Genomic DNA, 47,723 nt, shown 5'->3' with positions numbered 1-47,723 from the left:
ACAGTGACCTCCTATATGTTTAAATTTTGGTTATCTAAAAAATGTGGATAACTTAAAAGAATGAGCATAGTCGATTTTAGCATTTTTTTAAAACTTTTTCCACAAGCAATTGTTCAATGTGGAAAAAAAGTACACAAGGGTGAAAAAAGTTTTCCACAGGGTGTCGACACTTGCGGAAGAAAGTGGTTGTTGAATGAGTTATCCACAAAAAGTTGAGAATAATTAAGCTTGTCACAATAATGTTTCAAGAACTTATCAACAGCTGAAAAAACACCTGTGTAAAACTTTTTAACAGGCTGTTTTTTTGTGTAAAACTAGTGGAAAAATGGCTGTGAACAGAAAAAAATGTGGAAAACTATCCACAAGCTACTCACAGGAAAATTTAATTTGTGGATAATTGAAACGAATCTTTCTCAGGAAATATTTCTTAAATTTTATTGACAAAAGACCCCATTACTCGTTATACTATCAAAGTATGTCTATATATTGATGGATAGTTACAATTTCAGGAGGTGTAATTGCATGAAAAGAACGTATCAACCAAACAAACGTAAACGCCAAAAAGTTCACGGATTCCGTAAACGTATGAGCACTAAAAATGGCCGTCGCGTATTAGCAAGCCGTCGTCGTAAAGGTAGAAAAGTTATTTCTGCTTAATGATGGTCTGGTCTTTTAAACAGTCAATTTCTAAGAACCCTTAGTTATCTCCATAATTTTTTGGAAGATGTGAAGATAACTAAGGGTTCTTTTTCTGTTTTCAATAAAAGAAAGCAGGATTCTATAGAAAAGGCTACTAAAAAAGAGCGGAAATATGCTATTATTATTAAGAAGTAAAAAAATATAGAAACAAAGGGATGCCGATGAAAAAGTCCTACCGTGTCAAGAAAGAAAAAGAATTTCAACAGGTGTTTAATAAAAAACAATCTTGTGCAAATCGTCGTTTCGTGGTGTACGTTTTAGAGAAACCACAACAAGCCCATTTTCGAGTGGGGATTTCTGTTGGGAAGAAAATTGGAAACGCGGTCACAAGGAATGCTGTGAAGCGGAAAATCCGCGCGAGTTTATTTCAATTAAAAGACCGTATCTCTCCAGAAATTGATTTTATCGTGATTGCACGTCCAGGATTGGAAAAGTTATCGTCTGAAGAAGTGAAAGCTAATTTAACACATGTGTTAAATTTAGCTAAAATATTAGATGTAAGAGAGGGAATTGAGTAGTGAAGAAGTATAAGCGCTTATTATTAATGGCTGGGTTAGTGACCTTAGTCTTTGTTTTATCCGCCTGCGGAACCGCGCCCGTAAGTGAAAGTAGTACAGGAATTTGGGATCGATACATTGTTTATTATTTTGCCCAAGCGATTAAGTTCCTATCATTAGGCGGCAGTGTCGGAATTGGGATTATCCTATTTACGTTAGTCATCCGGATTATTTTATTGCCGTTGATGCATTTCCAAACGAAGAGTATGCGTAAAACACAAGAGTTGCAACCGCAATTAAAGGCCTTGCAACAAAAATATTCTTCAAAAGATCCTGAAACACAACGCTTATTCCGAGAAGAACAGCAACGTTTGTATGCAGAGAATAATGTGAATCCTTACATTGGCTGTTTACCACTGTTGGTTCAACTACCAATCATGATGGCTTTGTATCAAGCCATTTCACGCGTGCCTGAGTTAAAAGAAGGAACGTTCTTGTGGTTAAGCCTCGATAAGCCGGATCCGTATTTAATTTTACCGATTTTAGCGGCTGTCTTTACGTTTGCTAGTACGTATCTTTCAAGTATGAGCCAACTAGAAACAAATGCCTCACTGAAAATTATGAATTACGTTATGCCAGCGATGATCTTCTTTATGGGGATTTCATTAGCCAGCAGTTTATCTCTTTACTGGGTGGTCTCAAATGCCTTCCAAACAGGGCAAACATTGTTATTAAACAATCCATTCAAAATCCGTAAAGAGCGGGAGGAAGCAGCACGTCAAGCCAAAGCACGGGAGCGAGCGCTTGAACGAGCAAAAAGTCCTAAGAAAAAAGGGAAGAAAAAATAAAGGAGGTCGTTCAGATGCCGATTTATGAAGGAAATACAATCGAAGAAGCAACGCAGAAAGGCTTACAAGCACTTGGTTTAACCAAAGAGGATGTTACAATTGATGTGTTAGACGAAGGAAAAAAAGGATTTTTAGGTCTAGGAAAAAAACTTGCCCAAATTTCAATGGAACCAACGATTAGTGAGCAAGTCACAGAAGCGGTCGAAGAAACAGTGGAAGATATTGTTGTTGCCGATGAAGCAAAAGCAGTGGAAGAAGCAGTTGAGGAATTAACCGAAGCAATTCCTAGTCTCTCAGAGGAATCAACACATTCTTTAGAAAATCTGGAAGACGAAGCTGCTATTACTGAATTAGCGATGTATTTAACGAATATTTCAAATGAACTGAACGCCCCTGCCATGGTTCGCATAGCGCGCGAGAATGGCAATATTATCTTCCATTTAGAAACAGAAAAACAAGGTATCTTAATTGGAAAACACGGAAAAGTGTTAAATGCGTTACAGTATTTAGCGCAAGTCTTTATTCACCGCATTGCAAGCAATAAGCTATCGATTGTTGTGAATGTCGGAAATTATCGTGAAAAACGTCATGAAATTTTGGAACGTTTAGCGAAACGCACCGCGGAAAAAGCCAAACGCACTGGGCGGCCAGTCTTCTTGGAACCAATGCCGGCTTTTGAAAGAAAACAAATTCATCACACGCTAAGTAAAGATGAGCAAATCAAAACCCATTCTGAAGGGGATGAACCTTATCGGTATTTAGTGGTTGAACCAGTTAAGAAGTATTTTTAAACAAACAAAGAAACGTTGGCAACTCTCAGCAGGGACTGAATAGTTGCCAACGTTTCTTTGTTAAATGATTTTTTAGCCGTCTCCGTTTCTTTTTTTATGTTATGATAATCAGTAATTACTCCAGTAGTAAATTCAAATGAAAAAGTTTTGTAAAGAGACGTAGGGGGAGCAACAGGTATGCGTACGGAGAAAATACTGGTTGTAGATGATGATGCAGCAGTTCGTCGCTTGATTTGGAAAGCATTACAATCAACAGGTATTCTTATTTACCAAAGTGAATCAATTGAAAAAACAAAAGATATTGTGTCCAGAGTTACCTTTGATTTGTTCATTTTAGATGATAACTTGGAACATGACAGCGATGGTTACTACTTAGTCCAAATGATTAGAGAGAAATATCCACTAGTGCCAATTATCTTTTTTAGTAGCAAAAAAGAAGAAGAGGATATTATTGCAGCCTTGGAAATGGGCGTGGATAGTTATATAACGAAACCTTTTTCCTTGAATGTTTTTAAGGCTCAGGTGATTGCTTCGTTGAATCGAGCTCGAATGATTCGAAAACAATTGAATGTTTATAAAAAAGAAGAGCTACAGGTAGGTGATTTCCGTTTTGATTATGGTCGTTATCAACTATTTAAAAAGGATTTACCTATTTCATTATCTTCGAAAGAAGTTCAATTAATTCAATTTTTTCTGGAGAATCCCGAGCAAGTATTTTCTAAAGAACAAATTTACAGCAGTGTTTGGGGTACTGGGGATGTCGATGCGAATACGATTATGGTTTTTATTAATCGTTTACGAAGTAAATTAGAAGAAAACCCGAAAGAACCTTGTTACCTTCGGACCGTTTGGGGCATTGGTTATACCTTTACGCCAGATGGTTGCGTACAAAAAAAATGAAAAAAGGCCCGCAGTTGCACGAGCGACTGCGGGTCTTTTTTGCTTATTCAATTTGTCGACGTTCCATTTCTTTCAAAATAAATTGAAGCGAACGATTTAGATGTTCATGGGTTAAAAGTGTGATCTGGTCAATATTCTTTGTTTTCATTCCGCGGAAAATTAACCAATGTTCTTCTAGGGCAATACTACGACGTTCTGAGGCACGAATCGCAATATCTCTGAAATAGATTAAGTAAGCATGGAGATCAGTCACAATTTTTTTTAAACGTAGCATCTGACTCTTAGTATAAATAAAGGAATTAAAATCTGAAAAGTTCTGTAGTAAGTCATCTACTTGGTTATTTTTATTGTATTGTTCTCCTTCGAGAAGTAAGGCTTCCAATTCATCAAAATCTTCTGGTGTCATGAGTTCCATGGCTTTAATGGTTGCTAAAGTGTCCAAAGATTTACGAATATCATAAATTTCATAAGCATCTTTCATACTAATCCCTTTAACCACGATACCCACCATAGGTATATGTTCCACCAATTGTTCTTTGACCAATTCTTGTAAAGCAAAGCGAATGGGCGTCCGACTAATGTTTAATTGCTCGGAAAATTCTTTTTCGTTAATCCGTTCACCTGCAGGAATATCCCCTAAAATAATGGTTTTTTTAAAGGCTTCATAGGTACAAATTTTTAGAGGTTTACTGCTGGTTAAATCTAAGTTCCGTTTTACTGCTTCAACCGTTGGATTCATATGAGGCACCTCCCTATAGGTTATTTTTATAGATAATAAATATAATATTAAAAATGAAAATATAACGCAAGAAAAGACAAAATGAAAAGAAAACCGAGGAGAAAAGGCACTCCTACGGTTTCAGCGACGACGTTTAATTTTGTGGAATAAATAAAGGCATGTGACCTAAAGCAACAATTGTAACAACGAAAATAACGAAAATTCCTAAGGCATATTTTGCTGATTCTTTTTGCCATTGGCCCATATCTAAACCAGTTAAACGTAATAGCAAGTAAATAAATGCCACTAATGGACTTAATAAGTGGAACGCTTGCCCCATTAAGGAAGCTAAAGCCATAGACATATTGTCAAATCCATAAGAACGTCCAGCTTCTGCTAGGACTGGTAAGACACCGAAATAGAAACCATCGTTTGAAATAAAGAATGTTCCTGGTGCTGAAATGAACGCAATCACTAAGCCCCAAGCGCCGGCTAATTGTTTTGGAATAATATTAACAAAGCTATTTGCTAAGGCATTGGCCATACCAGAACCTTGGAATAAGCCCATGAAGACGCCAGCAGCAAAAACTAAGATAACTACTTGCACAGCATCACCAGCATTTGCACTAATACGGCTGCTTTGATCTTTTAATTTTGGATAGTTAATCATTAAAGCGATACAAGTACCAACTAGGAATAATAATAACGGTGGCATTTCAATCCACGAAGGCAAACCTAATTGACCAACGAATGAACTTAGGACTAACCAACCGATTAAGACAATCGTTAAAATACCATTGAACGCAAAATTCTTTGGACGACGAATTTCTAATAACTCAGGATCGTTAACAATAGTCATTTCTTCCAATTCTTTATCAGTAAGCGTTGTCACGCCTAAGCGAGCACGTTCTTTTTTCCCCATGCGATAAGCAACAAAGAAGATAACATACAATACAGATAAAATCATACCAGGTGCTAAATAAGAAAGAATGTCGGCATCAACTTCTAGTACGGCCATGGCACGAGCTGTTGGACCGCCCCAAGGTAATAAGTTCATAATGGTGTTTTGTAAGATAACAAGCACACCTAAATTCATCAATTTCATATTAAGTTTTTTGTAGATGGGAATAAACGCAGAACAGCAAATCAAGGTCGTAGTTGTTCCATCTCCGTTTAAGGAAACAGCAGCAGCAACTACCGCAGTAGCCATCAAGACTTTCATTGGATCGCCTTTAGCAAAGTAAATCATTTTTTTAGTGATTGGGTCAAACAAACCAGCATCCAACATAATAGAGAAGTAAAGAATGGCAAATAATAACATAATACCAGTTTTTGAAGTAGTTGAAATCCCATCTAAGACGAAATTCCCAATGTTGACTTCAGGGACAACACCGTCAGCACCAGGTGGCGGACTCGCTACTCCAGTTGCAATTGCAATCAAAGTAAAAATAAGAGGAATAATTACTAAAGATGTAAACGGTGACAATTTCTTTTTCATGATTACATACATAAAGATGATAATCATACCATAAGCTAAAATAGTGAGTAACATGTTTTTCTTCCTTTCTTTTTTTAGAACTTTTTTGTAAGCGTTAACAACCGGTGTTAATAAAAAAGAATAGCCATGAGAAATGTTTCACAGTATTCTGGTTTACAACAAAAAATATTTTTTGTGTTTGTCTATAGTGTGAGAATATACAAACTTTCGCAGAGAATAAATAGCCTAAAACAAAAAGAACATCAAAAAAACAATTCAACAATCAAATTCTTATTAATAACTTAATATAATATTAATAGAATCTTAACGGCTGATAAATGCTTATATACCAATGTTTACAGAGTTTTTTTCACAAAATAAACAATAAAAGAACAATCTGAGCTAGTGTTTTCACTAGGTTTTTTAACGGTTTTTTCTATAATGAACGTATACCAAGAATTAGTGAAAGGAGAGACAATATGGGCCTATTTAAGTCCTTATTCAAGAAAGAGCAACACACGCAGGATACCGAGATTAATGAAAGCGTTATCCAACGTGAAGCGGATAACTTGGAAAAGCGATGGATAGATATACCAGCATATATTCCTGCTGAGCCAAAAGAATATCAATTGGTAAGTATTGTGGCCACTGCCATCGCAGCAGGAGAGTTTCCAGAAAGTCGTTTTGTTATCAAAAAAATCGCAAAACGAAATCCAGAAGCAAAAGAAGTTGCCATTATTGCAGCCAGTATAGCTGCAGAGCTTTCAGAAGAGTCTCAGCTAGTTGTCAAAAGAATTTCAAAACAAAACCTTGAGGAGGATCATTATGTTACGCAAATTTAAAATTTCAATTGATGGGAAAGAATATTTAGTCGAGATGGAAGAAATCGGTGGCGTCCCACAACCAGCACCTGTTGCGCCACAACCAACAGCGCCAGTTGCTACGACAGAAACACCAGCCCCTGCTGTTGAAGAAGCCCCAGCGCCAGCAGCACAGCCAGCCGCCCCAGCAGGAGCAGATGCAATGCCTGCGCCAATGCCAGGAACTGTGTTAAAAGTATTAGTCAATGTTGGTGATACGGTGTCTGAGAACCAACCATTGTTAATTTTAGAAGCAATGAAGATGGAAAATGAAATCGTTGCAGGAAAAGCAGGTACGGTAACAGGAATTCATGTTACCCAAGGCCAAATTGTGAACCCAGGGGAACCATTAATAACAATTAACTAGAATTAATTTAAGAAGAGGAAGTGATTTGTGTGGAGACACTGATTCAAGGTGTTATAGGAATGGGCCAAGAACCAGGACGCATTGTGATGATGCTGATTGGTGGACTATTAATGTATTTAGGAATAAAAAAAGAGTATGAACCAACACTTTTAGTGCCGATGGGTTTAGGAACGATTTTAGTGAACTTTCCTAATTCCGGCGTATTGAGCGCTGGCGGCGAGCCAGGTCCGTTTAATGTTCTTTTTGATTTTGGAATAAAAACAGAATTATTCCCGTTATTATTATTTATTGGGATTGGGGCAATGATTGATTTCGGTCCATTGTTACAAAATCCGTTTATGTTGATGTTTGGTGCCGCTGCACAGTTTGGGATTTTCTTTACAGTTATTATGGCTGTTTTATTAGGTTTTGATTTAAACGATGCTGCTTCGATTGGGATTATTGGTGCCGCTGATGGCCCAACGTCTATTTTCGTAGCAAATACCTTACATTCAAAATACATGGGGGCCATAATGGTTGCCGCTTACTCCTACATGGCGTTAGTTCCGATTATTCAACCAGTAGCGATTAAAGCAGTGACGACGAAAGCCGAACGTCGTATCCGTATGACTTATCGGGCCGGTGAAGTTTCTCAAACAGCGAAAATTCTTTTCCCGGTTGTTATTACGATTGTCGCAGGGTTAATTGCGCCGGTGTCATTACCATTAGTTGGTTTCTTAATGTTTGGGAACTTATTAAGAGAATGTGGCGTTTTGGATCGTTTATCCATTACAGCTCAAAATGAATTGGTGAATATTATTAGTATCTTGCTAGGACTATCTATTTCCGTTAGCATGAACTATGCAGAGTTCTTAAAAGTCGATACGTTGATGGTTATTGGCTTAGGGTTAGTCGCCTTTATTATGGACTCAGTCGGCGGCGTACTTTTTGCTAAATTCTTGAATTTATTTAGAAAAGAAAAAATCAATCCAATGATTGGTGCTGCGGGTATTTCCGCTTTCCCAATGTCTAGTCGGGTCATTCAAAAAATGGCTACAGATGAAGACCCACAAAACTTTATTTTAATGCATGCTGCTGGTGCCAACGTTTCAGGACAAATCGCTTCTGTAATTGCTGGTGGCTTACTATTAGCCTTTTTAACATAGGACGGAAAGGAGAACGAATACATGTCTGTTAACATGGAAGATTTAAAAATTGCTTTTGAACTGTTAGGTTTTGGTTGGGGCGGCGTTTTCGTTGTTTTATTTATCATTTATCTAGCATCTAAATTACTAACAAAATTATTTCCAATTAAAAAATAAAGGAGGTTATTGCTGTGAGCAGCGTATATACAATGAAAAGAATCTGGTTGCAAAAAGATAAAAAAGCTTATCAAGCTTGGCGCGAATTAATGGAAAAAGCCGAATTGCAAACGACAGAAGCACTTGATTACACCGTTGGCATATATGATGACACAGCATTAATCGCCTCTGGCTCGCTTTCAGGCAAAACGATTAAGTGCGTGGCCGTTTGTAAAAAATATCAATCTGAAAATTTGTTAACCCAATTGGTGGTTCATCTACTTGAAAAACTGAGAGAAGAAAACCAATTACACAGTTTTTTGTATACAAAACCAAAAAATGAACAAATTTTTCAGTCGCTAGGCTTTCAAAAAGTGGTTGCGAATCAAGAGGTGCTATTTATGGAGCAAGGCAAACCAGATTTTGCCGATTATCTTGATTACCTGACACAGCATAAAAAAGCAGGGCCAGCCAGTAGCATTGTCATGAATGCAAATCCTTTTACGAAAGGCCATCAGTACTTAGTCGAAAAAGCAGCCAAAGAAAGTCCACACGTTTATGTGTTTGTTTTATCTGAAGATAAATCGCTATTTTCAAAAGAAGCACGTTTCGCAATGGTGCAAAAAGGGGTCGCCCATTTACCCAATGTGACAGTCCTATCTACAGAAGATTACTTAGTTTCGTCTGCGACTTTTCCTACCTATTTTTTGAAAAAAAAAGCGCCATTAGAGGTAGCTGCAATTCAAGCAACGCTTGATGCAACGTTATTTAAAGAAAGAATTGCGCCAATACTTGAAATTCAGCAACGTTATGTGGGAGAAGAGCCTTATTCAGAAGTGACCGATGTCTACAATCAAGCAATGCAACAAGTTTTCGGACAAACGATAACGCTAACCATTGTCCCGCGATTAGCGAGTGATGGAGAGCTGATTAGTGCGACGAAAGTTCGCAAAGCGATGGCTGAAGGCGACAAAGAGACACTCAAGAAGTTTTTACCAGCAACAAGTTATCAATACTTAGTAGAACACAAGAAACTAATGAGGTGAAGAAAGTGAAGATTATCAAAAATGCTACTGCAGGGACAGTAGAATCAAGTGATATTATGATTACCGTCCAACCCATTGAATCAACAGAAAATACCATTGAATTAGAAAGTAGTGTCGAAAAACAATTTGGCAATCAAATTCGTCAGGTGATTACGACAACTTTGGAACATTTAGATGTCCAAGGCGTTGCGGTCAAGGCGATTGATAAAGGGGCATTAGATTGTACAATCAAAGCTCGGATGATTACAGTTTTACATCGAGGCGCTGAAAAAGAAACGTATGATTGGAAGGAGTTGGACTCATGGAACGTTTAAGAAGAACAATGATGTTTGTCCCTGGAGCGAACGCGGCAATGCTAAGAGATGCACCTTTGTATGGGGCAGATTCAATCATGTTTGATTTAGAAGATGCAGTTTCATTAAAAGAAAAAGACTCTGCCCGTGTTTTAGTCCATTCTGCTTTGAAAACTTTCGATTATGGCAATATTGAAATTGTTGTTCGGATCAATGCTTTAGATGCTGGTGGTGCAGAAGATATTGAAGCAATGGTCTTAGCTGGTGTCGATGTGATTCGTTTACCAAAAACAGAAACAGCCCAAGATATCATTGATGTCGAGGCAGTCATTACAGAAGTAGAACAGCAAAATGACATTCCCGTAGGAACAACGAAAATGATGGCTGCCATCGAATCGGCCGAAGGTGTTCTAAATGCGCCCGCGATTGCCAAAAGTTCAACTCGCTTGATTGGCATCGCGTTAGGCGCCGAAGACTATGTTACCAATATGAAAACACGGCGCCATCCAGATGGCCAAGAACTATTCTTTGCTCGTAGCATGATTTTACATGCCGCTCGAGCAGCTGGGATTGCAGCTATTGATACGGTCTATTCAGATGTAGACAATACGGAAGGCTTTGAAGCCGAAGTTCGTTTGATTAAACAGCTAGGTTTCGATGGGAAATCGGTGATTAACCCTCGTCAAATCCCATTAGTTAATACTATTTATGCGCCAACAGAAAAAGAAATCCAGAATGCTAAGGAAGTAATCTGGGGCATTCGGGAAGCCGAAGCAAAAGGTTCCGGTGTTATCTCCGTAAATGGAAAAATGGTTGATAAACCAATTGTTGAACGAGCTGAACGGGTCATTGCGTTAGCATTGGCGGCTAAATTAATTACCGAGGAGGAAATATAGACATGGTAGTAAATAAAGTAGGCAAAGACATTCCTCAATCTTATGCAGAGCAATACAGCATTTATGAAGGAGAATTAGCACACATTGATGCTTATCAAGAAGCGAGCCGAGCAATTAAACCAGTGAAACCTCGGGAGACAAAACTTTTAGGAAGTATTCGTGAAGCAATTGAAAAAACAGGGTTGAAAGATGGCATGACCGTCTCTTTCCATCACCATTTCCGTGAAGGAGACTATGTGATGAATTTAGTTTTAGCCGAGATTGCCGCCATGGGGCTGAAAAACATTTCGATTGCACCTAGTTCAATTGCAAATGTTCATGAACCTTTGATCGAACACATTAAAAATGGAGTAGTCACCAACATTACTTCTTCAGGTTTGAGAGATAAAGTAGGCGCCGCTATTTCAGCAGGTATCATGGAAAATCCTGTGGTGATTCGTTCACATGGTGGCCGGGCACGGGCAGTAGCAGCAGGCGATATCCATATTGATGTAGCTTTCTTAGGTGCACCAAGTTCAGACGCTTATGGAAATGCGAATGGAACCAAAGGAAAAGCTACCTGTGGTTCTCTTGGATATGCGATGGTCGATGCAAAATATGCGGATCAAGTGGTCATCATTACTGACACATTAGTACCATATCCTAATACCCCTATCAGTATTCCACAAACAGATGTTGATTATGTGGTAGAAATTGATGCAATTGGTGATCCAGATGGAATTGCCAAAGGCGCAACACGTTTTACAAAGAATCCTAAAGAATTATTGATTGCTGAATATGCCGCAAAAATAATTACACATTCTCCTTACTACAAAGAAGGCTTCTCATTCCAAACAGGAACAGGTGGCTCTTCACTAGCAGTTACGCGGTTCATGAGAGAACAAATGCTTAAAGATGGCATTAAAGCAAGTTTCGCTTTAGGCGGAATTACGAATGCAATGGTGGAACTTTTGGAAGAAGGCTTAGTAGAAAAAATTATTGACGTCCAAGACTTTGATCATCCATCAGCTATTTCTTTAGGGGAAAATGCCAATCATTATGAAATTGATGCCAATATGTATGCTTCACCGCTTAGCAAAGGGGCGGTTATTAATCAATTAGACACAGCTATTTTATCTGCTTTAGAAGTGGACACAGATTTTAATGTAAATGTCATTACTGGTTCAGATGGTGTCATCCGTGGTGCTTCTGGCGGACATTCCGATACAAGTATGGCTTGTAAAATGAGTCTAGTGATTGCACCACTTGTTCGTGGACGGATTCCAACAATCGTTGAGCAAGTAAATACAGTCGTTACACCAGGTACGAGTGTCGATGTCGTAGTAACAGAAGTTGGCATTGCAATCAATCCAAAAAGAACAGACTTAATTGATTGTTTTAAAACCTTAGATGTTCCTCAGTTTACGTTAGAAGAGTTGAAAGACAAAGCCTACAACATTGTTGGCACCCCGGAACCAATTAAATATGGAGACAAAGTTGTTGCGTTAATTGAATACCGAGATGGTAGTCTAATTGATGTGGTACGCAATGTTTAATGGGGAAAAAGTAACACTTTTAGAGATGTTGGATGCTCGCGAACAAAGAGCTGCTACACAGAAGGAGTTGTTAGAAACAGCACCAGAAGCTAGTCTCTTATCTGCCACAATGAATATTCCTGGAGAAGTAAAAAATTCGCCCACCTTAACGGCTGTTTTTTTAGAAGTAATTGACGAAGTCGAGCAACAATTGCTGGATCAAGTACCGATTGTTAATTTTTACCGGAATGAAAAGACAGGGCCTGAATATTATTTGGCGGTTTCGTTAGCCCCACAAGAATTAAAACAAAGAATGGTCAAAATTGAAGAAACACATCCTTATGGTCGTTTAGTGGACCTAGATGTTTTATGGGGAAATGAGGAGCTAAAAAGCCTTCATCGAGGAGATTTAGGCTTGCCACCACGGCGCTGTTTTATGTGCCAAGAAGAGGCGAAAGTCTGTGGACGAAATCGACGTCACAGTCTTGAAGCAATGCAAGAAAAAATAACAGAAATAATTTTGACACGAAAGGAGCAGCCAAGTGAGTAAAAAAATTCGTTTTACAGAAACGGTGCTACGGGATGGACAACAAAGTTTAATTGCAACACGGATGCCAACCTCAGATATGCTGCCGATTATTAAAACAATGGACGAGGCAGGATTTCATGCATTAGAAATGTGGGGCGGGGCAACGTTTGATTCCTGTGTCCGCTATTTAAACGAGGATCCTTGGGAACGTCTTCGCCAAATTCGCAAAGAAGTTAAAAATACCAAACTTCAAATGTTATTACGAGGACAAAATTTACTAGGATATCGTCATTACGCTGATGATGTGGTGCGGGCCTTTGTCGAAAAATCAGTTGAAAATGGGATTGATATTATTCGTATTTTCGATGCCTTGAATGATGTCCGTAATTTACAAACAGCAATTCAAACAACAAAAGAAGCTGGCGGACACTGTCAAGCAGCGATTTCTTATACCACGAGTGAAATTCATACCATCGATTACTTTGTAAAATTAGCCAAAGAATTAAGTCAAACAGGAGCGGATTCCATTTGTATTAAGGACATGGCAGGCGTTTTGACGCCACAAACTGGTTTTGAATTAGTGAGCAAAATGAAAGATGCCATTGATTTACCTTTAGAGGTGCATACGCATGCGACTAGTGGTATTTCTGAGATGACCTATTTAAAAGTTGCTGAAGCAGGTGCGGATATCATCGATACAGCTATCTCTTCTTTCGCTGGCGGTACGAGTCAACCAGCCACAGAATCTGTAGCCATTGCGTTAGAAGATTTAGGCTTTGAAACAGGTTTAAATATGGAAAAAGTAACAGAGATTGCTGACTATTTCAATCCGATTCGTGATCGCTTTAGAAGTGAAGGCATTTTAAACCCTAAAGTTAAAGATACGGAACCGAAAACCTTGATTTATCAAGTGCCTGGTGGTATGTTATCAAACTTATTAAGTCAATTAACGGAGCAAGGTTTACAAGACAAATATGAAGAAGTTTTAGCTGAAGTACCTAAAGTAAGAGCAGATTTAGGGTATCCACCACTAGTTACGCCGCTTTCACAAATGGTTGGAACACAAGCCTTAATGAATGTGATTTCTGGGGAAAGATATTCCTTAATACCGAATGAAATCAAAGATTATGTGCGCGGAGAATATGGCAAATCACCAGCACCTATCGCAGAAGAGATTAAGCAAAAAATCATTGGGGATGAAGAAGTAATTACTTGTCGACCAGCGGATTTATTGAAACCAGAGTTGCATAGTTTAGAAAAGGAAATCCAACAATACGCAAAATCTGAAGAGGATGTCCTATTATATGCGATGTTCCCGCAACAAGGAAAAGACTTTTTAGGACGTCGTGAAGATCCTTTTTACGATGTACCGTTACAGAAAGTGACAGTCAAACTTGACTTGCCAGAATAGAACGGGCAAGTGCTCCGCAAATGTATAAAGAAGCAAGGGTTTGAGCGACGATAACGGTTGTTCAAACCCTTGCTTCATCAAATAGAAAAAAGGCAGCCCGTGAAAGGAAGTGACAATGTGTTAGAAGAAATTCTAGCAATTCATCAAAAAAATATTGGTGTGCTAAGTCTTGAAGCAACAGAAGCGGTGTTAAACCATCATGATTTAGCCAAAATGTATACACCTGGTGTCGCAGAATTGAGTTTAATGATTGCTCAAAATCATGAATTAGCGCGCGAGTGGACCATTAGTGGTAAGTTAATTGCGGTTATTACAGATGGGTCAGCTGTTCTGGGTCTCGGCAATATGGGCACGCAAGCGGGCTTGCCAATTGTTGAAGGCAAAGCTTTACTTTATAAAAATTTGGCGGGGGTCGATGCTATTCCTTTAGCACTGGAACAAAAATCAGTTGACGAGATGGTTCAAACAATTGAAAATTTACAAAATAGTTTTGCAGGAATCCACTTAGAAGATATTTCTGCACCAAAATGTTTTGAAATTGAAGAAAAACTTCAACAACGTTTGAACATTCCTGTGTATCATGATGACCAAGAAGGCACTGCCATTGTCGTTTTAGCTGGGCTAATTAACGCAGCTAAAATTAAAGGAAAACCTTTAAATGAATTACGTGTGGTGATTAACGGAGTTGGAGCTTCTGGTGTAGCGACCGCTAAGTTATGTATTCAAGCGGGGATTACGCATCTCACCTTAGTAGATCGCCAAGGTGTTTTAAGAGAAGAAGACCCGACATTGAATCCTTACCAACGTGCTTTGCTTCGACAGGTAATAAAACCATCAGTAGAAAACAAAGATTTAGCCACCGCTGTCGTCAATCAGGATGTTTTTTTAGGCTTATCAGAAGCGGATGTGCTAACGCCAGCCCTGATTAAATCAATGAACCAAGACCCAATTATCTTTGCTTTAGCAAATCCTAAACCAGAAATTGAACCAGACCTCGCCCAAGCCAATGGCGTCCGTTTATTAGCAACTGGTTCTTCCAAATATCCGAATCAAGTGAACAACATTTTAGCTTTTCCAGGTCTTTTTAAAGGGTTATTGGCAGCGAAAGGCAGAAAAGTCGATGTCGGTTTGCAAATGACAGTAGCACGAAGCTTGGCCGCTATGATTTCAGAACCCACAGCAGAAAAATTTATACCTAATGTATTTGATGGCGGCGTAGTTGACACGGTTTTTAATGCTGTACTAGACTATATAAAACAAGAAAAGACCACGGCAGAAGAAGGGACGTAAAAGGCAATGACAAAGCAAGCAAGGAGTAAATTAGCGCAGCAAGCACAATTGGCACTACTCTATGAAGTGACCTGTTTAAATAAACCAGGCTTGGTGGATCCAGTCGATGCAGGCGCCCATCAAGATATGGATGTTTTCACTTTTTTAGAAAGTAGTGTGGTTTTGACTCCTTATTTTGAAACCTTCGTTCAAGCTGGGACAGAGCTACGTCATTTGCCGATTGAGGCAACATTTCGCGCGATTCGACAAGTTGGTTTAGAAGCAGAACGAGCAATGTTTGAGGCAACAGAAGGTATCAATACACATAAAGGAGCGATTTTTTCTCTAGGTATTTTTTTAGCTATCTGTGGTCGTTTAATGATTTGGGAGACCCCTTGCACCTTACAATTGTTTCAACAAACGCTTCAAACAATGACGCAAGACTTATTGGCTGACTTTGAAAACCTCGCTACGAATGAGCTAGAAAAACTAACTTGGGGTGAACGACTATTTGTTCAGCATGGCTTGACTGGAATCCGTGGTGAGGCGCAACAAGGTTATCCCGCTGTCTTTGAACAGGGAGTGCCTTATTATCAAAAACATCAAGGCACACAACAACAAAAACTCATTGATACGCTCCTTTATTTATCGCTCTATGTTGAGGATACGAATTTGATTAAACGAAGTCAAAATGTCCAAATTTTTGAAATATATCAACCGTTAATCCAGGAATATTTTGCTTTAGGGGGGACACAAACGTTACGGGGAACCCTTTGCTTAGAAAGATTGAATCACTTATTCAAAGAAAAAAATTGGAGTATTGGTGGCAGTGCAGATGCTTTAATTTTGGTGGTGTTTTTAGATAAACTAATGAAATTAAATTGGCTGACCCCTTAATTAAAAAGATAGTTACAACGCTGATTTGGTCAGTTATTTTGACCTTATATGCCTATGGAAAGGTCTCAAGAGAATTCAAGAAAGCGATTGACAAATACCACGAAACACAGTATATTTTATTACGAAATCATTCTTATCAGAGTATACAAATACGATGATAAACAGTTGAAGCGAATCTTGATTTGCTTTTCCTAAACCTGATTCTTTTAGAATCAGGTTTTTGTTTATCTAAAAGGCGGCATTCGTTCAAAAACGGCTGTCGCCTTTTTTTATGAAATTTTTTTAATATAAAAAATTTCATAAAAAAATCTTAAAAACAGAAAAAATTGTTATAGATTAGAGTCATTTTTTTGATGTAAAGTTTTTATGACTTACAGCCATAAAATTGATAAAAACAGTCAAAGAAGCAGAAAAAATAATAGTGGAATTTCTCAAAAAAATAAAAAAATTTTCCGTTATTTAATTATCGATTTATCAAACGATAAGTTATAATAAAATAATTTATTTATCTTTAATGATTGAGGAGAAATGTATAAACTTCCTCATTTTCCTCTCATTGTATAATAACTCACTAATGAATTAGTGAGTTTTTTAACATATCCAGGATGTTTGTTATCAAATGAATTTTTATATAAAAATTCACAGCATTATATTTTGAAAAGCTGAGGAAATGTACTAAACTGCAGGTGTTAAATCCATTTAAATCGCTAAAGGGGGAGATGAACAACTAGGGGAAGCTAATGATCTTGGTATTTATCGTTTATTTTAAAGAAAAGAGGGACGATCAGATGAAAAAGAAAATTGTTGAGGATTTTAATCGGAAAAGTCAGCATAAAAAATGGACAAAACGCAAGATGCTTAATTTAGCAATATCAAGTGGTTTATTATTTACGTCATTAGCAATCCCTGTAAGTATAGCTGTTACCTCTGGCACAATCAGTGCATCAGCAGCGGTCTTGGATATCGAACTATTATCAAATGTTACGTCAAATAATGACAGTGGCACTTCAACGAGTAATCGTTGGACAGCCGCAAACCAAAATCAACCAGTTAATTTCACGGTTTCTGGTGGCGCTTTAGCAGATGCTTCCGCTGTGTTTAGTGGACAAAAACAAGCGGTGTTAGTGGTTCCTCCTGAGTTAAGAGGAAATGTAGCTGCAGCAGGCAGCGCAGCAATCAATACCAACGTTACGATTGATCTTTCAAAAGTTACTTTTTTGACTGCCGTTTTGAATGCAGCCAATGATTTAACCAATGTGATTACTCAAATTACCAGTGGAGCGTTAGGGAATTTAACTGGTGTTGATATTGATTTGACGGAAGTGAATCGTCAATTGGAATTAGTGAATAACATTGAAAACTTAGGTGCTGCTTCATTTACAGCTCCGGAAACGTTAGCAGCTGACGGCTCATACATTAGCGCACCAATTAGTGATGGTTTAGGGTTAGTTTTAGCCCAAAATGTTTCAAACATCTTACAAGATTTGAATGCGGCAGTTCAAGCTTTGGAGGCAAAAGGAACCAGTATCCCAAGTAATCTTGTCGCCACAGCCATAAATGCAGCCTTGCTTCCTGTCAAAGGCACGGTAAACGTGGCTGTTTCAGGTGCTTTGCCTTTATTAGCGGTTGGTGGTTCAGGTGTGAATGAGTTAGTGGATGCTTCTTTACTAGGCGCAACTACGGTTACTTTACCAACTACCGTTTCAACACCTCAAAATTTATCCAATAATTTAGATGCTCGTTTTGTAGGAACAGTCGTTCAAACAGATCTTTTAGACGTTAATTTATTAGCAACAGCAGACGGTGTATCCAACATTTATTTTGCTGCAGGTACTACTAGTGAAGTAACCGCACCTACCGTAACAGGAGTAACAGGCAATTCAACGGCAGGTTACGAAGTTAAAGGAACTGCCGATGCCAATGCCACGGTTGAAATCCGAAATGCAGGAGGTGCCGTGATAGGTACAGGTACTGCTGATGGGACAGGGGCATTTACAGTTACCATTCCCGCAGGTGAAGCAGGTGCGAATGAAACGTTAACCGCCGTAGCGAAAAACGCCAGCGGCACAGAAAGTACGCCAACAACGTTCCAAACACCAGCGGATGAGACAACCGTAACCGCACCAACAATCACAGGAGTGACAGGTAATTCAACGGCAGGTTACGAGGTCAAAGGCACCGCCGACGCCAATGCCACGGTTGAAATCCGAAATGCAGGAGGTGCCGTGATAGGTACAGGTACTGCTAATGGGACAGGGGCATTTACAGCTACCATTCCCGCAGGTGAAGCAGGCGCCAATGAAACATTGACCGCCGTAGCGAAAAACGCCAGCGGTACAGAAAGTACGCCAACAACGTTCCAAACACCAGCGGATGAAGCAACCGTAACCGCACCAACAATCACAGGAGTGACAGGTAATTCAACGGCAGGTTACGAGGTCAAAGGCACCGCTGATGCCAATGCCACGGTTGAAATCCTAAATGCAGGAGGCACCGTAATAGGTACAGGTACCGCCGATGGGACAGGGGCATTTACAGTTACCATTCCCGCAGGTGAAGCAGGTGCTAATGAAACGTTAACCGCCGTAGCGAAAAACGCCAGCGGCACAGAAAGTACGCCAACAACGTTCCAAACGCCAGCGGATCCTAATACACCCGTAGCGACGCCAATTGTTGAGACTGTAACAGGTAGTACAACAAAAGGCTATGAGGTCAAAGGGACTGCTGAAGTTGGCACCACCATTGAGGTTCGCGATGCAGCTGGCACGGTCCTTGGTACTGCAACAACTGGAACTGACGGAAAATATACAGTGACTTTAGATCCAGGAACAGCAACAGCAAATCAAACGCTGAGCGTTGTAGCGAAAAACGCTAGTGGCACGGAAAGTCAACCAGCAACGGCGACAACACCAGCTGATGTCACTGCACCAACAGTTGATAACATCACAGGCAACTCTGGTTCGGGTTATGAAATTACAGGAACAGCAGACCCTAACACAACAATCGAAGTTCGTGATCCATCTGGGGCAGTCATTGGCACAGGTACCTCTGATGCGAATGGTGATTTTACTGTAACGCTACCAACGGGAACGACCAATCCTGGGGATACGTTAACAGTGATTGGAAAGGATAACGCGGGAAATGAAAGTCAACCGACTGAAGTCCTTGTTCCTGCTGATGCCACGGTTACAGCACCAACTGTAACAGGAGTAACAGGTAATTCAGTTGCTGGTTATCAGGTGACAGGCACCGCTGATCCGAATGCTACCATCGAAATTCGTGATGCAGATGGGAACGTGATTGCAACAGGGACTGCCGATGGGACTGGTTCCTTTGCCGTGAACCTTCCAGCTGGGACGGCAAATGCGAATGAAACATTGACAGCGTTAGCCAAAGATCCTGCTGGCAATACAAGTACACCGACAACCTTCCAAACACCAGCAGATGAAGTAGTGGCACCGCCAAGTGTCGACAAAGTTACTGGGAATACAACACAAGGATATCAAGTGACAGGTACCGCTGAACTTGGCACCACCATTGAAGTTCGTGCAACAGACGGAACAGTTTTAGGCACCGCAATAACTGGACCGACTGGCCAATATACTGTGACGTTAGCTTCAGGAAAAGCAACAGCTAAACAAACAGTGAATGTAGTTGCTAAAAATGATACTGGACTTGAGAGTCAACCAACTACAGCTATGACACCCGCTGATGTTACCACACCAACAATTGGTGACATTACTGGAGATTCAACAACTGGTTATGAAATCACTGGGACGGCGGACCCTAATACCACCATTGAAGTGCGGAACCCAGATGGAACAATTATTGGTACAACGACAACGGATGATCAAGGAAACTTTACTGTGGACCTTCCAGCGGGAGCCGCTAATCCTGGTGATACATTAACAGTTGTTGGAAAAGACGGTGACGGCAATGAAAGTCAACCAACGGAAGTGACGGTCCCTGAAGATGCAACCGTAGCAGCACCAACTGTGACGACTGTTACAGGAACAACTGCCACTGGGTATCAAGTAACCGGCACGGCAGAGCCAAATGTCACCATTGAGATTCACAATGAAGCAGGTTTAGTTATTGCTACGGGAACGACTGATGGTGCTGGCGCCTTTACAATCACTCTTCCGACGGGCACAGCAACAGCTAACGAAGCCTTAACTGCCATTGCGAAAGATGCTGCTGGGAAAGAAAGTAATCCGACTGCTTTCAAAACACCTGCTGATCCAGATGCACCAGTCGCGACACCTACTGTTGACAAAATCACTGGTAGCACGACAAACGGCTATCAAGTAGTAGGAGCAGCAGAAGTTGGTACAACAGTTGAGGTGCGTGACGCCGATGGCACAGTCCTTGGCGTGGCAACTACTGGAACTGATGGCAAATACACAGTGACTTTAGAGCCAGGGAAGGCCTCAGCTAACGAAACAATAACTGTCGTAGCGAAAAATGCAACAGGAAAAGAAAGTCAGCCGGCTACAGCAACTACACCAGCCGACTTAGCCACACCAACCATTGATTCTATTACCGGAAATTCTAGTAAAGGTTACGAAATCACTGGAACGGCGGAGCCCAAAACCACTATTGATGTCCGTGACGCAGACGGAACCATCATTGCTGCTACCACTGCTAACGAAACCGGCCAATATACGGTGACTCTACCAGCTGGCGTAGTGACACCAGGAGAAACGATTACGATTATTAGCAAAGATGGCGCTGGCAATGAAAGTCAACCAGCTACAGCCGTTATTCCAGCGGATGTTGTTTTAGCGGCGCCAACTATTACGAAGGTTGAAGGAAACAAAGCCAATGGCTATACAGTCACTGGAACTGCTGATCCAAATGTCACGGTTCAATTTTACAATAGCAGTGAACAATTATTGGCAAGTGGCAATACAACTACTGGAGGTACCTTCTCCGTTCATATTGCAGCAGGGTTAGCAACAGAAAAAGAAACGTTAACCGCACTAACAACAGATACACAAGGAAATGTGAGTCCTAAAACCACATTTATGACGCCAGCCGATATTACGGGAGAACCAGAAATTAAAATTGCGGCACCAACTGTTTCTTCAGTTTTAGGAACGTCTAAAGCCGGCTACCTCATCAAAGGAACAGCTGAACCAAACCGAATCATTCAAATTAGTAACCGACTATTAAGAAGTGTGATTGCTGTAGGTGCCACCGATGCTGAAGGCAACTTCGCTATCCAATTAACAGCGGGACAAGCGACTGCTCAACAAAGTTTACTTGCGACAGCTACCGATGGCGCAGGACATTACAGTACGGCTACAACCTTCATGACACCAACCGACCCAACGAATCCTGGAGGAGGCAATGGTAACACTGGCGGAAATAACGGCAATACAGGCGGCAATACAGGAAACAATGGCGCAACTGGCGGGAATAATGGGAATGGTTCAAACACAGGTTCAAATCCAAATGGAGGTTCTGGTTTAGGCACAACAGGTTCTGGCTTAGGTTCACTAGGCAATGGCCTCGGTACAAATGGTAGTGGCTACCACCCTAAACTAAGCACCATCAGTTATGGCACTGGAAATCACGGGAAAACAGGCTTCTTACCTAGCACAGGTGAAAAAGAGTCTTCAGCCGTGACAACAAGTTTGTTTGGCGCCTTTGTCGCACTCCTTGCGAGCATGGGAATCATCAAACGCAAACGTAAAAACTAGCTCTCTCCTTTAATTCCTATAGATGAGAAAACGTATTGTTGAGAATTCCCCACTCAATGATACGTTTTCTCGTTCCATTTAATGAAGAAAAATTGCCAAATAGAATAAAATGTGCTATTCTATTTTCAGAAAATCGAAGGAACAAGCAGTGAAAGTGCTAAATCCAACCTGAATTTTTTAATGCAGGAGGAGTGGGCGCTTTTTTTGTTGTTATGAAGAAAGGAAGCTAATTATGCAATCAGCTACAATGGAATTTGATACAATTGCGGCGATTTCTACGCCGCCAGGTGAAGGTGCGATTAGTATTGTTCGTTTAAGTGGCGAGCAAGCAGTTGCTATTGCAAACAAAGTTTATCGGTCAGGCACTAAAGATTTAGCTAAAGTCCCCACGCACACGATTCATTATGGTCATATTGTTGATCCGCAAAACGATCAATTGATTGATGAAGTCATGCTTTCTGTGATGCGGGCACCGAAAACATTTACAAGAGAAGACGTGGTAGAAATTAACTGTCATGGCGGCATTGTCGTGGTGAACCAACTACTGCAATTACTGTTACGTGAAGGCGCACGAATGGCCGAACCTGGGGAATTTACAAAACGTGCTTTTCTAAATGGCCGAATGGATCTTTCACAAGCAGAAGCAGTGATGGACTTAATCCGTGCTAAAACAGATAAAGCGATGAATGTTGCATTGAATCAATTGGATGGTAACTTGTCGGCGTTAATTCGTTCATTAAGACAAGAAATTTTAAATACTTTAGCACAAGTAGAAGTTAATATCGATTATCCAGAGTATGATGATGTCGAAGAATTAACCACGAAATTACTTTTAGAAAAAGCCGAATTTGTGAAAGCGCAGATTCAACAATTATTAACGACCGCTAAACAAGGAAAAATTTTGCGAGAAGGTCTAAGTACAGCAATTATTGGCCGACCAAATGTCGGGAAATCCAGTTTGTTAAACCATCTGTTACGAGAAGAAAAAGCCATCGTTACAGATATTGCTGGAACGACACGTGATGTCATTGAAGAATACGTTAACGTTCGCGGCGTTCCTTTAAAATTAATTGATACAGCGGGGATTCGCGAAACAGAAGACATTGTGGAACGAATTGGTGTCGAACGTAGCCGCAAAGCGTTAGCAGATTCGGATTTAATTTTGTTAGTCTTAAATCAAAGCGAAGAATTGACAGAGGAAGATCGTCAACTGTTGGAAGCAACGAAAGGCTTAAAACGCGTTATTCTTTTAAATAAAATGGACTTACCGACAAAACTGGATCCTAACGAATTACAAGAATTAGTCCCTGCAGAAGAAATTTTATCCGTTTCGGTGTTGTCAAACACAGGCTTAGACCAGTTAGAAGCGAAAATTGCTGATCTTTTCTTTGGCGGCCAAACAGGCGAAAAAGATGCTACCTATATTTCTAATACACGTCATATTGCTTTGCTGGATCAAGCAGCGCTTTCGTTACAAGAAGTGATTAACGGCATCGAAGCAGGTATGCCAGTCGATTTAGTTCAAATTGATATGACCCGTTGTTGGGATTATTTAGGGGAAATCGTCGGCGATAGTGTCCAAGATGAATTAATTACACAGTTATTTAGTCAATTTTGTTTAGGAAAATAAGACAAGAGAGGAATTTTTTATGAATCAATATCAAGCAGAATCATATGATGTTATTGTCGTCGGTGCTGGACATGCTGGCTCTGAAGCAGCCTTAGCAGCCGCACGAATGGGCGTTAAAACGTTACTTTTAACAATTAATTTAGATATGGTTGCTTTTATGCCATGTAACCCTTCTGTTGGTGGACCTGCCAAAGGAGTCGTTGTCCGAGAAATCGATGCATTAGGCGGCGAAATGGGTAAAAACATTGATAAAACCTACATCCAAATGCGGATGCTAAATACTGGTAAAGGTCCAGCAGTGCGTGCGCTGCGCGCGCAAGCTGACAAACATGCCTATGCGACAGAAATGAAACATACCATTGAAAAAGAAGAAAATTTAACCCTTCGTCAAGGGATTGTTGAAGAATTAATCGTGGAAGATGGCGTTTGTCGTGGTGTTGTAACTTCAACAGGTGCCGCATACCGTAGTCAAGCAGTGGTGATTACTGCCGGTACTGCCTTGCGTGGCGAAATTATTATTGGTGAATTAAAATATTCATCAGGACCAAACAATTCACAACCTTCCGTTGGTTTAGCCAATCATTTAAAAGAATTAGGTTTAGAAATCGATCGCTTTAAAACAGGAACGCCGCCGCGAGTAAAATCAAGTACGATTGATTATTCTGTGACAGAGGAACAACCAGGCGATAAAGAACCCAACCATTTTAGTTACAGCACGCCAGATAGTGCCTACAATCAAAACCAAGAACCTTGTTGGTTAACTTATACGAATGAAACAACACATGAAATTATTCAAAAAAATCTACACCGCGCCCCAATGTTTACTGGGATTGTTGAAGGTGTGGGCGCTCGGTATTGCCCATCCATCGAGGACAAAATTGTTCGTTTTGCAGACAAACCAAGACACCAATTGTTCTTGGAACCAGAAGGGTTGAATACCGAAGAAGTTTACGTCCAAGGCTTATCTACTTCTTTACCAGAAGATGTCCAAACAGAAATGCTTCATTCTATTGAAGGATTAGAAAAAGTAGAAATGATGCGTACAGGTTACGCCATTGAATACGATGTGGTAGTCCCTCACCAATTACGCCCAACATTAGAAACAAAGGTCATTGAGAATCTTTATACAGCAGGTCAAACGAACGGAACTAGTGGCTACGAAGAAGCTGCTGGTCAAGGCTTGATGGCAGGAATTAATGCTGCATTGAAAATTCAAGGCAAAGAGCCTCTTGTTTTAAAACGTAGTGATGGCTATATTGGCGTCATGATTGACGATTTAGTTACAAAAGGCACTAACGAACCTTATCGCTTATTAACGTCACGTGCGGAGTATCGTTTGATTTTACGACATGACAATGCGGACTTACGTTTAACAGAAATGGGTCATGAAATTGGCTTAGTCAAAGAAGAACAATATGCCGCCTATCTAGTCAAAAAAGCGGCTGTTGAAGCGGAAATTGCCCGCTTAGGCAAACATCGGATTAAACCAACCAAAGAAGTGCAAGCATTTTTGGAAACCAAAGGCGCTGCTGGCTTAAAAGATGGTATTTTAGCTAGAGATTTTCTGAAACGCCCAGAAATCAGTTATCAAGAAGTCGCTCAATTTATTCCCGCACCTGAAGAGGCGCTCGATCCAAAAGTGATTGAACAAGTAGAAATTCAAATCAAGTACGAAGGCTACATTAAAAAAGCCATGGAAAAAGTTGAGAAACTAAAACGCATGGAAGCAAAACGCATTCCAGAAAACATCGATTACCAAGCGATTAACGGCTTGGCGACAGAAGCAAAACAAAAACTACAAAAAATCCAACCAGAAACGATTGCCCAAGCAAGCCGTATCAGCGGTGTGAACCCCGCTGACATTAGCATTTTGATGGTCTACATCGAACAAGGAAAAATCGCGAAAGTGCAAGGATAATAAAAATTTGAAGCAGTTGCTTCTTCACGGATGATTGATTGTGAAGAAGCAACTGCTTTTTTGTTTTGAATTAGTCTACTTTTTTTTCTAAACTGCAAAAAAAGACTGTCTTAAATAATTTCACAAACTGACCTATACTGAAAGCGCAAACAAATGATAGGAGTGGAACAAATGACAGATTGGTTAGGAATTAAAGGAAAAGTAGTGATTGTTACAGGAGGCTCATCTGGTATTGGTCGCAGCATTGTTGAAAGCTTGCTAGCGCAAGAGGTCTATGTCGCTAATTTTGATATTTCAGCATCAGAAACGCAACATGAGCATTTACTCTTTGTGAAAGTCGATGTAACTTCTCGAGCAGAAGTAGAAGCTGGTGTCGCTCAAGTGGTGGAAAAATTTGGAACCGTAGATGGCCTAGTAAATAATGCCGGAATCAATATTCCTCGTCTATTGGTGGATAAAAATCATCCTCATGGGCCTTATGAATTATCGGATGAGGTATTCGACAAAATTGTAGCCATCAATCAAAAAGGGCTCTACCTAATGAGCCAAGCAGTGGGCCGGATTCTTGTACAAAAACAAGCAGGTGTCATTATTAATATGTCTTCAGAAGCTGGATTAGAAGGATCCGAAGGGCAAAGCGCCTACGCTGCAACGAAAGCAGCGGTCAGCAGTTATACACGTTCATGGGCTAAAGAGTTAGGAAAATCAAACGTCCGTGTCGTGGGGATTGCGCCAGGTATTATGGAAGAAACGGGCTTGCGCACTTTAGCATACGAAGAAGCATTGGCTTATACACGAAATATTTCTGTTGAGCAATTGCGAGCAGGTTATTCAAAAACAAGTACGATTCCATTAGGTCGTAGCGGAAAACTCCATGAAGTCGCTGACTTAGTATGCTATTATTTATCAGACCGTTCAAGCTATATTACAGGCATCACCACAAACGTAGCTGGAGGTAAAACAAGAGGATAGAGGTGGGAAAACTAAATGACGCTAGTAAATAGATGGTACCAAGTAATAAAATTACTAGTTGATCACAAAGGAATGAGCTTACAGGAATTGCAAGAGAAATTAGCCGCAAGTCCTCAAACAGTTCGTAAAAACATTGATACATTGAATGATGAATTAATCGGTATCGCCCAAATTATTCAGAAGGAAAATCTCTTTCAGTTAGAAATCAATAACTTTGAAGGTTTTGAAGAGGTTTTGTCTGGACGGCTAAAAAGGGAATCTGATTTTAATTCTTCAAGCAAGCGTGTTTCCTACATTATCAAACGATTAATAGAAGAAGATCAATTTATTTCAACTTATGATTTATCCGAAGAACTCGCCGTTAGTCGCGGCACAGTTAATAAAGACATTAAGCGCATGAAAGAGCTGATTGCTCCTTGGCAGGTTGCGGTTGTAGGTACGCCAAACCGTGGCATTCATTTAGAAGGAAAAGAGTTTGATTTACGCTTACTTCATGTGAATTACGTCCAAGAATATTTTGAAGAACAGTTTCTTCATGAAACTACCAAACAAATGATACAAAAAATAATCAAAGAAACAAGACTAGCGAAACAAGATAGTTTTCTTTTACGAAGAGTGGTTTCAATTGTTTTGCAGCGTGTTTTAGCTGGAAAACTCATTACGGAACTACCACCAGAATATGTTGATTATGTTCGTCATAACGAGCAGATTGAAGAACTGATGTATCACTTGGAAATAACCTATAATGTAACGTTAAGCCAATGGGAACGTTCCTTTATCAGCTTTCCTTTTAACATCAACACAAACCATATTCGTAATTCTTTATTGGCTGATGAAGGACTCTTAGCTGACTATTTTCAAAAAATGATGAAAAAAATTCATCATTCAGTTGTTGTTGAATTTGATGAGGACTTCTTGTTTTCAGAAATGAAAGATCATTTAAGCAACGTGATGAATCGACTCGTTTTTCATGTGGAATGTCACGATTTATTTTACGGAGAAATTGAACGACAATATCCTTTGGCCTATGAATTAGCCAAGATTGGCTTGCAAGAATTGGGCCGTTTGTTAAATCGTTGTGTGCCGACGGTTGAATTTGGGTATCTCGCTTTGTATTTTGAGCTAGCATTGAGAGGGAACTATGAAGCGGGAGCCAAAAAAGAAATCGCTGTAATCTGCAGTACAGGTCATGGAACGGCCTTGATTATTCAGCGGCAATTGGAAAAAGTTTTGGGTCCAGACGTCCAGATTGCCCATTTTTCTGAAGAAGAGGCAGAGAGAAGAGAATTGAATCAATATTTTGCTATTTTTACAACCATTCCCTTAAAAAATATTCGACCACAAACACCGATGATCCATTTAACTAATTTATTTAACGATACTTGGCTCAGAAATGAGTGGCAGAGAGCAAAAGAAATTCGTTCCGTGGAATCTCAAAATATTCATATGACCTATCAATTATTAGAGAATACTCAAGGTTACCGAGCGAATATCCAGAAAATGATTGCTGATTTAGAAGCAGAAAAATTAGTAGATCCCCAATTTATCGAACGAATTTTTACTAGAGAAGATCAACAAACAACTATTTTTGAATCGGGGATTGCCTTTCCCCATACAATTAATCAAGCCTTACCAACGATTATTTTATCGATTGGGGTTTTTGAAGAATCACTGGTTACACCAGAAGGTAAAGTTGATGTTATTTTGCTGTTGGGTATTCCAGAAGAGCTGACGGCCACTGTTGAAGCAGAGTTACTACAACTATATGACCGCTTGTTTACAATCGCAGGAGACGAACGTTTACGTAATGAGTTACGGAAGCAACGAGATGTTTTAGCGGTTAAAGAGTGGATGCAAAGGAAGGGGATTATCATATGAGTTTTATCTACGTATTCGGGGCGCTTTTTTTAACAGCTTACTTCGTTCAGATAGCTATGGGAATGAAACAGATTAAACACTTTAATCAAAACTACCAAGAATTGCGACAATTAGGGAAAGTCGCGATTGGTCGACGTGCAGGGAAGTTAAAAGCAGGCACGATTATCTTGTTTGCTGTGGATTCGCAAGGGAAAATCTTAGCCGCTAGAAAGATGCAAGGTGTCACCGTTCTAGCTAAATTTCATCCCTTACCTCAGTACGTGAACGAGGATATTCATTATATGGATCATTACCATCCACTCGTACAAAAGGAAAATAAATTAACCCAACAAGCGATGGAAAATGCACGAGAAATTTACTTACGTGTTGAGCTTGGCAATTATCAAGAAACACAACCATTAACGCCGCTTAATGGAGCCAAAATTCAATGGCAATTATGGAAAAATAAAGTACAAACAAAATTGAAAGGAAGTGTCGAGTAATGTCTTATATTACAAAATTTGCGGAAGGATTTATGCACCTTTTCCAAACAGGAGCAGAAACATTTATTTCTTGGATGACAGGCATCGTACCTGTTGTTTTGATGTTAATGGTAGCTATGAATACTTTAATTGCTTTTCTAGGAGAAGAAAGAGTAACCAAAGTAGCCAAACTTTCTGCCAAAAATCCTGTTACGCGGTATTTAGTGCTGCCTTTTTTATCCGCTTTTATGTTAGGCAATCCAATGTCCTTTACGATGGCACGATTTTTACCAGAATACTATAAACCTAGCTATTATGCTGCACAAGCGCAATTTTGTCATACCAGTAATGGGGTTTTCCCTCATATTAATCCTGGTGAATTGTTCGTTTGGTTAGGGATTGCGCAAGGGATTGATACGTTAGGACTAAATTCGATGGACCTAGCGATTCGCTATATGTTTGTAGGGATATTAATGAATTTTATTGGCGGTTGGGTTACCGATTTCACTACCGCCTATGTTTGCAAACAACAAGGAATTACCCTTAGTAAAACAGTAGAGATTGCTGTGGATTAGAAAGGAGCAAGGTGCGATGACGTACAATAGTATTAAGGTAGTTAAAGGAAATGGCGGTTATGGTGGGCCCTTAGTGATTACACCGACAGAAGAAAAACATAAATTTATTTACATTACAGGTGGCGGCGAGAAACCCGCAATTGTTGATAAAATCGTAGAATTGACAGGAATGGAAGCGGTCAATGGTTTTAAGACATCGATTCCAGATGATGAAATCGCATTAGCCATTATTGATTGTGGAGGCACTCTTCGTTGCGGAATTTATCCTAAAAAAGGAATTCCTACTATTAACGTTGTTCCAACTGGCAAAAGTGGTCCCTTAGCACAATACATTAATGAGACAATTTATGTTTCCGCTGTAGGCCCGAAACAGATTACATTGACATCAGAAGAAGCTGCTGCTGATACAGAAAAGCCCACCTCGAAAAAAACAGAATTTAAATATGATACAAGTAAAAAAATTACTGAACAAAAAGCGGAACAACAAAGTTTTGTTGCGAAAATTGGTATGGGTGCAGGAAAAGTTGTAGCGACATTCAACCAATCAGCCCGTGAAGGCGTACAAACGATGATCAACACAGTGATTCCGTTTATGGCATTTGTTTCTTTATTAATTGGTGTGATTCAAGGTTCAGGAATTGGTGAATTTTTTGCCAATATCATGGCGCCATTGGCAGGAAACATTGTGGGGTTAACAATTATTGGTTTTATTTGTTCTCTGCCGTTTCTTTCTCCTTTATTAGGTCCTGGAGCAGTAATCAGCCAAGTAATTGGTACGTTAATTGGTGTGGAAATTGGGAAAGGCAACATTCCGCCACAACTAGCCTTACCAGCATTGTTTGCTATTAATACACAAAACGCGTGCGACTTTATTCCCGTGGGCTTAGGCTTGGAAGAAGCTGAAGCTGAAACCGTTGAAGTCGGGGTCCCTTCTGTTTTATATTCTCGTTTCTTAAATGGTGCCCCTCGAGTACTAGTTGCTTGGTTAGCAAGTTTTGGATTGTATAGTTAAAAAATTTTTTTGGAGGATGGGAAATGTCAGTATTTACAACAAAGGTTCAGTCTATTGGACCAGAAGCCGAATTATTTAAAGAAGAAAAAATGGTCATCTTATTTGGAAAAGATGCACCAGATGCTTTAGCAGATTATTGTTATAACATTGAGGTTCAGCCAGTCACAGAAGCGATTACGGACAAGCAAACGTTAGTGATTGATGAACAAACTTACCAGATTACCGCTGTAGGCGAGGTAGTATTAACTAATTTAGACACATTGGGTCACATTACTATTAAATTTGATGGCGCAACAACACCTGAATTACCAGGTACATTATATGTTGAAGAAAAAGCTATTCCTGAAATAACTGTTGGTACAACAATCACTATTCTATAATTATCGTTTAAGGGAGGAACGTAAAAGATGGAATTTATGCTAGATACAATTAATCTTGAGGCTATTCGAAAGTATCAGAAAATTTTACCACTGGCAGGCGTGACGTCTAATCCCAGTATTGTTAAACAAGCAGGAAAAATTGACTTCTTTGCGCAGATGAAAGAAATCAAAAAAACGATTGGACAAGCGAGTTTGCACGTCCAAGTGGTCGGTCAAACGACAGAAGAGATGCTAGAAGATGCCCAAACCATTGTACAACAATTAGGCCAAGAAACATTCATTAAAATCCCAGTCAATGAAGCAGGCTTGGCAGCCATCAAACAACTAAAGCAGGCAAATTATCGGATAACAGCAACCGCTATTTATACAGAATTTCAAGGTTATCTAGCGATTGCGGCAGGTGCAGATTATTTAGCGCCTTATTATAATAGGATGGAGAATTTAACAATTGATTCTCAAAAGGTTATTGAGCATTTAGCTGCAGAAATTAAACGGACGAACGCAAAGAGTAAGATCTTAGCTGCTAGTTTTAAAAACGTGGCACAAATTAATCAAGCCTGTCAAATGGGGGCGCAAGCGGTCACTATCGCACCAGAACTCGTGACACAAGGCTTGGCAATGCCCGCCATTCAAAAAGCAGTAACTGATTTTCAGGAAGATTGGGTTGCTGTTTTTGGAGTAGAAACGGTAAACGAATTAGAATAAAAAGAACGAGAAGAAAAAGCGGCCATTTTTCTTCTCGTTCTTTTTTTGTTTCACATGAAACATCTACGATTATTCACTTGCTTAAAAATTAGACAATTTTCTTTATTTGTCAAAGAATTTCTTAAAAAAAAGGGTTATCTTTTGGGTATTTTTTTTGGTAGCAGTATGATGAGGGTATCAAATGATAGGAGGAAACGAGAATGAGATACACAAATGGAAATTATGAAGCATTTGCTCGACCAAGAAAACCAAAAGGTGTAGATGACAAGAGTGCCTACATTGTTGGTGGTGGCCTAGCAGGTTTAGCAACGGCTGTTTTCTTAATTCGTGACGGTCAAATGAAGGGCGAAAATATTCACATTTTTGAAGAACTCACGCTGTCTGGCGGTTCTTTAGATGGTAAATTTATTCCCCATGATGGCTTTGTCACTCGCGGCGGACGCGAAATGGAAAACCATTTCGAGTGTTTGTGGGATCTATTTCGTTCGGTACCATCATTAGAAGTAGAAGATGCCTCTGTCCTAGATGAGTTTTACCGGTTAGATTTAGATGATCCGAATTCTTCAAATTGCCGCATTATTCATAACCGTGGCGAACGTGTCCCCGATGATGGACAATTTACTTTATCCAAAAAAGCACAAAAAGAAATCGTTGATTTATTTATGACTTCTGAAGATCAATTAATTGGCAAAAAAATTGAAGATGTTTTCGGCGAAGAATTTTTTGAATCCAACTTTTGGATCTATTGGTGTTCAATGTTTGCTTTTGAAAAATGGCACTCTGCCATTGAAATGCGCCGTTACATCATGCGCTTTATCCACCACATCAAAGGTTTGCCTGACTTTACAGCCTTGAAGTTTACCAAATACAATCAATACGAATCGTTAGTGAAACCATTACTAAGCTTTTTAACCAATCAAGGGGTAGACTTTCAATATGAAACAACGATCAATGATATCCAAGTCGACATCAAAGGAGCTACTAAAGTTGCTCGGCGATTATTGCTGACACAAGCGGGCAAAACCAAAGAAATTCCTTTAACTGAAAATGATTTAGTCTTCGTAACGAATGGCTCAATTACTGAAAGTTCGACGCAAGGAGATCATCATACACCAGCACCAATTACTCATGAACTAGGGGGAAGTTGGAATCTCTGGAAAAACTTAGCAAAACAATCCCCAGAATTTGGGCACCCAGAAGTTTTCTGTGAAAATTTACCAGATGAAAGTTGGTTTGTCTCAGCAACGATTACGTGGGAAAATTTCGATATTGAACCGTATCTTTCTCGGTTAACACATCGTAAATTACGGACAGGAAAAATTGTCACAGGTGGTATTATTACTATCAAAGACTCTAATTGGATGATGAGTTTCGCTATGCATAGACAACCGCATTTTAAAGAACAAAATGATCAACAATCTATAACTTGGGTATATGGATTACTTTCTAATAAACCAGGAAATTATATCAAAAAACCAATCGAACAATGTACAGGCCAAGAAATTACGCAAGAGTTACTTTATCATTTAGGGGTCCCAGAAGGGGAAATTGAACGTATTTCAGAAGAATCGGCTACCACTATTCCGGTTTATATGCCGTTTATCACTTCTTACTTTATGTTAAGAGAACCAGGCGATCGACCATTAGTTGTACCAAACGGCTCTAAAAATCTTGCTTTCATTGGGAACTTCGCAGATACTGAACGAGATACGGTGTTTACAACAGAGTATTCTGTACGGACAGCGATGGAAGCTGTTTATCAATTGCTAGAGGTTGAACGCGGAGTACCAGAAGTGTTTGCTTCTGCATACGACTTGCGCGTCTTAGCAAACTCTGTTTATTATTTATCTGACAAGAAAAAATTAACAGAAATGGATATGCCGTTCGTGGAACGCAAAATGGTTGAACACTTTGTGAAGAAATTTGAGGATACGTATATTGGTGATATTTTAAGAGAAAATCATTTAATTTAGTTGAAAGAGGTCGGGATAGAAGTGTTTAACTCCGAGAAATAAGAAGGAATTTCCGAAAATTGTTCTATAATTTTTGGAGAATTTCGGCTTATTTCCGAAGGAGTTGCTTCTGTTCCCGCCGTTTATCAGTTTTTGAGCGTGGAGCAAAAATCCAAAGTGGTTTTTGTCCCATGCTCTTTTTTGTTGGATTATCAACCGTTGAATAAATATTCATTATTATGCATATTTCTTTTGTGATTTTATGGATATTAAATATATAATATGCTGAATGGGAGTAGCCAGTGGGCAACTTCGCAAAAAAATCTTAATTTCTGAAGAGACTTTTTCAAAATTTTGTTGAAAAGAAGGCGCATTTTTACCATAGTTTCTTCACATTTAACGGCTATTATTTAAACATACCCGATAAACAAAACCCTAACAAAACACTTTTTCATTTTTTAACTCCTCCGCCCGCCCTTCCCCAAAGGGCGGGTTGTTTTTTTGCGTTAAAGCAGTTGGCATTTTGTGGGGAAAGGATTATCATTATAGAAGAAGTATATAGAAAAAGGCGGCGAGAAGATGGGACGTTGGCAAGAATTACAACAAGCAATGAGTGCTGGTGTAGAGGCGGCGATTGACGCTGGCTGGGACCGCCAAGCTGTTTATGGATTAGTGGAAAGCGCCATAAAAGACACGCGTTTCTTGCCACTTGAGCAAGCGAAAACAGCAGTCACGGAACTGTTTTCTGAAGTGGAAGAAGTGGGCTCTTCAGCGTATGAGCGATTATTTCGCTTTTCGGCTTATCGTCCGCAAGAAAAGCTCTCGTTACTGTTATGGCAATTAGGTGCAGTGTTGGATCAGCATGGCATGTTGCAATTAGTAGGACCTTATCGTTTCTCGAAGACGATTGCACCGCATGCGACGTTTTGGCATTTGTTGGCAAAAACAGTTCAAAAAGCCTATCCGTTAGGTCTTCTTGGGAGCTTTAATCAAGAGAAAGCGAAAAAGATACATCAATTAAGAATGTATATTGATCGTCAAAATATCACGTATATCCGCGATTTTTTTAAACAAGAAGGGGACACCGATGAACAGGCATTAAAACGCTATGTTTTTGCGGCCAAGCCGCAAGGAATGGGCGGGCGGAAGCTGAAAAAAAGCTCTGCTCGTTTGCATAACAAATACCCTGAGGGGGCATCCTATTCTTTAATTAATAAGAAACGATTGACACCTAATTTTCACAGTGAGTTTATTTTGAATGAAGAAGGGACCTTTGTGACCCAGTGGGATGTGTTAGTTGAAGACTGGCGAGGCAGATTAATTAGTAATCCAGCTTATTATCAAGCGACCAAAAACAATGAATACCAGGAAAAAGTCTTGAATGGTGAATCGTTTAATTATGCAAATCGGAATAATCGTACCCATGAATTACTAGATAGTTCACCACCAGGGAGATTTGATCATCAATTACGAAAAACAGCCAAAAAAGGTTGGTTAAGTCCCCGTATCCAAGAATACGACTACCGCAGAGAACGACAAATAAAGTGCGATGATTATAGTAAGTAAAACAAGCCAATGTTTCACATGAAACATTGGCTTGTTTTACGCTTAGAGAAAGGCGGTTTTCGTTGCCGCCAATTGAACATTTTGGTCCGTGGGCTAGAGCCTTTTTACTACACAAAAAGGCGGATTTTTCTTTTATCATTCAGGCAAAAATCTTCCGAAAAGCATTGCAAGAAATTGCTATTTGCGTTAAAGTAGGAAAAGATGATTGTGAAACATTTTTCTGTTTCACAAAAAAGGAAGGAGTCTTTATGCTACCCGAAGAATTTAGACAACTATTAGCCGCAAAAGGCATTGAATTGACAGACCAACAGATGACACAATTTGACCAATATTTCCATTTATTAGTAGAATGGAATGAAAAAATGAATTTAACAGCCATTACAGAAGAAAAAGAAGTTTATTTGAAACATTTCTATGATTCTGTTTCGTTGGCATTCTTTGAAGACTTTGCCAGTGACAAAGCCATTTGTGATGTTGGCGCAGGCGCAGGATTTCCAAGTATTCCTTTGAAAATTGTTTTTCCTTCATTAAATGTCACAATTGTTGACTCTTTAAATAAACGAATTACTTTCCTAACAGAGTTAGTGAATCAACTAGGTTTGGCTAATGTTTCTTTGTATCATGATCGTGCAGAAACATTTGGTCAAAAAGCAGAATTTCGTGGCGCGTTTGATTACGTTACAGCGCGAGCAGTTGCACGATTAAATGTTTTAAGTGAACTGTGTTTACCCTTAGTTAAAAAAGAAGGCTATTTTTTAGCCTTAAAAGCATCGAAAAGTGAAGAAGAAATTAATGAAGCAAAACCTGCAATCGCTACATTAGGCGGTCAATTTCAAAAAGAAGTTGGTTTTACTTTGCCGATTACGGCAGACGAACGCCACATTGTCGTGATTCAAAAGAAAAAAGAAACCCCTAAAAAATATCCCAGAAAACCTGGATTACCAAATAAACAACCGATTAAATAAGATGGAGGCACACACATGACACGAATTATTTCTGTAGCGAACCAAAAAGGCGGCGTTGGTAAAACAACGACCACTGTAAATTTAGGCGCATGTTTAGCAAACTTAGGCAAAAAAGTCTTACTGATCGACATTGATGCACAAGGAAATGCTACCAGTGGCATGGGTGTCCCTAAACCAGATGTCGCACACGATGTGTATGATGTCCTTGTAAATGAAGAACCAATCACTAGCGTGGTTCAACATACCAGCCGTGAAAATTTAGATATTGTCCCTGCAACTATTCAATTAGCAGGCGCCGAAATTGAATTAACTTCAATGATGGCTCGAGAATCGCGCTTGAAATTAGCAATTGATGAAGTAAGAGACATGTATGATTTCGTTTTAATTGATTGCCCGCCTTCTCTAGGGCATTTAACAATCAATGCTTTTACAGCAAGTGATTCGATTCTAATTCCTGTTCAATGTGAATATTACGCATTAGAAGGCTTGAGTCAATTGCTAAATACGATTCGCTTGGTTCAAAAACATTTTAACCCTGAATTGAAAATTGAAGGGGTCTTGTTAACCATGTACGATGCTCGGACCAATTTAGGTGCCGAAGTCGTTGAAGAAGTCCGTAAATATTTCCGTGAAAAAGTCTATGACACGATTATTCCAAGAAATGTCCGTTTATCCGAAGCACCAAGTCATGGTTTACCAATCATCGACTATGATATTCGCTCAAAAGGTGCCGAAGTGTATCAAGCACTAGCAAAGGAAGTGTTGGAGAATGAATAAAGGCAAAGGTTTAGGCAGAGGCATCGATGCCTTGTTTCAAGATATCGCAAAGCTAGAAGATGTCGACGTTAAGAACGAACAAGTGACAGAAATTCTATTAAACGAACTTCGTCCCAATCCTTACCAACCACGGAAAACATTTGATGAAACCTCTTTACAAGAACTTGCAAACTCGATTCTACATTCCGGTGTGTTTCAACCGATTATTGTTCGTAAATCGGCAGTTAAAGGCTATGAAATTATTGCAGGTGAGCGTCGGTTCCGGGCTTCTAAATTAGCCGGCAAAGAAAAAATTCCCGCAATTATTCGCGAATTTGATGAAGAATCCATGATGCAAGTTGCTGTTTTGGAAAACTTACAAAGGGAAGATTTAAATCCGCTAGAAGAAGCAGAAGCCTATGAAATGCTAATGAAAAATTTGAAATTAACACAAGCGGAAGTCGCAGAACGTTTGGGCAAAAGTCGCCCGTATATTGCCAATTATTTACGATTGCTAACCTTACCAGATGCGGTCAAAGCAATGGTTCAAAAACAAAGCATGTCAATGGGTCAAGCACGGACGTTATTAGGCTTGAAGAACAAAGAACAGCTATTGCCATTAGCTAATCGTTGTATTAAAGACAATTTAACGGTTCGACAATTAGAACAACTTGTCGCTGAATTAAACGAAACACAAGGCAAAAAGGGCAAAAAAGCGAAAAAAGCCATCAAAGAAAAACCCATTTATATTCGTGAAAGTGAAGACCGCTTAATGGATAAATTTGGGACAACCGTAGCAATTCAAGAAAAAGAAGGCAAAGGAAAAATTGAAATTGAGTACTTGTCCTCTTCGGATTTGGCTAGAATTTTAGATATTTTAGATATTCATTTTGACGAGGAATAAAAAGCAAAGTGAGAAAGTAAGACAGAAAGTCACAAATCCTTTTGCTAGTTTCGTTAAAAAATGGTATTGTAATCATGGTATTTTTATATAAGTAAGAGAAGAAAGAAGGCTTGGAACATGTATGATTTAGGCGATATTGTCGAAATGAAAAAGCCGCATGCTTGCCAAGCAAATCGTTGGCAAATCATTCGCATGGGCGCTGATATCAAAATCAAGTGCACGAATTGCGGGCATATTGTCATGATGCCGCGTCGTGATTTTACTAAAAAATTAAAAAAAGTAATCGAGAAAAAAGCAGACTAATGCTTTGATGCCTCTAATAGAAAAGAGAATAGACTGAGAGAAAGAGTGGAAAACAAATGGCACTAACAGCTGGAATTGTCGGCTTACCAAACGTTGGTAAATCGACCCTATTTAACGCAATTACAAAAGCAGGAGCAGAAGCTGCAAATTATCCCTTTGCAACGATTGATCCGAACGTCGGCATGGTTGAAGTACCAGATGCCCGTTTACAACGCTTGACAGAACTAGTAAAACCGAAAAAAACAGTTCCCACAACGTTTGAATTTACAGACATCGCCGGAATTGTTAAAGGTGCCAGCAAAGGAGAAGGGCTGGGAAATCAGTTTTTAAGTCACATTCGTCAAGTAGATGCAATCTGTCACGTGGTTCGTTGTTTTGATGACGAAAATATCATGCGTGAACAAAATCGGGATGCGGATTTCGTTGATCCTTTAGCAGACATTGATACAATTAATTTAGAGCTAATTTTAGCAGATTTAGATTCAATCAATAAGCGCTATACTCGCGTGGCTAAAATGGCGAAAGCAAAAGATAAAGAAGCGGTGGAAGAATTAGCTGTTTTAGACAAAATTAAACCAGTTTTAGAAGAAGGTTTATCTGCTCGTACGATTGAATTTACGCCAGAAGAAGAGAAAATTGTTAAATCTCTTTTCTTATTAACCACAAAGCCGGTCCTTTATGTAGCAAATGTTTCAGAAGATGAAGTGGCGGATCCAGACAACAACGAGTATGTACAACAAGTTCGTAATTTTGCAACCAGTGAAAATGCGGAAGTAATCGTAGTTAGTGCGCGAGCAGAAGAAGAAATTGCTGAATTGGATTCTGAAGAAGACAAGGCTGAATTTTTAGAAGCAATGGGCATTGAACAATCTGGCTTAGATCAATTGATTCGTGCGGCGTACGATTTGTTAGGCTTAGCTACCTACTTTACAGCTGGTGAACAAGAAGTTCGTGCGTGGACGTTCCGTAAGGGAATCAAGGCACCTCAAGCAGCTGGGATTATCCACAGTGACTTTGAACGAGGCTTCATTCGTGCGGAAACAGTTTCTTATGAAGACCTAGATAAATATGGCAATATGCAAGCTGCCAAAGAAGCGGGCCGTGTTCGTTTAGAAGGAAAAGACTACGTCGTTCAAGATGGCGATGTTATGTTGTTCCGTTTTAACGTTTAAGAAAAGACCCATGCCCAACAAGCAATTTGTTTTGGGGTAAGCCCACATATTTAAGGCCATTCAGCCGTTTAGAAAGAGGTTCCCTCTACATGAGGGTGAGGAGGATACAACTATGGAAGCAGAAGCATTACGAGCAATCGTGGCTGAGAATCGTCAATTAGAACAGAATTTGACTAAAAGAAATGAACAATACATTTTTGACTTAAAAAAATCATTAAAAGCGGCTAATTTATCTGAAGAGGAGCTAGCATTGGCTCTACACGGTATTTTACCAGAATTAGTAGCCGGTCAAAAAACAGGTAAAACAGCCCGTCAGTTATTTGGCACTGTTTCAGAACGGACGGAAGCAATTTTAAATAAACCAGCAGAAGTCAAAGAACCAGCGGGCTGGATGATTTGGCTCGACAATACCTTATTATTGCTTGGTTTATTAACAATCATGTTAGCGGCGATGTCTCTATTTTCAAAAGGAACCGCACAGCCTCTCGGATTAACCACATATATCTTAGGTGCGATGGCTGGGGGTTATGTTTTCTATCTAATGCACAAATATGTTTACCGTTTTGATCGTCAAGGTGGCGACAAAAGCAAACGTCCTGGTTGGTTAAAAACGACTGCCATTCTATTTGGCGGAATGTTCTTGTGGATTGCAGTTTTCGCTGGTTCAGCGATGCTGCCACCAGTAATCAATCCCATTTTAGATCCGATGATTGCTTTAGTAATCGGTGCGTTAGCCTTTGTAGCACGCTATTTCTTCAAGAAAAAATACAATATTCAAGGTAGTTTCATGACACGTCAATAAACGGCGCGCGCTCAATTGTGAATGCGCTCGGCTGACGCAGAAACTGCAACAAGCAAAGTCGCTCTCTCAATAGAGCGTTTTAACAGTTAAAGCCTGGGGGATTAGTCGAAAAAACTAGTGTCCCAGGCTTCTGTTTTCAGAAGTTTGTAAAGAAAGGAGCCTCTTATGGGACAACAAGTGAAGTCTTGGTGCCGTCAACACGAGCGGCTACTCATTTTTATTAGTTTTCTCTTATTAAGTGGACTTTCTCTCTATTTTGTCTATTTTCAAGAGAATTTTTTACGAGCAAGTGATTTCCGCTTTCATCAAAATCGGGTGGAAGGTCTCGCATCAGCAATTAAAAACAACGACTGGTTTCCTAAAATCAATTATTTTTTCTTGGGAGGCTATGGCTATGCCTCTAGTTTGTTTTATCCAGATGCGTATCTTTATTTACCTGCGCTTTTGCGTGTTCTGGGGCTTTCCTTTGTCGCTAGTATGGCGATTTTTGTGTTTGCAGTAAACTTGGCAACATTTAGTCTTACTTATTATGCAGGCCGATTAATGGCGCTCTCTAAAAAAAGAAGCTATCTCTTTGCCATTTTGTATGGCTTATCTATTTACCGCATGCAAGACTTGTTTAATCGCCAAGCGTTAGGAGAATTTTTGGCGCTAAGCTTTTTTCCGTTGGTCTTAGCGAGCCTGTTTTTATTACGAAAGGGAACCACGAAATGTTGGCCGTTGTTAACGCTGGCGATGACTGGGATTGGGTTGGCTCACTTTATTTCTATTGAAATGGTTTCTATTTGGATTGGGTTATACATTCTGTTTTATTGGCAGCAGTTTTTTAAAAAGGAGGTCCTGTGGGCATTAGCGAAGGCTGCAGGTCTGACGCTGCTTTGGCTGGCCTTTTATCTTTTACCAGTTGCTGAACAAATGAAAAATCAAGTGTTCAAAGTTACATCCAATCCACTCACTTATATTTCCGAAAGAAGTTATCCCATTGTTTCTCTTTTCATTAATAGTTTAAAGAGCAGTGTTTTTCACGCGAAAACAGCGAATCTAGGAACCCTTTTGTTTGTGGGGCTTGTTGTAGCAGTGGTTTCGCTTGCCAGCAAAAAAATTCAGGACAAACGGTTTATTGCTTTGACGCTGGTACTCTTATTGATGGTTACCACGCTTTTTCCTTGGCACTGGCTGAACCACACGCCTTTAAATACGATTCAGTTTCCTTGGCGGTTTTTAGGGATTCTTTCCGTAATGCTCGCTTTTTTCATTGCACAAGACGAATGGGGCGTTTTCCGTAAATCTTGGACTGTGGCTTTGTTGGTTTTCCTTGCCATCAGCAATTTAGGCATTTATCAATATCAAAGTATTCAGTCACAACAAGGCCGCCTGTTAACAAAAGCTGAGTATGAGCAGCCAGCGCCTTTTTATATCGGTGCGGGTCATGAATATTTGCCAGATGAAATCAATTATCAGGAATTATTGAAACAGAAAAAACGACAACTTGATTATTCGGCAGCACAAGTAACCATTACAAATGTTAGAATGCCTTATGGGAAAATTTCATTTGACTACCAAGTGGTGAATCAATCAGCGAAGGTGACCGTTCCTTTTATTTATTACTTAGGCTATCAAGCCACGATTCAAATGAAAAACCAAACGGGCGCTAAAAAAATGAACCTAACCAATCAAGGAGGCTTAGCCGCTCTTTCTTTATCTGGTACAGGACATGTCGACATCCGTTACCAAAGAACAAAAGTGCAAAAAATAGGGACAATGATTACCTTGCTTTCTGTTGGTGGTTTTGGATTTAGCCGATTTTTACAACAAAAAAAGAAACACAAGATAAAAGAACAACGATGAAAGTAGGACCTTAATTAGGAAGAGTTGAATAAAGGACAAACCGATTTCGGCATTTTGTCCTTTATTCCTCATTGATTATTTAAACAAATCTAGTTGACTTCCTTAGTATTATCTGTTATTTTCATATATAAAATTAAGTCGAGGAGTGGACAAAAAAATGTCAAATTGGGAAACAAAATTTGCGAAAAAAGGTCTTACATTTGATGATGTGCTATTAATCCCTGCAGAAAGCCATGTCTTACCAAATGATGTAGACATGAGTGTACAATTAGCTAAAAATATCAAGTTAAATATTCCATTGATGAGTGCCAGTATGGATACTGTTACAGATAGTAATATGGCAATTGCGATGGCTCGTCAAGGTGGACTAGGTGTCGTACATAAAAATATGACTGTCGCCCAACAAGCAGACGAAGTACGTAAAGTCAAACGTTCTGAAAGCGGCGTTATCATTGATCCATTCTTTCTAACACCAACAAACTTAGTAGCGGATGCAGAAGAATTAATGAGTCGTTACCGTATTAGCGGTGTGCCAATTGTAGAAACAATGGAAAACCGTAAATTAGTCGGAATTATTACAAACCGTGATATGCGTTTTGTAACGGACTACCAAATCAAAATTGAAGAAGTCATGACAAAAGATCATTTAGTCACTGCGCCAGTTGGCACATCTTTAAAAGATGCAGAAAAAATCTTACAAAAACATAAAATCGAAAAATTACCAATCGTTGATGAAGCAGGTCGCTTAAGTGGCTTAATTACAATTAAAGACATTGAAAAAGTGATTGAATTCCCAAATGCTGCCAAAGATGAACACGGTCGTTTACTTGTGGCGGCAGCAGTCGGTGTCACTAGTGATACGTTCGAACGTGCGGAAGCATTATTAGAAGCAGGTGCCGATGCGATTGTTATCGATACTGCACATGGCCATAGTGCCGGCGTTATTCGCAAAATTAAAGAAATTCGTGAAACGTTCCCTGAAGCAACATTAATTGCTGGTAATGTTGCCACTGCTGAAGCAACCAAAGCATTGTATGATGTCGGCGTTGACGTTGTCAAAGTTGGTATTGGACCTGGTTCAATTTGTACAACACGTGTCGTTGCTGGTGTTGGTGTTCCTCAATTAACAGCGATTTATGATGCTGCTTCTGTAGCTAGAGAATATGGTAAAGCAATTATCGCTGATGGCGGTATTAAATATTCTGGTGATATCGTGAAAGCCTTAGCTGCTGGTGGCCATGCTGTAATGCTAGGAAGTATGTTAGCTGGTACAGATGAATCTCCAGGCGAATTTGAAATTTATCAAGGCCGTCGTTTCAAAACTTACCGTGGCATGGGCTCATTGGGCGCAATGGAAAAAGGATCAAGTGATCGTTACTTCCAAGGAAGTGTCAATGAAGCAAACAAATTAGTGCCAGAAGGAATCGAAGGACGTGTCGCTTACAAAGGAAGCGTTTCTGATATTGTCTTCCAATTAATCGGTGGCTTGAAATCAGGGATGGGTTACGTCGGTGCAGCAGACCTGAAAGCGTTGCGTGAAGAAGCACAATTTGTTCAAATGAGTGGTAACGGATTGAAAGAATCACATCCACATGACGTTCAAATCACAAAAGAAGCACCAAACTATTCTGTTCAATAAAATAAAAGCTGATTTTTTTGAAATTTAAAAGAGGCAGACGTCATTTCGACGTCTGCCTCTTTTTCTGTAGAATGAAGGAGTTGCTTCTGTTTCCACCGTTTATCAGGCTCCTTTTTCTGTAGAATAAAAGCCGTTATCTGATATCAGACAACGACCTTCATCTTCCCTTTATTTAATAACTGTTAGGTTACCCATGTAAGGAACTAGGACTTCTGGTACAGTCACAGAGCCATCTTCGTTTTGGTAGTTTTCTAAAATAGCAGCGACTGTCCGTCCCACGGCTAAACCAGAACCATTGAGTGTATGCGCATATTGGACTTTATCATTTTCATCACGGTAACGAATCATCGCACGGCGCGCTTGGAAATCTTCACAGTTTGAGCATGAACTGATTTCACGGTATGTCTCTTGAGCGGGAATCCAAACTTCCAAGTCATAAGTTTTCGCAGCTGAGAAGCCCATGTCACCTGTTGAAAGAGCCATGACACGGTAAGGTAATCCCAGTTTTTGCAGAATTTCTTCGGCATTATTCGTCATTTTTTCTAATTCCTCATAAGAATGCTCTGCATCACTAAATTTAACCATTTCGACTTTATTAAATTGGTGTAAACGAATTAACCCACGTGTGTCACGACCAGCGCTACCAGCTTCAGAACGGAAAGAAGGGCTCAAGGCCGTAAAGTAAATCGGTAAATCCTTGCCATCTAAAATTTCATTGTTGTAGTAATTAGTTAACGGGACTTCCGCCGTTGGGATTAACGTTAAATCCGTATCTTGTAATTGGAAGACATCTTCTTTAAATTTAGGAAATTGGCCAGTTCCGAACATGGCGGTGTCATTAACGATATAAGGCGTAATCATTTCTGTATAGCCATGTTCATAAACATGTAAATCTAACATGAAGTTGTATAACGCACGTTCTAAGCGAGCACCTAGGCCTTTGTAATAAACAAAACGGCTACCAGCTACTTTGGCACCACGTTCAAAATCTAGAATGCCTAAGTTTTCAGCGACTTCCCAGTGTGGTTTTGGTTCAAAAGCAAAAGTTCTTGGTTCACTCCAACGACGTACTTCTACATTTTCTTCTTCACCAGCACCAACAGGCACAGAATCATCTGGCAAGTTCGGTAAAGTAGTTGTGATCCCACGTAGCTCTTCGTCAATAGCATTAATTTCTGCATCTAACGCTTTAATATTACCGCCGACTTCTTTCATTTCCGCGATTTTGGCCGTTGCATCTTCTTTGTTCCGTTTTAATTGAGCAATTTCAGCAGACACATCGTTCCGGTATTTTTTCATTTCTTCGACTTTGACTAATAAATCACGGCGACTTTCATCTAAACGCAGAAATTCCACTAAGATTTCTTCTTTCACACCACGGGTTTGTAGCTTTGCTTTTACTTCGTCAAAATTTTGACGCATCATTTTTACATCTAACATATTTTTTCCTCCTTAAAATTAGTACATAATCAATAATAACTGTTGTAGAAAACAACAAAAAAGCCATCTCACCCCAAAAATAAATATTCTTGGGACGAAATGACTGGAAATCTCGCGGTACCACCCAAGTTCAGTAATGTTACTGCCCTTGATTTGCAGATAACGGCTGCAGACCGTTCCAACTTATTTCGCTGGACACCTGGAAGAGACGGACTTCTTTATAGATGAATGTTTGCTCGCACCCCCGCAAACTCTCTGGAATTCAGTGCCATAAATACTTTTTCTCTTAGTTTTCTCTTTTCTATAGAATACCGAAAAAGTTCAGGGATGTCAATTAACTCTCTGATTTCTTGTTGGTACGCTGTAAGGGTAGATGAATAATAAAGGAAGTCCACTTTTGATCAGACTTCGCATAAATATATCCACCATGTAAAGCGACAATACTTTGTGCAATAGCCAGACCTAAACCAGTACCACCCGTTTCTTGTGATCGGGATTCTTCGACACGATAGAAGCGGTCAAATAACTGATCTAAAGAATGTTTAGGGATAGCTGGTCCATCATTGCGAACAGCGATAATTGCTTCGGTGCCGACTTTGTCTACTTCCATTACAATATGATGGCCGCCTTTGCCATATTTCAAAGCGTTTGAAAGAAGGTTGTTAAAGACTCGGACTAGTTTTTCTGTATCGCCTTCCATCATTAAAGAAGCTGGATTGGCTTTTACTTGGATTTGCATATTAATCTTTTTCGCTTCCAATTCAAAATCGGCAGCAAGCTGTTCAATTAATTGTGCCATATCAAAAGTCGTCGTATGAATCGGGACACTTGGTTGACGGACTTTTGTATATTCAAAAAGATCATCAACTAATAATTTCATTTGTTTCGCTTTGACGTAAGCGGTATGCGTATATTTCAGTAAATCTTCTTGGCTATGAAATTGACGATCTTCAATCAATCCCAGATAACCAATAATAGAAGTTAACGGTGTCCGAATATCATGACTGACATTCGTAATTAATTCATCTTTTGATTTTTCAATTCGCCGTTCATCTTCAATGGCTGCGACAGTACTATCCACCAGACCGTTAATACTCGTCACGACTTTTGCTAAATCACCACTTAATTCAAACGGAATGCGGTGATTGTAATTACCATCAGCGATGTAATGTAACTCACTGATAATATGACGTAATTGCATTTGATGGTAGCGACGAATTAAGCGCCAATAGAGAACAGCTGCATCTACTAAAAAGAAAATGGGTAAGACAAATTTATTCCAGCTCCAAAACAAATCAGTATTTAATTCTTTAGCGACCGCATCCTTAGTGGCCCAGATGACACCAGCTAAGGGCGAGTTTTCACTAAGTAGTTGTCCTAAAAGGAACATAATTGAGACATTTAATAGTAGTAATAAAACAATTGTCACAATTGCTTCTGCTAATAACTCGCTGATTTCTTTAGAAGTTAAGGTAATTCGTTTTTGTTTTTCAATCTTTTTAGGTTTAACGAGCATCGATCTTATATCCAACTCCCCACACTGTTTGAATGACTTTTTCTCCACCAGTTGCTTCTTCAATCTTATCTCTTAAATGACTGACGTGAACCATCACGGTTTTAGCAGAAACAATACTTTCTTGTTGCCACACACGCTCAAAAATTTCATCCGCACTAAATACACGATTTGGATGACTAGCTAATAGATAGAGGATACCAAACTCAAGAGCGGTTAATTGAATTTCTTTTCCTTCTATTGTTTTGACTTCGTGAGAGTCCTTATTAATCATTAATGGGCCGACTTCTAATTCATCGGGTTCCTCTTTGGTTAATTGCATTTGGCTTCTACGTAAAATAGACTTCACCCGAGCCATTACTTCTAAAGGATTAAAAGGCTTGGTGACATAATCGTCTGCACCAGCAACTAAGCCTTTTATTTTATCCATATCGGTTGTTTTTGCTGTTAACATAATAATTGGAATTTGCGATTCTTTTCGAAGTTCTTTCACTACTTCCATTCCATCCATAATTGGCATCATAATGTCCAAGATTAATAAATCGATATCTGGTGTTGTGTGCAATTTGGATAACGCTTCTTTTCCATCATAAGCTTTCACGACTTCGTATCCTTCATTATGAATATAAATACTCAATAGTTCTACAATTTCTTTATCATCATCTGCAACTAAAATTTTCATAAGCGTTCATTTCCTCCATATATAAAAAATCTCTTTTCCATATTTTAACAAATAATTGCTAAAAAGGACAAAATCCTTGATATATTACGATAAATTTAGAAGATTTTGCTAAAAGTTAATAAACTATAGCCAAAAAAGGATGAAAGGGGGTAAAAAACGAACGAAAACACCTAGACCAATCATAATAATCGGTATTGAAAAAAAGTTTAAAAAAAGTGAAAATAATGATTGACCAATGCTTGAAATCTTGGTATATTATTACATGTCGCAAGGCGAGTCACACAGCTGAGCGATTCAGAAATCAATAATTAAATAACAATTCTTGATTTCAAATCTCTCGAAAAAAGTTTGAAAAAACAACAAAAAAGTTGTTGACAAATAACAAACGAGATGATAAGATATAGAAGTTGTCACAATAGACAACAACAACCGAGCAAAACAACTTAAAAAACTTTTTTAAAAAAGTTCTTGACATTCAAACGAAAGTTTGTTATGATATAAAAGTTGCTGTGAGGTAACGTAGACCTTTGAAAACTGAACAAAGAATAGACGAACCAAATGTGTAGGGCGTCTTGATTCAATTCAAGACAACAAACATTTTTAACAAGCAAGCAATATGCTAGCAAACAAATTGAGCTTAACAATCGTAAGAT

42 protein-coding genes and 1 other annotated feature are annotated in these 47,723 nt (G+C 39.4%); of the genes, 37 read left to right on the top strand and 5 right to left on the bottom strand.

Translation table 11 applies throughout. The features are described 5' to 3' along the window. Nucleotides 1–522 precede the first annotated feature (522 nt). The 5 genes from rpmH to IGL37_RS13315 all read left to right on the top strand — a co-directional run bounded on the left by rpmH (nucleotide 523) and on the right by IGL37_RS13315 (nucleotide 3,735). A complete protein-coding gene (gene rpmH, locus IGL37_RS13335) occupies nucleotides 523–657 on the top strand; it encodes a 50S ribosomal protein L34 (RefSeq protein WP_002356012.1) in 135 nt (44 codons plus the stop codon). Between the two features lie 203 nt (nucleotides 658–860). Then, nucleotides 861–1,217, top strand: coding sequence for a ribonuclease P protein component (gene rnpA / locus IGL37_RS13330; protein WP_002356011.1), 357 nt, complete (start codon nucleotides 861–863; stop codon nucleotides 1,215–1,217). Then, nucleotides 1,217–2,044 (top strand): YidC/Oxa1 family membrane protein insertase, encoded by an 828-nt coding sequence (locus IGL37_RS13325; protein ID WP_002356010.1) that lies wholly within the window; start codon nucleotides 1,217–1,219, stop codon nucleotides 2,042–2,044. The genes rnpA and IGL37_RS13325 overlap by 1 nt, the downstream gene beginning before the upstream one ends. A gap of 14 nt (nucleotides 2,045–2,058) precedes the next feature. Next, nucleotides 2,059–2,835 (top strand): RNA-binding cell elongation regulator Jag/EloR, encoded by a 777-nt coding sequence (gene jag, locus IGL37_RS13320; RefSeq protein WP_002356009.1) that lies wholly within the window; start codon nucleotides 2,059–2,061, stop codon nucleotides 2,833–2,835. Nucleotides 2,836–3,012: 177 nt separating this feature from the next. Next, complete coding sequence (locus tag IGL37_RS13315) at nucleotides 3,013–3,735, top strand: response regulator transcription factor (protein ID WP_002363545.1); 723 nt, start codon at nucleotides 3,013–3,015, stop codon at nucleotides 3,733–3,735. Between the two features lie 43 nt (nucleotides 3,736–3,778). On the opposite strand, the gene IGL37_RS13310 is transcribed toward IGL37_RS13315, so the two are convergent. Then, nucleotides 3,779–4,474, bottom strand: coding sequence for a GntR family transcriptional regulator (locus IGL37_RS13310; RefSeq protein ID WP_002356006.1), 696 nt, complete (start codon nucleotides 4,472–4,474; stop codon nucleotides 3,779–3,781). A gap of 133 nt (nucleotides 4,475–4,607) precedes the next feature. Then, nucleotides 4,608–6,005: a CitMHS family transporter gene (locus IGL37_RS13305; protein ID WP_002356005.1), complete on the bottom strand. Its 1,398-nt coding sequence runs from the start codon at nucleotides 6,003–6,005 to the stop codon at nucleotides 4,608–4,610. A gap of 404 nt (nucleotides 6,006–6,409) precedes the next feature. Here IGL37_RS13305 and IGL37_RS13300 point away from each other — a divergent pair, with 404 nt between their 5' ends. The 32 genes from IGL37_RS13300 (at nucleotide 6,410) to guaB (ending at nucleotide 43,435) form a co-directional block, all read left to right on the top strand. Beyond that, nucleotides 6,410–6,772: a hypothetical protein gene (locus tag IGL37_RS13300; RefSeq protein ID WP_002356004.1), complete on the top strand. Its 363-nt coding sequence runs from the start codon at nucleotides 6,410–6,412 to the stop codon at nucleotides 6,770–6,772. Continuing rightward, on the top strand, nucleotides 6,756–7,157 hold the full coding sequence (locus IGL37_RS13295; RefSeq protein ID WP_002363547.1) for an acetyl-CoA carboxylase biotin carboxyl carrier protein subunit: 402 nt from the start codon (nucleotides 6,756–6,758) through the stop codon (nucleotides 7,155–7,157). The genes IGL37_RS13300 and IGL37_RS13295 overlap by 17 nt, the downstream gene beginning before the upstream one ends. Before the next feature lie 29 nt (nucleotides 7,158–7,186). Further along, nucleotides 7,187–8,302 (top strand): sodium ion-translocating decarboxylase subunit beta, encoded by a 1,116-nt coding sequence (locus IGL37_RS13290; protein WP_002383526.1) that lies wholly within the window; start codon nucleotides 7,187–7,189, stop codon nucleotides 8,300–8,302. Between the two features lie 21 nt (nucleotides 8,303–8,323). Beyond that, on the top strand, nucleotides 8,324–8,458 hold the full coding sequence (locus tag IGL37_RS13285; RefSeq protein ID WP_002356001.1) for an OadG-related small transporter subunit: 135 nt from the start codon (nucleotides 8,324–8,326) through the stop codon (nucleotides 8,456–8,458). Between the two features lie 32 nt (nucleotides 8,459–8,490). Beyond that, nucleotides 8,491–9,483, top strand: coding sequence for a [citrate (pro-3S)-lyase] ligase (gene citC, locus IGL37_RS13280; RefSeq protein ID WP_033918164.1), 993 nt, complete (start codon nucleotides 8,491–8,493; stop codon nucleotides 9,481–9,483). Between the two features lie 5 nt (nucleotides 9,484–9,488). Continuing rightward, complete coding sequence (citD, locus tag IGL37_RS13275; RefSeq protein WP_002355999.1) at nucleotides 9,489–9,797, top strand: citrate lyase acyl carrier protein; 309 nt, start codon at nucleotides 9,489–9,491, stop codon at nucleotides 9,795–9,797. Continuing rightward, nucleotides 9,785–10,672 carry a citrate (pro-3S)-lyase subunit beta gene (citE, locus tag IGL37_RS13270; protein ID WP_002355998.1) on the top strand — a complete coding sequence of 296 codons (888 nt, stop codon included), beginning with the start codon at nucleotides 9,785–9,787 and terminating at the stop codon, nucleotides 10,670–10,672. Before citD ends, citE begins: the two co-directional genes overlap by 13 nt. 2 nt (nucleotides 10,673–10,674) lie before the next feature. Beyond that, nucleotides 10,675–12,207: a citrate lyase subunit alpha gene (gene citF, locus IGL37_RS13265; RefSeq protein ID WP_033918165.1), complete on the top strand. Its 1,533-nt coding sequence runs from the start codon at nucleotides 10,675–10,677 to the stop codon at nucleotides 12,205–12,207. Continuing rightward, nucleotides 12,200–12,736, top strand: a complete 537-nt coding sequence (gene citX / locus IGL37_RS13260; RefSeq protein WP_002386428.1) for a citrate lyase holo-[acyl-carrier protein] synthase — start codon at nucleotides 12,200–12,202, stop codon at nucleotides 12,734–12,736. The genes citF and citX overlap by 8 nt, the downstream gene beginning before the upstream one ends. Next, nucleotides 12,729–14,126 carry an oxaloacetate decarboxylase subunit alpha gene (locus IGL37_RS13255; RefSeq protein ID WP_002355994.1) on the top strand — a complete coding sequence of 466 codons (1,398 nt, stop codon included), beginning with the start codon at nucleotides 12,729–12,731 and terminating at the stop codon, nucleotides 14,124–14,126. Before citX ends, IGL37_RS13255 begins: the two co-directional genes overlap by 8 nt. Nucleotides 14,127–14,243: 117 nt before the next feature. Continuing rightward, nucleotides 14,244–15,416 (top strand): NAD(P)-dependent malic enzyme, encoded by a 1,173-nt coding sequence (locus IGL37_RS13250; protein WP_002355992.1) that lies wholly within the window; start codon nucleotides 14,244–14,246, stop codon nucleotides 15,414–15,416. A 6-nt stretch (nucleotides 15,417–15,422) separates the two neighbouring features. Next, nucleotides 15,423–16,292 (top strand): triphosphoribosyl-dephospho-CoA synthase CitG, encoded by an 870-nt coding sequence (gene citG, locus IGL37_RS13245; protein WP_002355991.1) that lies wholly within the window; start codon nucleotides 15,423–15,425, stop codon nucleotides 16,290–16,292. A gap of 740 nt (nucleotides 16,293–17,032) precedes the next feature. Next, entirely contained in the window at nucleotides 17,033–21,997 is a 4,965-nt protein-coding gene (locus tag IGL37_RS13240; RefSeq protein ID WP_202583907.1) for an Ig-like domain-containing protein, read from the top strand. A gap of 232 nt (nucleotides 21,998–22,229) precedes the next feature. Continuing rightward, a complete protein-coding gene (gene mnmE, locus IGL37_RS13235; RefSeq protein ID WP_002355989.1) occupies nucleotides 22,230–23,627 on the top strand; it encodes a tRNA uridine-5-carboxymethylaminomethyl(34) synthesis GTPase MnmE in 1,398 nt (465 codons plus the stop codon). A gap of 19 nt (nucleotides 23,628–23,646) precedes the next feature. Beyond that, a complete protein-coding gene (mnmG, locus tag IGL37_RS13230) occupies nucleotides 23,647–25,545 on the top strand; it encodes a tRNA uridine-5-carboxymethylaminomethyl(34) synthesis enzyme MnmG (RefSeq protein ID WP_002355988.1) in 1,899 nt (632 codons plus the stop codon). Nucleotides 25,546–25,716: 171 nt separating this feature from the next. Next, entirely contained in the window at nucleotides 25,717–26,517 is an 801-nt protein-coding gene (locus IGL37_RS13225; RefSeq protein WP_002355987.1) for an SDR family oxidoreductase, read from the top strand. Between the two features lie 15 nt (nucleotides 26,518–26,532). Beyond that, on the top strand, nucleotides 26,533–28,395 hold the full coding sequence (locus tag IGL37_RS13220) for a BglG family transcription antiterminator (protein ID WP_033918167.1): 1,863 nt from the start codon (nucleotides 26,533–26,535) through the stop codon (nucleotides 28,393–28,395). Further along, nucleotides 28,392–28,877 carry a transcriptional regulator GutM gene (locus IGL37_RS13215; RefSeq protein ID WP_002355985.1) on the top strand — a complete coding sequence of 162 codons (486 nt, stop codon included), beginning with the start codon at nucleotides 28,392–28,394 and terminating at the stop codon, nucleotides 28,875–28,877. Before IGL37_RS13220 ends, IGL37_RS13215 begins: the two co-directional genes overlap by 4 nt. Beyond that, entirely contained in the window at nucleotides 28,877–29,431 is a 555-nt protein-coding gene (srlA, locus tag IGL37_RS13210; RefSeq protein WP_002355983.1) for a PTS glucitol/sorbitol transporter subunit IIC, read from the top strand. The genes IGL37_RS13215 and srlA overlap by 1 nt, the downstream gene beginning before the upstream one ends. Nucleotides 29,432–29,447: 16 nt before the next feature. Then, nucleotides 29,448–30,443, top strand: a complete 996-nt coding sequence (gene srlE, locus IGL37_RS13205) for a PTS glucitol/sorbitol transporter subunit IIB (RefSeq protein WP_002355982.1) — start codon at nucleotides 29,448–29,450, stop codon at nucleotides 30,441–30,443. A 23-nt stretch (nucleotides 30,444–30,466) separates the two neighbouring features. Next, complete coding sequence (locus IGL37_RS13200) at nucleotides 30,467–30,823, top strand: PTS glucitol/sorbitol transporter subunit IIA (RefSeq protein WP_002355981.1); 357 nt, start codon at nucleotides 30,467–30,469, stop codon at nucleotides 30,821–30,823. Nucleotides 30,824–30,850: 27 nt separating this feature from the next. Next, nucleotides 30,851–31,528 carry a fructose-6-phosphate aldolase gene (locus IGL37_RS13195; RefSeq protein ID WP_002368741.1) on the top strand — a complete coding sequence of 226 codons (678 nt, stop codon included), beginning with the start codon at nucleotides 30,851–30,853 and terminating at the stop codon, nucleotides 31,526–31,528. 200 nt (nucleotides 31,529–31,728) lie between these two features. Then, nucleotides 31,729–33,501: an oleate hydratase gene (locus tag IGL37_RS13190; RefSeq protein ID WP_002361446.1), complete on the top strand. Its 1,773-nt coding sequence runs from the start codon at nucleotides 31,729–31,731 to the stop codon at nucleotides 33,499–33,501. A gap of 558 nt (nucleotides 33,502–34,059) precedes the next feature. Continuing rightward, nucleotides 34,060–35,046: a DUF3114 domain-containing protein gene (locus IGL37_RS13185; RefSeq protein ID WP_033918168.1), complete on the top strand. Its 987-nt coding sequence runs from the start codon at nucleotides 34,060–34,062 to the stop codon at nucleotides 35,044–35,046. 248 nt (nucleotides 35,047–35,294) lie between these two features. Then, entirely contained in the window at nucleotides 35,295–36,011 is a 717-nt protein-coding gene (gene rsmG, locus IGL37_RS13180; protein WP_002355977.1) for a 16S rRNA (guanine(527)-N(7))-methyltransferase RsmG, read from the top strand. Nucleotides 36,012–36,026: 15 nt separating this feature from the next. Beyond that, the gene (locus IGL37_RS13175; RefSeq protein ID WP_002355976.1) at nucleotides 36,027–36,788 is read left to right on the top strand and encodes a ParA family protein; all 762 of its coding nucleotides are present in this window, start codon (nucleotides 36,027–36,029) and stop codon (nucleotides 36,786–36,788) included. Then, complete coding sequence (locus IGL37_RS13170) at nucleotides 36,781–37,671, top strand: ParB/RepB/Spo0J family partition protein (RefSeq protein WP_002355975.1); 891 nt, start codon at nucleotides 36,781–36,783, stop codon at nucleotides 37,669–37,671. The genes IGL37_RS13175 and IGL37_RS13170 overlap by 8 nt, the downstream gene beginning before the upstream one ends. Nucleotides 37,672–37,788: 117 nt before the next feature. Next, a complete protein-coding gene (locus IGL37_RS13165; RefSeq protein ID WP_002355974.1) occupies nucleotides 37,789–37,974 on the top strand; it encodes a DUF951 domain-containing protein in 186 nt (61 codons plus the stop codon). Nucleotides 37,975–38,030: 56 nt separating this feature from the next. After that, entirely contained in the window at nucleotides 38,031–39,146 is a 1,116-nt protein-coding gene (gene ychF, locus IGL37_RS13160; RefSeq protein WP_002355971.1) for a redox-regulated ATPase YchF, read from the top strand. Between the two features lie 112 nt (nucleotides 39,147–39,258). Continuing rightward, entirely contained in the window at nucleotides 39,259–39,948 is a 690-nt protein-coding gene (locus tag IGL37_RS13155) for a DUF1129 domain-containing protein (RefSeq protein WP_002363563.1), read from the top strand. 165 nt (nucleotides 39,949–40,113) lie between these two features. Continuing rightward, a complete protein-coding gene (locus IGL37_RS13150) occupies nucleotides 40,114–41,796 on the top strand; it encodes a 6-pyruvoyl-tetrahydropterin synthase-related protein (RefSeq protein ID WP_033918169.1) in 1,683 nt (560 codons plus the stop codon). 157 nt (nucleotides 41,797–41,953) lie between these two features. Next, nucleotides 41,954–43,435 carry an IMP dehydrogenase gene (gene guaB, locus IGL37_RS13145; protein ID WP_002355966.1) on the top strand — a complete coding sequence of 494 codons (1,482 nt, stop codon included), beginning with the start codon at nucleotides 41,954–41,956 and terminating at the stop codon, nucleotides 43,433–43,435. Nucleotides 43,436–43,603: 168 nt separating this feature from the next. Here the strand turns inward: guaB and serS are convergent, their stop codons facing one another. From serS to IGL37_RS13130, 3 genes are all read right to left on the bottom strand, one after another. After that, nucleotides 43,604–44,875: a serine--tRNA ligase gene (serS, locus tag IGL37_RS13140; protein ID WP_002355965.1), complete on the bottom strand. Its 1,272-nt coding sequence runs from the start codon at nucleotides 44,873–44,875 to the stop codon at nucleotides 43,604–43,606. A gap of 87 nt (nucleotides 44,876–44,962) precedes the next feature. Further along, nucleotides 44,963–45,169, bottom strand: a binding site (T-box leader). Between the two features lie 40 nt (nucleotides 45,170–45,209). Then, the gene (locus IGL37_RS13135) at nucleotides 45,210–46,391 is read right to left on the bottom strand and encodes a sensor histidine kinase (RefSeq protein WP_002363566.1); all 1,182 of its coding nucleotides are present in this window, start codon (nucleotides 46,389–46,391) and stop codon (nucleotides 45,210–45,212) included. Further along, nucleotides 46,381–47,070: a response regulator transcription factor gene (locus tag IGL37_RS13130; protein WP_002355963.1), complete on the bottom strand. Its 690-nt coding sequence runs from the start codon at nucleotides 47,068–47,070 to the stop codon at nucleotides 46,381–46,383. The genes IGL37_RS13135 and IGL37_RS13130 overlap by 11 nt, the downstream gene beginning before the upstream one ends. Nucleotides 47,071–47,723: the final 653 nt, after the last annotated feature.

Origin of the sequence: Enterococcus sp. AZ119, assembly GCF_050546175.1 — a bacterium.
Taxonomy (GTDB): Bacteria; Bacillota; Bacilli; order Lactobacillales; family Enterococcaceae; genus Enterococcus; species Enterococcus faecalis.
Note: the sequence above shows the minus strand (reverse complement) of the source record. Positions and strands in the feature narration are given on the sequence as shown.

Coding starts and splice junctions, on each gene's coding strand:
- citG (WP_002355991.1), top strand. CDS start 15,423: ATGACAAAGCAAGCAAGGAGTAAATTAGCGCAGCAAGCACAATTGGCA.
- citF (WP_033918165.1), top strand. CDS start 10,675: ATGGTAGTAAATAAAGTAGGCAAAGACATTCCTCAATCTTATGCAGAG.
- jag (WP_002356009.1), top strand. CDS start 2,059: ATGCCGATTTATGAAGGAAATACAATCGAAGAAGCAACGCAGAAAGGC.
- IGL37_RS13300 (WP_002356004.1), top strand. CDS start 6,410: ATGGGCCTATTTAAGTCCTTATTCAAGAAAGAGCAACACACGCAGGAT.
- ychF (WP_002355971.1), top strand. CDS start 38,031: ATGGCACTAACAGCTGGAATTGTCGGCTTACCAAACGTTGGTAAATCG.
- IGL37_RS13225 (WP_002355987.1), top strand. CDS start 25,717: ATGACAGATTGGTTAGGAATTAAAGGAAAAGTAGTGATTGTTACAGGA.
- IGL37_RS13285 (WP_002356001.1), top strand. CDS start 8,324: ATGTCTGTTAACATGGAAGATTTAAAAATTGCTTTTGAACTGTTAGGT.
- IGL37_RS13165 (WP_002355974.1), top strand. CDS start 37,789: ATGTATGATTTAGGCGATATTGTCGAAATGAAAAAGCCGCATGCTTGC.
- mnmE (WP_002355989.1), top strand. CDS start 22,230: ATGCAATCAGCTACAATGGAATTTGATACAATTGCGGCGATTTCTACG.
- mnmG (WP_002355988.1), top strand. CDS start 23,647: ATGAATCAATATCAAGCAGAATCATATGATGTTATTGTCGTCGGTGCT.
- rsmG (WP_002355977.1), top strand. CDS start 35,295: ATGCTACCCGAAGAATTTAGACAACTATTAGCCGCAAAAGGCATTGAA.
- IGL37_RS13200 (WP_002355981.1), top strand. CDS start 30,467: ATGTCAGTATTTACAACAAAGGTTCAGTCTATTGGACCAGAAGCCGAA.
- rnpA (WP_002356011.1), top strand. CDS start 861: ATGAAAAAGTCCTACCGTGTCAAGAAAGAAAAAGAATTTCAACAGGTG.
- IGL37_RS13310 (WP_002356006.1), bottom strand. CDS start 4,474: ATGAATCCAACGGTTGAAGCAGTAAAACGGAACTTAGATTTAACCAGC.
- IGL37_RS13170 (WP_002355975.1), top strand. CDS start 36,781: ATGAATAAAGGCAAAGGTTTAGGCAGAGGCATCGATGCCTTGTTTCAA.
- IGL37_RS13175 (WP_002355976.1), top strand. CDS start 36,027: ATGACACGAATTATTTCTGTAGCGAACCAAAAAGGCGGCGTTGGTAAA.
- IGL37_RS13215 (WP_002355985.1), top strand. CDS start 28,392: ATGAGTTTTATCTACGTATTCGGGGCGCTTTTTTTAACAGCTTACTTC.
- serS (WP_002355965.1), bottom strand. CDS start 44,875: ATGTTAGATGTAAAAATGATGCGTCAAAATTTTGACGAAGTAAAAGCA.
- IGL37_RS13155 (WP_002363563.1), top strand. CDS start 39,259: ATGGAAGCAGAAGCATTACGAGCAATCGTGGCTGAGAATCGTCAATTA.
- citE (WP_002355998.1), top strand. CDS start 9,785: ATGGAACGTTTAAGAAGAACAATGATGTTTGTCCCTGGAGCGAACGCG.
- IGL37_RS13130 (WP_002355963.1), bottom strand. CDS start 47,070: ATGAAAATTTTAGTTGCAGATGATGATAAAGAAATTGTAGAACTATTG.
- srlA (WP_002355983.1), top strand. CDS start 28,877: ATGTCTTATATTACAAAATTTGCGGAAGGATTTATGCACCTTTTCCAA.
- rpmH (WP_002356012.1), top strand. CDS start 523: ATGAAAAGAACGTATCAACCAAACAAACGTAAACGCCAAAAAGTTCAC.
- IGL37_RS13295 (WP_002363547.1), top strand. CDS start 6,756: ATGTTACGCAAATTTAAAATTTCAATTGATGGGAAAGAATATTTAGTC.
- IGL37_RS13195 (WP_002368741.1), top strand. CDS start 30,851: ATGGAATTTATGCTAGATACAATTAATCTTGAGGCTATTCGAAAGTAT.
- citX (WP_002386428.1), top strand. CDS start 12,200: ATGTTTAATGGGGAAAAAGTAACACTTTTAGAGATGTTGGATGCTCGC.
- IGL37_RS13240 (WP_202583907.1), top strand. CDS start 17,033: ATGATCTTGGTATTTATCGTTTATTTTAAAGAAAAGAGGGACGATCAG.
- IGL37_RS13185 (WP_033918168.1), top strand. CDS start 34,060: ATGGGACGTTGGCAAGAATTACAACAAGCAATGAGTGCTGGTGTAGAG.
- srlE (WP_002355982.1), top strand. CDS start 29,448: ATGACGTACAATAGTATTAAGGTAGTTAAAGGAAATGGCGGTTATGGT.
- citC (WP_033918164.1), top strand. CDS start 8,491: ATGAAAAGAATCTGGTTGCAAAAAGATAAAAAAGCTTATCAAGCTTGG.
- IGL37_RS13315 (WP_002363545.1), top strand. CDS start 3,013: ATGCGTACGGAGAAAATACTGGTTGTAGATGATGATGCAGCAGTTCGT.
- IGL37_RS13305 (WP_002356005.1), bottom strand. CDS start 6,005: ATGTTACTCACTATTTTAGCTTATGGTATGATTATCATCTTTATGTAT.
- IGL37_RS13220 (WP_033918167.1), top strand. CDS start 26,533: ATGACGCTAGTAAATAGATGGTACCAAGTAATAAAATTACTAGTTGAT.
- IGL37_RS13190 (WP_002361446.1), top strand. CDS start 31,729: ATGAGATACACAAATGGAAATTATGAAGCATTTGCTCGACCAAGAAAA.
- IGL37_RS13150 (WP_033918169.1), top strand. CDS start 40,114: ATGGGACAACAAGTGAAGTCTTGGTGCCGTCAACACGAGCGGCTACTC.
- guaB (WP_002355966.1), top strand. CDS start 41,954: ATGTCAAATTGGGAAACAAAATTTGCGAAAAAAGGTCTTACATTTGAT.
- IGL37_RS13135 (WP_002363566.1), bottom strand. CDS start 46,391: ATGCTCGTTAAACCTAAAAAGATTGAAAAACAAAAACGAATTACCTTA.